The sequence below is a fragment of the Pseudomonas sp. ZS1P83 genome, from assembly GCF_054897825.1.
This window is the reverse complement of record NZ_CM142706.1, coordinates 1-56,252: the sequence shown is the minus strand read 5'-3', so window position 1 is coordinate 56,252 and position 56,252 is coordinate 1. Positions and strand designations below refer to the sequence as shown.

51 protein-coding genes and 6 pseudogenes (1 of these 57 running past the window's edge) are annotated in these 56,252 nt (G+C 58.5%); 25 read left to right on the top strand and 32 right to left on the bottom strand.

Going from position 1 to position 56,252, the window contains the following annotated elements; translation table 11 throughout:
* From ACYZT0_RS00285 to ACYZT0_RS00270, 4 genes are all read left to right on the top strand, one after another.
* A protein-coding gene (locus ACYZT0_RS00285) for a DUF3015 domain-containing protein (RefSeq protein WP_462044159.1) crosses the window boundary here: on the top strand, nucleotides 1-5 show its 3' end. Its footprint begins 484 nt before the window's first position; the window shows 5 of its 489 coding nt (coding positions 485-489); its start codon lies off the left edge, out of view; it ends in the stop codon at nucleotides 3-5.
* Between the two features lie 105 nt (nucleotides 6-110).
* A complete protein-coding gene (locus ACYZT0_RS00280; RefSeq protein ID WP_462044158.1) occupies nucleotides 111-1,964 on the top strand; it encodes an Lnb N-terminal periplasmic domain-containing protein in 1,854 nt (617 codons plus the stop codon).
* An 85-nt stretch (nucleotides 1,965-2,049) separates the two neighbouring features.
* Nucleotides 2,050-2,406 (top strand): hypothetical protein, encoded by a 357-nt coding sequence (locus tag ACYZT0_RS00275; RefSeq protein WP_462044157.1) that lies wholly within the window; start codon nucleotides 2,050-2,052, stop codon nucleotides 2,404-2,406.
* A 70-nt stretch (nucleotides 2,407-2,476) separates the two neighbouring features.
* Nucleotides 2,477-2,971, top strand: a complete 495-nt coding sequence (locus tag ACYZT0_RS00270) for a GreA/GreB family elongation factor (protein WP_462044156.1) — start codon at nucleotides 2,477-2,479, stop codon at nucleotides 2,969-2,971.
* A 161-nt stretch (nucleotides 2,972-3,132) separates the two neighbouring features.
* Here the strand turns inward: ACYZT0_RS00270 and ettA are convergent, their stop codons facing one another.
* Nucleotides 3,133-4,797, bottom strand: coding sequence for an energy-dependent translational throttle protein EttA (gene ettA / locus ACYZT0_RS00265; protein WP_059402021.1), 1,665 nt, complete (start codon nucleotides 4,795-4,797; stop codon nucleotides 3,133-3,135).
* A gap of 281 nt (nucleotides 4,798-5,078) precedes the next feature.
* On the opposite strand from ettA, the gene ACYZT0_RS00260 reads away from it, so the two are divergent.
* From ACYZT0_RS00260 to ACYZT0_RS00235, 6 genes and pseudogenes are all read left to right on the top strand, one after another.
* Nucleotides 5,079-8,927, top strand: a complete 3,849-nt coding sequence (locus ACYZT0_RS00260; RefSeq protein WP_462044155.1) for a sensor domain-containing protein — start codon at nucleotides 5,079-5,081, stop codon at nucleotides 8,925-8,927.
* Between the two features lie 234 nt (nucleotides 8,928-9,161).
* Nucleotides 9,162-10,415: a serine hydroxymethyltransferase gene (gene glyA, locus ACYZT0_RS00255; protein ID WP_462044154.1), complete on the top strand. Its 1,254-nt coding sequence runs from the start codon at nucleotides 9,162-9,164 to the stop codon at nucleotides 10,413-10,415.
* A gap of 238 nt (nucleotides 10,416-10,653) precedes the next feature.
* A complete protein-coding gene (locus tag ACYZT0_RS00250) occupies nucleotides 10,654-11,214 on the top strand; it encodes a hypothetical protein (RefSeq protein ID WP_462044153.1) in 561 nt (186 codons plus the stop codon).
* A 4-nt stretch (nucleotides 11,215-11,218) separates the two neighbouring features.
* Nucleotides 11,219-11,920: pseudogene (locus ACYZT0_RS00245) on the top strand (cation:dicarboxylate symporter family transporter); the annotation flags it as partial.
* A gap of 67 nt (nucleotides 11,921-11,987) precedes the next feature.
* Nucleotides 11,988-12,143 (top strand): annotated as a pseudogene (locus ACYZT0_RS00240) (GntR family transcriptional regulator); the annotation flags it as partial.
* Nucleotides 12,130-12,783: a GntR family transcriptional regulator gene (locus tag ACYZT0_RS00235; protein WP_462044152.1), complete on the top strand. Its 654-nt coding sequence runs from the start codon at nucleotides 12,130-12,132 to the stop codon at nucleotides 12,781-12,783. The pseudogene ACYZT0_RS00240 and the gene ACYZT0_RS00235, both read left to right, overlap by 14 nt.
* Here ACYZT0_RS00235 and lanM read toward each other — a convergent pair.
* The 5 genes from lanM to ACYZT0_RS00210 all read right to left on the bottom strand — a co-directional run bounded on the left by lanM (nucleotide 12,689) and on the right by ACYZT0_RS00210 (nucleotide 19,761).
* The gene (gene lanM / locus ACYZT0_RS00230; RefSeq protein WP_462044151.1) at nucleotides 12,689-15,826 is read right to left on the bottom strand and encodes a type 2 lanthipeptide synthetase LanM; all 3,138 of its coding nucleotides are present in this window, start codon (nucleotides 15,824-15,826) and stop codon (nucleotides 12,689-12,691) included. The two genes, ACYZT0_RS00235 and lanM, sit on opposite strands and share 95 nt — an antisense overlap.
* Before the next feature lie 58 nt (nucleotides 15,827-15,884).
* Nucleotides 15,885-16,034 carry a hypothetical protein gene (locus ACYZT0_RS00225; RefSeq protein ID WP_282381030.1) on the bottom strand — a complete coding sequence of 50 codons (150 nt, stop codon included), beginning with the start codon at nucleotides 16,032-16,034 and terminating at the stop codon, nucleotides 15,885-15,887.
* A 306-nt stretch (nucleotides 16,035-16,340) separates the two neighbouring features.
* Entirely contained in the window at nucleotides 16,341-17,312 is a 972-nt protein-coding gene (yjiA, locus tag ACYZT0_RS00220) for a GTPase (protein WP_462044150.1), read from the bottom strand.
* 171 nt (nucleotides 17,313-17,483) lie between these two features.
* Nucleotides 17,484-17,681, bottom strand: a complete 198-nt coding sequence (locus ACYZT0_RS00215) for a YbdD/YjiX family protein (RefSeq protein WP_458287054.1) — start codon at nucleotides 17,679-17,681, stop codon at nucleotides 17,484-17,486.
* Nucleotides 17,682-17,694: 13 nt separating this feature from the next.
* Entirely contained in the window at nucleotides 17,695-19,761 is a 2,067-nt protein-coding gene (locus ACYZT0_RS00210) for a carbon starvation CstA family protein (protein ID WP_462044149.1), read from the bottom strand.
* Nucleotides 19,762-19,922: 161 nt separating this feature from the next.
* On the opposite strand from ACYZT0_RS00210, the gene ACYZT0_RS00205 reads away from it, so the two are divergent.
* Complete coding sequence (locus ACYZT0_RS00205; protein ID WP_461974522.1) at nucleotides 19,923-20,291, top strand: PilZ domain-containing protein; 369 nt, start codon at nucleotides 19,923-19,925, stop codon at nucleotides 20,289-20,291.
* Between the two features lie 71 nt (nucleotides 20,292-20,362).
* Here the strand turns inward: ACYZT0_RS00205 and radA are convergent, their stop codons facing one another.
* Nucleotides 20,363-21,730 carry a DNA repair protein RadA gene (gene radA / locus ACYZT0_RS00200; RefSeq protein ID WP_462044148.1) on the bottom strand — a complete coding sequence of 456 codons (1,368 nt, stop codon included), beginning with the start codon at nucleotides 21,728-21,730 and terminating at the stop codon, nucleotides 20,363-20,365.
* A gap of 672 nt (nucleotides 21,731-22,402) precedes the next feature.
* Between radA and mscL the strand changes: the two genes are divergently transcribed.
* On the top strand, nucleotides 22,403-22,816 hold the full coding sequence (gene mscL, locus ACYZT0_RS00195; RefSeq protein ID WP_462044147.1) for a large-conductance mechanosensitive channel protein MscL: 414 nt from the start codon (nucleotides 22,403-22,405) through the stop codon (nucleotides 22,814-22,816).
* A gap of 42 nt (nucleotides 22,817-22,858) precedes the next feature.
* Here mscL and ACYZT0_RS00190 read toward each other — a convergent pair whose 3' ends face one another.
* Nucleotides 22,859-23,635: a ferredoxin--NADP reductase gene (locus ACYZT0_RS00190; RefSeq protein WP_462044146.1), complete on the bottom strand. Its 777-nt coding sequence runs from the start codon at nucleotides 23,633-23,635 to the stop codon at nucleotides 22,859-22,861.
* A 349-nt stretch (nucleotides 23,636-23,984) separates the two neighbouring features.
* On the opposite strand from ACYZT0_RS00190, the gene ACYZT0_RS00185 reads away from it, so the two are divergent.
* Together ACYZT0_RS00185 and ACYZT0_RS00180 are read left to right on the top strand one after the other, a co-directional pair.
* Entirely contained in the window at nucleotides 23,985-24,716 is a 732-nt protein-coding gene (locus ACYZT0_RS00185; protein ID WP_462044145.1) for a LuxR family transcriptional regulator, read from the top strand.
* 176 nt (nucleotides 24,717-24,892) lie between these two features.
* Nucleotides 24,893-26,017, top strand: a complete 1,125-nt coding sequence (locus ACYZT0_RS00180) for a methyltransferase (protein ID WP_462044144.1) — start codon at nucleotides 24,893-24,895, stop codon at nucleotides 26,015-26,017.
* 78 nt (nucleotides 26,018-26,095) lie between these two features.
* On the opposite strand, the gene ACYZT0_RS00175 is transcribed toward ACYZT0_RS00180, so the two are convergent.
* From ACYZT0_RS00175 to ACYZT0_RS00165, 3 genes are read right to left on the bottom strand one after another with little or no spacing between them, the layout of a single operon-like run.
* On the bottom strand, nucleotides 26,096-26,263 hold the full coding sequence (locus ACYZT0_RS00175; protein ID WP_348125295.1) for a DUF2474 domain-containing protein: 168 nt from the start codon (nucleotides 26,261-26,263) through the stop codon (nucleotides 26,096-26,098).
* Nucleotides 26,264-26,320: 57 nt separating this feature from the next.
* The gene (gene cydB, locus ACYZT0_RS00170; RefSeq protein WP_462044143.1) at nucleotides 26,321-27,328 is read right to left on the bottom strand and encodes a cytochrome d ubiquinol oxidase subunit II; all 1,008 of its coding nucleotides are present in this window, start codon (nucleotides 27,326-27,328) and stop codon (nucleotides 26,321-26,323) included.
* Nucleotides 27,329-27,331: 3 nt separating this feature from the next.
* Complete coding sequence (locus tag ACYZT0_RS00165; protein WP_462044142.1) at nucleotides 27,332-28,771, bottom strand: cytochrome ubiquinol oxidase subunit I; 1,440 nt, start codon at nucleotides 28,769-28,771, stop codon at nucleotides 27,332-27,334.
* A 243-nt stretch (nucleotides 28,772-29,014) separates the two neighbouring features.
* Here ACYZT0_RS00165 and ACYZT0_RS00160 point away from each other — a divergent pair.
* Nucleotides 29,015-29,323, top strand: a pseudogene (locus ACYZT0_RS00160) (MFS transporter); the annotation flags it as partial.
* Here ACYZT0_RS00160 and ACYZT0_RS00155 read toward each other — a convergent pair.
* The 5 genes from ACYZT0_RS00155 to ACYZT0_RS00135 form a co-directional block, all read right to left on the bottom strand.
* Nucleotides 29,320-31,521, bottom strand: a complete 2,202-nt coding sequence (locus ACYZT0_RS00155; protein ID WP_462044141.1) for a xanthine dehydrogenase family protein molybdopterin-binding subunit — start codon at nucleotides 31,519-31,521, stop codon at nucleotides 29,320-29,322. The pseudogene ACYZT0_RS00160 and the gene ACYZT0_RS00155 sit on opposite strands and share 4 nt — an antisense overlap.
* Entirely contained in the window at nucleotides 31,518-32,507 is a 990-nt protein-coding gene (locus ACYZT0_RS00150) for an FAD binding domain-containing protein (protein ID WP_462044140.1), read from the bottom strand. Before ACYZT0_RS00150 ends, ACYZT0_RS00155 begins: the two co-directional genes overlap by 4 nt.
* Nucleotides 32,504-33,037, bottom strand: coding sequence for a (2Fe-2S)-binding protein (locus ACYZT0_RS00145; protein ID WP_462044139.1), 534 nt, complete (start codon nucleotides 33,035-33,037; stop codon nucleotides 32,504-32,506). The genes ACYZT0_RS00150 and ACYZT0_RS00145 overlap by 4 nt, the downstream gene beginning before the upstream one ends.
* 111 nt (nucleotides 33,038-33,148) lie before the next feature.
* Nucleotides 33,149-33,700 (bottom strand): DJ-1 family glyoxalase III, encoded by a 552-nt coding sequence (locus ACYZT0_RS00140; protein WP_462044138.1) that lies wholly within the window; start codon nucleotides 33,698-33,700, stop codon nucleotides 33,149-33,151.
* Nucleotides 33,701-33,766: 66 nt separating this feature from the next.
* On the bottom strand, nucleotides 33,767-34,222 hold the full coding sequence (locus ACYZT0_RS00135; protein WP_462046656.1) for a DUF4879 domain-containing protein: 456 nt from the start codon (nucleotides 34,220-34,222) through the stop codon (nucleotides 33,767-33,769).
* 215 nt (nucleotides 34,223-34,437) lie between these two features.
* Here ACYZT0_RS00135 and ACYZT0_RS00130 point away from each other — a divergent pair, with 215 nt between their 5' ends.
* Both ACYZT0_RS00130 and trmA read left to right on the top strand, forming a co-directional pair.
* A complete protein-coding gene (locus ACYZT0_RS00130) occupies nucleotides 34,438-35,733 on the top strand; it encodes an NCS2 family permease (RefSeq protein WP_462044137.1) in 1,296 nt (431 codons plus the stop codon).
* On the top strand, nucleotides 35,730-36,809 hold the full coding sequence (trmA, locus tag ACYZT0_RS00125; protein WP_462044136.1) for a tRNA (uridine(54)-C5)-methyltransferase TrmA: 1,080 nt from the start codon (nucleotides 35,730-35,732) through the stop codon (nucleotides 36,807-36,809). Before ACYZT0_RS00130 ends, trmA begins: the two co-directional genes overlap by 4 nt.
* Nucleotides 36,810-36,863: 54 nt before the next feature.
* Here trmA and ACYZT0_RS00120 read toward each other — a convergent pair whose 3' ends face one another.
* The 3 genes and pseudogenes from ACYZT0_RS00120 to ACYZT0_RS00110 form a co-directional block, all read right to left on the bottom strand.
* Nucleotides 36,864-37,310, bottom strand: coding sequence for a DUF2442 domain-containing protein (locus tag ACYZT0_RS00120; protein WP_462044135.1), 447 nt, complete (start codon nucleotides 37,308-37,310; stop codon nucleotides 36,864-36,866).
* Nucleotides 37,307-37,735 (bottom strand): annotated as a pseudogene (locus ACYZT0_RS00115) (DUF4160 domain-containing protein). Before ACYZT0_RS00115 ends, ACYZT0_RS00120 begins: the two are co-directional and overlap by 4 nt.
* Before the next feature lie 203 nt (nucleotides 37,736-37,938).
* Entirely contained in the window at nucleotides 37,939-38,145 is a 207-nt protein-coding gene (locus ACYZT0_RS00110; RefSeq protein ID WP_271407487.1) for a tautomerase family protein, read from the bottom strand.
* 114 nt (nucleotides 38,146-38,259) lie between these two features.
* Here ACYZT0_RS00110 and ACYZT0_RS00105 point away from each other — a divergent pair.
* Nucleotides 38,260-38,484 (top strand): annotated as a pseudogene (locus ACYZT0_RS00105) (shikimate dehydrogenase); the annotation flags it as partial.
* Nucleotides 38,485-38,535: 51 nt separating this feature from the next.
* Here the strand turns inward: ACYZT0_RS00105 and ACYZT0_RS00100 are convergent.
* Together ACYZT0_RS00100 and ACYZT0_RS00095 are read right to left on the bottom strand one after the other, a co-directional pair.
* The gene (locus ACYZT0_RS00100; protein ID WP_462044134.1) at nucleotides 38,536-39,213 is read right to left on the bottom strand and encodes a TetR/AcrR family transcriptional regulator; all 678 of its coding nucleotides are present in this window, start codon (nucleotides 39,211-39,213) and stop codon (nucleotides 38,536-38,538) included.
* Nucleotides 39,214-39,314: 101 nt separating this feature from the next.
* A pseudogene (locus tag ACYZT0_RS00095) lies at nucleotides 39,315-39,419 on the bottom strand (hypothetical protein); the annotation flags it as partial.
* Between the two features lie 394 nt (nucleotides 39,420-39,813).
* On the opposite strand from ACYZT0_RS00095, the gene ypfJ reads away from it, so the two are divergent.
* A complete protein-coding gene (gene ypfJ / locus ACYZT0_RS00090; protein ID WP_462044133.1) occupies nucleotides 39,814-40,707 on the top strand; it encodes a KPN_02809 family neutral zinc metallopeptidase in 894 nt (297 codons plus the stop codon).
* A complete protein-coding gene (locus tag ACYZT0_RS00085; protein WP_462044132.1) occupies nucleotides 40,708-41,667 on the top strand; it encodes an alpha/beta hydrolase in 960 nt (319 codons plus the stop codon). It abuts the gene before it with no gap.
* 123 nt (nucleotides 41,668-41,790) lie between these two features.
* Here ACYZT0_RS00085 and ACYZT0_RS00080 read toward each other — a convergent pair whose 3' ends face one another.
* The 3 genes from ACYZT0_RS00080 to ACYZT0_RS00070 form a co-directional block, all read right to left on the bottom strand.
* Nucleotides 41,791-42,384 carry an HAD family hydrolase gene (locus tag ACYZT0_RS00080; protein WP_462044131.1) on the bottom strand — a complete coding sequence of 198 codons (594 nt, stop codon included), beginning with the start codon at nucleotides 42,382-42,384 and terminating at the stop codon, nucleotides 41,791-41,793.
* Nucleotides 42,381-43,250: an acyl-CoA thioesterase II gene (gene tesB / locus ACYZT0_RS00075; protein WP_462044130.1), complete on the bottom strand. Its 870-nt coding sequence runs from the start codon at nucleotides 43,248-43,250 to the stop codon at nucleotides 42,381-42,383. The genes ACYZT0_RS00080 and tesB overlap by 4 nt, the downstream gene beginning before the upstream one ends.
* Before the next feature lie 103 nt (nucleotides 43,251-43,353).
* Entirely contained in the window at nucleotides 43,354-43,923 is a 570-nt protein-coding gene (locus ACYZT0_RS00070) for a GNAT family N-acetyltransferase (protein WP_462044129.1), read from the bottom strand.
* A gap of 85 nt (nucleotides 43,924-44,008) precedes the next feature.
* On the opposite strand from ACYZT0_RS00070, the gene ACYZT0_RS00065 reads away from it, so the two are divergent.
* Nucleotides 44,009-44,929 carry a histone deacetylase family protein gene (locus ACYZT0_RS00065; RefSeq protein ID WP_462044128.1) on the top strand — a complete coding sequence of 307 codons (921 nt, stop codon included), beginning with the start codon at nucleotides 44,009-44,011 and terminating at the stop codon, nucleotides 44,927-44,929.
* Nucleotides 44,930-45,116: 187 nt separating this feature from the next.
* Nucleotides 45,117-46,358: a TIGR03862 family flavoprotein gene (locus ACYZT0_RS00060; RefSeq protein ID WP_462044127.1), complete on the top strand. Its 1,242-nt coding sequence runs from the start codon at nucleotides 45,117-45,119 to the stop codon at nucleotides 46,356-46,358.
* Between the two features lie 134 nt (nucleotides 46,359-46,492).
* Here the strand turns inward: ACYZT0_RS00060 and ACYZT0_RS00055 are convergent, their stop codons facing one another.
* The gene (locus tag ACYZT0_RS00055) at nucleotides 46,493-47,827 is read right to left on the bottom strand and encodes a DEAD/DEAH box helicase (RefSeq protein WP_462044126.1); all 1,335 of its coding nucleotides are present in this window, start codon (nucleotides 47,825-47,827) and stop codon (nucleotides 46,493-46,495) included.
* Nucleotides 47,828-47,905: 78 nt separating this feature from the next.
* Complete coding sequence (gene yedA / locus ACYZT0_RS00050) at nucleotides 47,906-48,832, bottom strand: drug/metabolite exporter YedA (RefSeq protein ID WP_462044125.1); 927 nt, start codon at nucleotides 48,830-48,832, stop codon at nucleotides 47,906-47,908.
* A gap of 163 nt (nucleotides 48,833-48,995) precedes the next feature.
* On the opposite strand from yedA, the gene ACYZT0_RS00045 reads away from it, so the two are divergent.
* On the top strand, nucleotides 48,996-49,448 hold the full coding sequence (locus tag ACYZT0_RS00045) for an Lrp/AsnC family transcriptional regulator (RefSeq protein WP_462044124.1): 453 nt from the start codon (nucleotides 48,996-48,998) through the stop codon (nucleotides 49,446-49,448).
* A 107-nt stretch (nucleotides 49,449-49,555) separates the two neighbouring features.
* Here the strand turns inward: ACYZT0_RS00045 and ACYZT0_RS00040 are convergent, their stop codons facing one another.
* The 3 genes from ACYZT0_RS00040 to ACYZT0_RS00030 all read right to left on the bottom strand — a co-directional run bounded on the left by ACYZT0_RS00040 (nucleotide 49,556) and on the right by ACYZT0_RS00030 (nucleotide 51,566).
* Nucleotides 49,556-50,167: a 3'-5' exonuclease gene (locus tag ACYZT0_RS00040; RefSeq protein WP_462044123.1), complete on the bottom strand. Its 612-nt coding sequence runs from the start codon at nucleotides 50,165-50,167 to the stop codon at nucleotides 49,556-49,558.
* Between the two features lie 22 nt (nucleotides 50,168-50,189).
* Entirely contained in the window at nucleotides 50,190-50,669 is a 480-nt protein-coding gene (locus ACYZT0_RS00035) for an NYN domain-containing protein (RefSeq protein WP_462044122.1), read from the bottom strand.
* Between the two features lie 141 nt (nucleotides 50,670-50,810).
* Entirely contained in the window at nucleotides 50,811-51,566 is a 756-nt protein-coding gene (locus ACYZT0_RS00030; RefSeq protein WP_462044121.1) for a DUF2076 domain-containing protein, read from the bottom strand.
* A gap of 175 nt (nucleotides 51,567-51,741) precedes the next feature.
* Between ACYZT0_RS00030 and ACYZT0_RS00025 the strand changes: the two genes are divergently transcribed.
* Nucleotides 51,742-52,416 (top strand): YciC family protein, encoded by a 675-nt coding sequence (locus tag ACYZT0_RS00025; RefSeq protein ID WP_462044120.1) that lies wholly within the window; start codon nucleotides 51,742-51,744, stop codon nucleotides 52,414-52,416.
* 74 nt (nucleotides 52,417-52,490) lie between these two features.
* Nucleotides 52,491-53,570 carry an endonuclease/exonuclease/phosphatase family protein gene (locus tag ACYZT0_RS00020; protein ID WP_462044119.1) on the top strand — a complete coding sequence of 360 codons (1,080 nt, stop codon included), beginning with the start codon at nucleotides 52,491-52,493 and terminating at the stop codon, nucleotides 53,568-53,570.
* A gap of 7 nt (nucleotides 53,571-53,577) precedes the next feature.
* On the opposite strand, the gene ACYZT0_RS00015 is transcribed toward ACYZT0_RS00020, so the two are convergent.
* Genes ACYZT0_RS00015 through ACYZT0_RS00005 form a run of 3 tightly spaced genes read right to left on the bottom strand, consistent with a single transcriptional unit; the run spans nucleotide 53,578 to nucleotide 56,201 of the window.
* Nucleotides 53,578-54,414, bottom strand: coding sequence for an ABC transporter ATP-binding protein (locus tag ACYZT0_RS00015; protein WP_462044118.1), 837 nt, complete (start codon nucleotides 54,412-54,414; stop codon nucleotides 53,578-53,580).
* Nucleotides 54,402-55,205, bottom strand: a complete 804-nt coding sequence (locus ACYZT0_RS00010; RefSeq protein WP_462044117.1) for an ABC transporter permease — start codon at nucleotides 55,203-55,205, stop codon at nucleotides 54,402-54,404. Before ACYZT0_RS00010 ends, ACYZT0_RS00015 begins: the two co-directional genes overlap by 13 nt.
* Nucleotides 55,206-55,214: 9 nt before the next feature.
* Nucleotides 55,215-56,201: an ABC transporter substrate-binding protein gene (locus ACYZT0_RS00005; protein ID WP_462044116.1), complete on the bottom strand. Its 987-nt coding sequence runs from the start codon at nucleotides 56,199-56,201 to the stop codon at nucleotides 55,215-55,217.
* Between the last annotated feature and the right edge of the window lie 51 nt (nucleotides 56,202-56,252).

The following is a 56,252-nucleotide window of genomic DNA, read 5'->3' as shown; positions in this document are numbered from 1 at the left end:
CTTAAGCTCGACCCGCCCGCTCTCTTCGGGAGCGGGTTTTATTTTTTGAACCTGGCCCTTTTTGGCCTGCCCCTTTGGGTCTTTGTTTCTTTCGACTTAAGTTGCCCACTATGCTCAAACGCCTTGCCTGGCTGGCGCTCTGTGTCTGCGCCCCGCTGTCCGCCGCGCCTCACATAGACAATCAACGTTTGCAGCAACTGGCCAACGACCCCTTCTGGATTTCCCTGGGCCATTACGAAACCGCCAAGCTCGGCGGCTGGCGCAGCTATGTCAGTGACAAGAAATTCTTCCTCGCCGCCGACGGCAATGAACATCCTGACCGTGAGCTGGCGGCGACCGTGCAAGCGCTGTACGCCCCGGCCAATGCCGGCGAAAAACATGCGCAATGCGTCTACCCCGCCCGCACCCGCTGGCTGAAGGCACAGCTCAACCTGAGCGATCTGCCGACGCTTCCCTGCACTGAATTCAAGCAATGGTTCAAGGATGTTTCGCCCCACAGTGCGGTGATGATTTTCCCGGCGGCGTATCTGAACAGCCCGTCATCGATGTTCGGCCACACGCTGCTGCGCATCGATCAAGCCAATGTGCAGAGCGATCAAACCGCCCTGCTCAGTTATGCGATCAACTTCGGCGCGTACATTGAAGGTTCCGACAACAGCATCCTGTATGCCTGGAAAGGCTTGATGGGCGGCTATCCTGGTTTGTTTGCGCTGGTGCCTTATCAGGAAAAACTCTCGGAATACCGCAGTCTCGAGAACCGCGATCTGTGGGAATACCGCCTGAACCTGACCCAGGCAGAAACCGAGCGCATGGTCGAGCACGTGTGGGAACTGAAGCAGATACAGTTCGACTATTTCTTCTTCGACGAAAACTGCTCCTATCGCCTATTGGAACTGCTGCAAGTGGCCCGCCCGAGCCTGCGATTAACCGAACAATTCCCGCTGACTGCGATTCCTACGGACACCGTGAAAGCGGTGAAAGAAGCCGGACTGGTGGAATCCATTCAGTATCGACCGTCTCGCGAACGTGAATTGCTGAGCCGCGCCGAGCCGTTGACCGATGAAGAACAGGATTGGGTGCTGAACGTCAGCGCCGACCAGCAGCGGTTGCAGGCGCCGGCGTTCAAGGCTCAACCGCGCGAGCGTCAGGCGCTGATCATCGACGCGGCCTATCGCCTGGAGCGCTACCGCGCCAACGGTCAGGAACGTGACCCGCAACGGGCGCAGCGCAGTTTCGAACTGCTGCGGGCGATCAACCAGAACCCGGCACCGGAACTGGACATCCCGCAACCCGGCCTGCCCGAGGATGGACATGAATCGCGAACCTGGCAGGCCGGCATCGGCACACGGGGCGACAAGGCCTTTGGCGAGTATGGCCTGCGCATGGCGTATCACGATCTCAACGACAACGCCGAGAGCTTCCCCCTCGGTGCGCAGATCGAAATCCTGCAAATGAAACTGCGCCAGTACGAAGGCAATCACTGGCAGTTGCAGCAATTGGACCTGGCGACCATCCGCTCCCTGACCCCGCGCAATGAGTTGCTGCAACCGCTCTCGTGGCAGGTCACCGGCGGCCTGGAGCGAGTGCCCGGCAAACATGATGACGAAACCCTGGTCAGCCACGTCAATGGCGGTGGCGGCGGTACCTGGCAACTGGGCGACGACATGCTCGGCTTTGCCTTGGGCACCGTGCGCGTGGAGCACAACAACGACTTCGCCGGTTTCATCGCTCCGGCGGCGGGTTTCAATACGGGCCTGCTGTGGAAAAACCCGCTGGGCAACTTCAGCCTGGAGACCAAAGGTGATTACTTCACCAATGGCGAAGTGCGCCGTAGCGTGAGTCTGAATCAGCAGTGGGAACTGTCGCGCAACCTAGGTGTGCGCCTGAGTGCCCAGCGCGAATTCAGCCACCTGGCTTCGCCCGAGAACGAAGTGATGCTTGAGGTGAAGTGGTATCACTACTGATCTTTTGATCTCTCTTTCACATCCCATCGACGAATCCACTCCTAGACTTCTCATATAGGCCGTAGAACGGCCCCGGGGGTCTGAGATGTGGCGTTGCGTGGGAGTGATGGGTTTGCTGATGTTGATCGCGGGCTGCCAGACGACCCACGAGGATCTGATCGCCAAGGGCTACCCACCGGCGTTCGCCGATGGCTTCGATGACGGTTGCAGCAGTGGCCGGCAAGCCGCTGGCGCAATCACTGGCGAGTTTCGCAAAAACGTTCCGCGTTACCTCAAGGACAAGCAGTACGCCGAGGGCTGGAGCGATGGCTTGCGCCAGTGTCAGGCGATGCGCGAAAGCGAGGATCGCGAGGATTATCGCCGCCATCATTGGGACGACCGGGACAAAGCCTGGCAGCAGCAAAAGAATCAGGGCGCCGGCCGTGCCTATCGCTCGCAATGAGTCGCTGACAGACATCCCTCGAAACTAAAAGCCTGCGACCATGGCCCAAACCCTATAACGGGAGAAAACCATGAGTCGCGCCTTCGTCAATGAAGATAACGCCGCCGCGCAAGCCGATCAGCCAGTCGAACGGCAGGTCAGCACACAGCCCAATTACGTCACGCCCGCCGGACTTACGCAGCTTCAGGCGAAAGTCGCCGAGGTACAAAACCTGCTCAATGAACAGAGTTCGAGAGGTGAACTGGCGGACAAACAGCGTCAGGCCGACCTTGAGCGTGACTGGCGGTATTTCAATCAACGCCTGCAAAGCGCTCAGTTAGTCGTACCGGCCTCCTCGACCAACAAAGTGCAGATGGGCGCCTGGGTGACCTTTGCCGATGAACAGGGCAACGAACAACGCGTGCAGTTGGTGGGGGAGGATCAGGCGGATGCCGCGAGTGGGTTGATCAACTGGGGCTCGCCGCTGGGGCGGGCGTTGCTGGGCGCGCAGGTCGGGGATGAAGTGCTGTGGAAGCGGCCGGCGGGGGATTTGTTGATTGAGGTTCTGAGTATAGAAATCGGGTGATCATGAGGACGCCTTCGCGGGCAAGCCTCGCTCCTACGGATATCACCACCTGAGCGAGCGGTGCGGCGATCCGACTTGCCCGCGACAGCCGCGCCACGGTGTAACTGAAGCCCATAAAAAACGGAGCCCGAGGCTCCGTTTTTTCATGCACCAACCTGAAATCAGGCCAGTTTCTTGTGCCGTACACGATGCGGCTGAGTAGCCGCTTCGCCAAGACGTTTGCGGCGATCGGCTTCGTACTCGGTGTAGTTGCCTTCGAAGAACACCGCTTGCGAGTCGTCTTCGTACGCCAGGATGTGAGTCGCGACGCGGTCAAGGAACCACCGATCGTGAGAGATCACAATGGCGGCGCCCGGGAAGTCCAGCAGAGCTTCTTCCAGGGAACGCAGGGTTTCAACGTCGAGGTCGTTGGACGGTTCGTCGAGCAGCAGGACGTTGCCGCCCTCTTTCAGGGTCAGGGCCAGGTGCAAGCGACCGCGCTCACCACCGGACAGGTCCTTGACGAACTTCTGTTGATCGCCGCCCTTGAAGTTGAAGCGACCGACGTAGGTGCGCGACGGGATCTCGTAGTTGCCAATGCGGATCTGGTCGGAACCGTCGGAGATTTGCTGGAATACAGTCTTGCTGCCGTCCAGGTCTTCGCGGCTCTGATCGACGCACGCCAGCTGCACGGTTTCACCGACTTCGATGCTGCCAGAATCCGGTGTTTCCTTGCCCATCAGCATGCGGAACAGGGTCGATTTACCGGCACCGTTACCGCCAATCACGCCAACGATGGCGCCTTTTGGCATGGAGAACGACAGGTTGTCGATCAACACCCGATCGCCATAGCCCTTGGAAACGTTCTTGAACTCGATGACCTTGTCGCCCAGGCGCGGACCGGCCGGGATGTAGATCTCGTTGGTTTCGCTGCGCTTCTGGAATTCCTGCGATTGCATTTCTTCGAAGCGTTGCAGACGAGCCTTGGATTTGGACTGGCGGGCCTTGGCGCCTTTGCGCACCCACTCCAGTTCTTCTTTCATGGCTTTTTCATGGGCCGACTGCTGCTTGGATTCGGCAGCCAGACGATCGGACTTGGCTTCAAGCCAGCCCGAATAGTTGCCTTCGTACGGGATACCGGCGCCGCGGTCGAGCTCGAGGATCCAGCCGGCGACGTTGTCCAGGAAGTAACGGTCGTGCGTGATCGCGACCACGGTACCCGGGAAATCGTGGAGGAAATGCTCCAGCCAAGCGACGGAATCGGCGTCCAGGTGGTTGGTCGGTTCGTCGAGCAGCAGCATGTCGGGTGCGGACAGCAGCAGGCGGCACAGGGCCACACGACGCTTTTCACCACCGGACAGGAATTCGACCTTGGCATCCCACGCTGGCAGACGCAGCGCATCAGCGGCGACTTCCAGTTGGCGATCCAGGTTGTGACCGTCGCTGGCCTGCAGGATGGCTTCGAGTTTGGCTTGTTCAGCGGCCAGTTTGTCGAAGTCGGCATCCTCATCAGCGTAAGCCGCGTAGACCTCGTCCAGGCGCGCCTGGGCGTTCTTGATCACGCTGACCGCTTCCTCAACCACTTCACGCACGGTCTTGGTCGGGTCCAGGATCGGTTCTTGCGGCAGGTAGCCGATGTTCAGGTCCGGCATCGGACGGGCTTCGCCGTCGAACTCGGTGTCGACGCCAGCCATGATTTTCAACAGCGTGGATTTACCCGAACCGTTAAGGCCGAGTACGCCAATCTTGGCGCCCGGGAAGAACGACAGCGAAATGTTTTTGAGGATTTCCCGCTTCGGCGGAACAACTTTACCCAGCCGATGCATGGTGAATACGTATTGAGCCATGGAGAACCTAGGGTCAGTGACTGATGAATGATTGGAGCGCAGGCGATGCCTGGCCAGGCTGTGCGCGTCGGCCAATTGATGGGGTATCAATGCGTGCGCGCTAAAAAAGCCCTAGGAGCTGGAACGCTCCCGCGTAACCGGCAAAGCTACCTTAATGACGAGAGGCAGTCCAGCCAAGTGGGACTGGCACTTTGCCACAACTCAAGGCATGCTAGCCGCCCTCCGGGCGTCCGGCTTATAGTGCACGTCGCGCCAGTCCAGCCAAACCGCAGGATTACAGTTTGTCTAATGTCCCTCCCCCTTCTTTCGTCAGCGCACTCAATCCTGCGACCGGCTCACCCCTGCGTGGATCCTTGAAGGGCGCGCTAGCGACGCTCGTCCTGCTGCTGCTCGCACTGCTGTTTTGGCAGTTGCTGGATCAGCTTCGCGAAACCCAGAAAAACCAGCGTCAATACACCATCGACTACACCGCCGATCTGGCCTCGCAAGTCAGCCTGAACATGGCGCTCAACGCCCAGATCGCCCTCAACCTGCTACCGATCGTCGAACAACCAAAAAGCGCCGACGAACTGCAGGTGCTGCTGCGCAAGCTGCAAAAATCCTTGCCCGACCTGCGCAGCCTCGCGTTGCTCAGCCCTTCCGGGAAAGTTCTCGGCGACAGTGCCGACGACAGCAACGACGCCGACTACCTGAGCGAACTGGTGCGGCGCAGTCACGCCCAGGCCCATTATTTCAGCAACGCCAATGACGGTTCGATGGTGCATCTGCTCCTGCATCAGGCCAGCGGTAGCACCCGCGGCTACTGGGCTCTGCGCCTGACGCCGACATTTTTCTCGTCGCTCACCACTCCAAACGAAGCCGGTATTCGCCCACAGTGGCTGGTGGAAAACCGCGTCAATCACCAGATCATCAGCCGCGACGATGCGCAGCCCTTGGCCACACCGGCGTTGATGACAGCGGATGAACTGGCCAACAGCGTGCTGACAGTGCCCCTGAGCAGCAGCGACTGGCAACTGCGCGGGCTGTTCGACCGGCAACGAATGATCGAACACCTGCTGCCGGCGTTCATCGGCAAATGCCTTCTGGGCCTGGCCTTCTCCCTGCTGCCGCTCATCGCCCTGCTGAACATGCGCCGCCGCCAGCGTCAGGTGCACGAAGGCCGTCGACGCTACCAGGATATTTTCGAAGGCACCGGCGTCGCCCTGTGTGTGCTCGACGTGTCCGGGCTCAAAAGCTTCTTCGACAAGGCTCATCTGCACAGCAGCGAACAACTGAAGGCTTGGCTCGAGACGCCGCAACAACGCCAGCAACTGCTGCAGGAACTGCGCATCACCGAGGTCAATCTGGTCGCCCTGCAACTGCTCAACGTCAACACCTGCGATCAAGCCTGGAAACTGCTCATCGACGGCAACCCGCAGGACGGCACCGCCATCGGCAATCAAGTGCTCGAAGCGGTGCTCAACCAGCAGAAACAGCTTGAACTGGAAATCAAACTGCAGGACGCCAATGGCCGCGACCAGCACTTGTGGCTGGTCCTGCGTTTACCGGAAGACCTGGACGACTATAAAGCGGTGATCCTGAGCATCACTGATATCACCAGCCGCAAGCTCGTCGAACTGTCGCTGCTGGAGCGTGAAGGATTCTGGTCCGACGTGGTGCGCACCGTACCGGATCATCTGTACGTGCAAGACGTGATCAGCCAGCGAATGATTTTCAGCAACCACCACCTGGGCCAGACGCTCGGTTACAACCGTACCGAACTGCACCAGATGGGCGAGTATTTCTGGGAAATTCTCCTGAATCCCGAAGATGCCGATTTCTACCACCGCTCGCGCCAAACCCAGCGGCAGGCCGGCTACAGACAATTGCTGCAGTGCCAACTGCGCTTCCGCCACCGGGACGGTAAATGGCGGCGTTTCGACATTCGCGAACAGGCGCTGGCGCGGGACAAGCACGATCAGGTCACGCGGATCATCGGCGTGGCCAAGGACATCACTGAACAGATCGAAGCCAGTGAGTCCCTGCGCGACAGCGAGCAGCGTTACCGGATGCTCGCCGAAAGCATCAGCGACGTGATTTTCTCAACCGACAGCAAGATGGCCCTCAACTACGTCAGCCCGTCGGTGCAAGCCGTGCTGGGCTACGACGCCGACTGGATTTTCCAGAACGGCTGGCAATCGACCATCGCCAACCCGCAACAACTGACCGGCATTTACAACCTGATGGACCGGGTCAGCAAAGCGCTGAATAAACCCGACCAACTGGCACTGTTGCGCAGTCAGGTGCAGACCCAACTGTTTTTGTTCGACTGCCTGCGGGCCGACGGGCGCAAGATTCCCATCGAGCTGCGGCTGGTGCTGGTCTGGGACGAACACGGTGCATTCGAAGGCGTGCTGGGCGTCGGTCGCGACATCAGCCAGCAGCGCCGGGCCGAAAAAGACCTGCGCATGGCCGCGACAGTATTTGAGCACTCGACCTCGGCGATCCTGATCACCGACCCAGCCGGCTACATCGTTCAGGCCAACGAAGCCTTCAGCCGTGTCAGCGGTTATGCGGTGGAGCAGGTGCTCGACCAGTTGCCGAACATGCTGACGGTCGACGAGCAGCAGGAAGCCCATCTGCGTTACGTGCTCAAGCAACTGCATCAGCACAGCACGTGGGAAGGCGAAGTCTGGCTCAAACGACGCAATGGCGAGCATTACCCGGCCTGGGTCGGGATTACGGCGGTGCTGGATGACGAAGGCGATCTGGCCAGCTATGTGTGCTTCTTCAGCGACATCAGTGAGCGCAAGGCCAGTGAGCAGCGGATTCACCGTCTCGCCTATTACGACGCCCTGACCCACCTGCCGAACCGCACGCTGTTCCAGGATCGCCTGCACTCGGCGCTGCAATCGGCCGAACGGCAGAAGTCCTGGGTGGTGCTGATGTTCCTCGACCTGGACCGCTTCAAACCGATCAACGACTCCCTGGGCCACGCCGCCGGTGATCGTATGCTCAAGGAAATGGCCACGCGCCTGCTCGGCTGTGTCGATGATGACGACACCGTGGCGCGCATGGGTGGCGATGAATTCACCTTGCTGCTGCAACCGCGGCCCACCCGTGAAATCGCCTTGAACCGGGCGATTCATGTGGCCGAACAGATTCTCGCCAGCCTGGTAAAACCGTTCGTGCTTGAAGGCCGCGAGTTCTTCGTCACCGCCAGTATCGGGATCGCCCTGAGCCCTCAGGACGGTAACGAACTCAGCCAGCTGATGAAAAACGCCGACACCGCGATGTACCACGCCAAGGAGCGTGGCAAGAACAACTTCCAGTTCTATCAGGCCGACATGAACGCCAGCGCCCTGGAGCGTCTGGAGCTGGAAAGCGATTTGCGTCACGCCCTGGAACAGAACGAATTCGTCCTCTACTACCAGCCTCAGTTCAGCGGCGATGGCAAACGCCTGACCGGCGCCGAAGCCTTGCTGCGCTGGCGCCATCCGCGACGCGGTCTGGTGCCGCCGGGAGACTTTATCCCGGTGCTTGAAGAGCTCGGTCTGGTGGTGGATGTCGGCGACTGGGTGATCAGCGAGGCCTGCCGTCAACTCAAGACCTGGCATCAGGCCAAGGTCCGGGTGCCCAAGGTGTCGGTGAACATTTCGGCCCGACAATTCTCCGACGGCCAGCTTGGGACGCGGATCGCCACCATTCTCAAGGAAACCGGCCTGCCGCCAGCGTGCCTGGAGCTGGAACTGACCGAAAGTATCCTGATGCGCGAAGTCAGCGAAGCGATGCAGATACTCGCCGGGCTGAAAAATCTCGGCCTGAGCATTGCGGTCGACGACTTCGGCACCGGTTACTCATCGCTCAACTACCTCAAGCAGTTCCCCATCGACGTGCTGAAAATCGACCGCACCTTCGTCGACGGCCTGCCGTCGGGTGAGCAGGATGCGCAAATTGCCCGCGCGATCATCGCCATGGCCCATAGCCTCAACCTGGCGGTGATCGCCGAGGGCGTGGAAACCCACGAGCAGCTCGACTTCCTGCGTGAGCATGGTTGCGACGAGGTTCAGGGGTATCTGTTTGGCCGTCCGATGCCGGCGAGCCGGTTTGAAGCGCAGTTCAGCAATGATGCGTTGTTCATGTTCGATTGAAGTTCAGCGGCGTCTGTCATGACACCTTCGCGGGCAAGTCGGATCGCCGCACCGCTCGTTCCTACAGATCGCACCGACCGTAGGAGCGAGGCTTGCCCGCGAAGAGGCCAGCATGATCACCGCATATCTGGTCATGAAGCCCACTTGTCTGCGACATGATGTCCTTTCATATGCCATCTAAAACCCATTGGGTTAGAATGCCCCCCTTTTCTGCCCCGATCCCTGAGGACCGCCATGTTCAGCCGTGATTTGACTATTGCCAAGTACGACGCCGATCTCTTTGCCGCCATGGAGCAAGAAGCTCAGCGCCAGGAAGAGCACATTGAGCTGATCGCTTCGGAAAACTACACCAGCCCTGCGGTGATGGAAGCTCAAGGCTCGGTACTGACCAACAAATACGCCGAAGGCTACCCGGGCAAGCGCTACTACGGTGGTTGCGAGTTCGTCGACGTGGTTGAGCAACTGGCTATCGATCGTGCGAAGGAACTCTTCGGCGCCGATTACGCCAACGTTCAGCCGCACGCCGGTTCGCAAGCCAACAGCGCCGTTTACCTGGCTCTGCTGCAAGCGGGCGACACCCTCCTTGGCATGAGCCTGGCTCATGGCGGTCACCTGACCCACGGTGCCAGCGTTTCATCCTCGGGCAAGCTGTACAACGCCGTTCAGTACGGCATCGACGGCAATGGCCTGATCGACTACGACGAAGTCGAGCGCTTGGCTGTTGAACACAAGCCGAAAATGATCGTGGCCGGTTTCTCTGCTTACTCGCAGATCCTGGACTTCCCGCGTTTCCGCGAAATCGCTGACAAAGTCGGCGCCTACCTGTTCGTCGACATGGCCCACGTGGCGGGTCTGGTCGCCGCAGGCGTCTACCCGAACCCGGTGCCTTTCGCTGACGTCGTGACCACCACCACGCACAAGACCCTACGCGGTCCACGTGGCGGTTTGATCCTGGCTCGCGCCAACGCCGACATCGAGAAGAAGCTGAATTCCGCGGTATTCCCGGGCGCCCAGGGTGGCCCGCTGGAGCACGTGATCGCCGCTAAAGCGATCTGCTTCAAGGAAGCGCTACAGCCTGAGTTCAAGACTTACCAGCAACAAGTGGTGAAGAACGCCAAGGCCATGGCCGGCGTGTTCATCGAGCGCGGTTACGACGTGGTATCGGGTGGTACTGAAAACCACCTGTTCCTGTTGTCGCTGATCAAGCAGGAAATCTCCGGTAAAGACGCCGACGCCGCTCTGGGCAAAGCGTTCATCACCGTGAACAAGAACTCCGTGCCAAACGATCCACGCTCTCCGTTCGTCACCTCGGGTCTGCGCTTCGGTACGCCGGCTGTGACCACTCGTGGCTTCAAAGAAGCAGAGTGCAAAGAGCTGGCCGGCTGGATCTGCGACATCCTGGCTGATCTTTCCAACGAAGCGGTGATCGACGCCGTTCGCGAGAAAGTCAAAGCCATCTGCAAGAAACTGCCGGTGTACGGCGCTTAATCAGCCGGGCGAAAGACTGTAATCAGTTGATCGATAAAAATGCCTACATCAAACGATGTGGGCATTTTTTTGCGCTGATTATCGCCACAACATAACAACAGCTGAAACTTCCACCTCCAATACAATTACACTTTCATCCTTCAAACCTTGCAACAAATGCAGCACTACAAGGCAACTAAAAAACTTCTAACATCAATCCTGCGATATTTAACACCCCATAAAAAACAAAGGATTGTTTATGAACATCAACATTGAAAAATCGTTTACCGCCAAACTCAGGATGATTGACCACGATGTAAACGTTCTTGAAGTGCTGTACGGCGAACCCATCATGGTCACAGTGACCTTGTTCAGCGGAGGATTTTTCACCGGGGCACCCCAGACCAGTGATCACTCTAGCCTGCTCGGCATGCGCCCGAAAGGCCAAGGCAAAACCATCGAATCCTTAAAGCTGCATTTTGGACATACGGATGACGGCTATATTATTTCCATCAAAAATAAAGGCAAATATCACAACAAGAAAATATGCACAGGCGCACTGGATCTTCTTGGCGCGAAAAAGTCCAACACGACTGACCCGACAATTTTTACGCTCACCGACCATCGCAACAACATCATTACGCTTGACGACATTTCCGCGCCCCATCTACCAATCTCAATCATGTCAGGGGAAAAAAAATATGTCGGAGGATCCAAAGTAAGAGGTTCGCGCTATATATACCTCGCCGAAACCGAAGAACAATCGAAGGTAACTTTTGCTTTGAGTATTCTAAAAAAAGGTGTGGCATTGAATTCCTGATTGTGGAGCGATTGCCTTCACCACTAGCAAATATGGCCTGGACTCGCTGCAACACCTGGGCAGCCTGGTCGGCCTGTTTTACCTGACTTGCGTGGCGTTCGTGTCGCTGATTCTCGGCCTGGTGATTCGCCTGTCCGGCCTGCGGATGTGGCGGCTGCTCAAGTACCTGCGTGAAGAACTGCTGATCGTCATGGGCACCGCTTCTTCCGACGCCGTTCTGCCGCAAATCATGCGCAAGCTTGAGCATCTGGGCATCGGCAGTTCGACGGTCGGGCTGGTGATTCCTACCGGCTACTCGTTCAACCTGGACGGTTTCTCGATCTACCTGACCCTGGCCATCGTGTTCATCGCCAATGCCACGCCGCTGGCCATGACCGACTTGTTGACGATTCTGCTGGTGTCGTTGATCACCTCCAAAGGTGCCCACGGCATTCCCGGCTCGGCGCTGGTGATTCTCGCGGCGACACTTACGGCGATCCCGGCGATTCCGGTGGTCGGTCTGGTGCTGGTGCTGGCGGTGGACTGGTTCATGGGCATTGGCCGGGCGCTGACCAACCTGATCGGCAACTGCGTGGCTACCGTGGCCATCGCCCGCTGGGAGAAGGACATCGATATTCAACGGGCGAACAAAGTGTTTTCCGGCCAGGTGGGATATACCTTCCAGCCAAGAAAACCTGTCGCCCCGGCGCATCAGCAGGAATTTTGAATAATCGCCGTGTCTGCCTGCGGGCAGGCACGGTCATCAATCGTTTTGGATGCTCATGGAGCGAACAGTGATCACCTCGTCAACCGTTGTGAATTCAGTAGTAGCAAAACTTCGGGCCGCTTTGGCCCGTGGTCAGTGGCGTTCCGGCGAGATGCTGCCGGGGCTGCGTGAGCTGGCCGAACAATTGGGCATCAGCCGCCCGAGCCTGCGTGAAGCCGTCATCGGTGGATGACGTCTACCCGCGAGTCTTCGATGCCATTCTTGAGCAGCGCATCGTCCCGGCCAGCCGCTTCACCGAAGAAAGCCTGGGGCAAATGCTGGGTGTGAGCCGCAGCATCATTCGCCAAGTGCTGGCGAAGTTGTCTCAGCAGCAGGTCATTGTCCTGCGCCCCAATCATCGGCCCCGGGTCGCCGCGCCAGACATCGAGCAAACCCGCCAAACCCTTCATGCCCGGCGCCTGACCGAGATCACGCTGGTGCAACTGGCCTGTCAGCAGCCTCAAGCAGAAGATCTGAAACGCCTGCATGACCTGATCGCGCGGCAGCGCCGATGCATGGAGCGCGGTGAGCGCGGCCCGGCAATTCGACTGTCTGGAGAATTCCATCTACAACTGGCCAAGATGGCCGGCAATGCACCGCTGGCGCATTTCCTCGGCAGCCTGGTCCCCGTGACATTGCTGGCCATCGCTCGACATGAACTACCCACGCCCAGTTATAGCGAATGGCATGAAAGCACACTGCTGGTGCAGGCTCTGGAGCGCGCAGACGTTACAGCAGCGGTTCGACTGATGACCCGGCAACTGGATCATCTTGAACAGACGCTACTGATGTCGCCCCCTGAAACTCGAGCGATAGAACATTAGGCAACTGCGCATCCAGGGCATGCAGCAAGGCTTGCCCGACCCCGGCAATGCCCAGCATCATCCCCGGATCGGGAATGCTGTCTTTACCGATAAAGTCTTCATTGAAGAAGTTGTGCACAGCCTCGGAAAACGCCTGCAACACGCGGGCGACGCCCTGGTCGTTTGCGTCCCGACGGTACAGATCCAGCAAGCACACAAGATTCCCGAAATCACCGTGACAAAGGCTATAACCGCTTCCCAGGCCATGCCCCCAGAGATTGTTTTCACAGGTTTTGATATCTGCTTCGACTGCCGTCCTTACGTCGTGGCTCAAGGCATTTGCCAGCGCCCTGCTCAGTTGCAACCGGGAGATCAAAATACCCGCATCACCATGACACCATTTGTTCATATAGCTTTGTCTGGAGCAATCACGCAGATCGAGCCAGAAGCCTTGGACGGTGAGACGGTTTTCGGCCTCCAGCAACTGCGTGATCAACGTCACGAGCGACGAATCTCGAGTGACCTCGTACACCTTGGCCAGCGCATGGAGAATGCCGGACATCCCATGAGAGAACCCCGTCAGCAGCGGCACCCGAGTGTCACCGAGCACAAATGTGCCGTCTTCGTACCTCAGTCGGGACTTGATCGCTTCGGTAAACGTTTTTATGAGGGGCAGCAACATCGCGCGCTTCTCCAACAGGTAGAGATTTGCCAACATTGTCACCGTGCCGCACCAGCCATTGAGGAAGTCGTACTCGTCATCCGGGCGAGGACAGTCGGCGAGCTTGAGCAGTAACCCATCGATGGTTTGCTGGTGATTCTGCTGTCCTGTCACACGCTGGTAATTGACCAGCACGTACACATAGGATGCCAACCCGAAATAGGCGCTGACCGTCATGTCACTGTCAAAATGGCCATGGGACTTTGCCATCGAACGCAGGATCTCGTCAGCCTTGTCGTTGTAATGTTCCTGGCCGCTGACTCTGAATAGACTCATGTAAAAAATCGCAAGCCCGCCCATGCCGTTGTACAAGCTGTTACCCATTGCAGAAATGTATTTGCGCCGGGTTCGCGGATGAGTATTCAAGAACATCCACCCGACATCTCCCTCCTCACCCTTGATACGTAAGCGCTCGATTGCCCCGGCGATGCTCATTGCAGCATCAAGGTACTGCGGCGAGCTCAGCACCGGCGCTCCGTCACATCGATGTTTACGGTTCATGGGCAAGGCGTCGTTTGAAACGGGAAACAGGCACTCCCGAAGTATGTACTTCTGGAAGATTTTATCGCTGGGCGAAAGTGATCTCAACTTGCGCCGGCAACTGTCAAAAGGGGTTTCGATTGCCAGTTGCGTCAATTCCACACCTGCAGCACCGACTATTCGGCTTGAACCGATAGACATGGTGAAACAAGGGATGTTGGCCTTCTGCAAATCGTTCAATTCGTAACGTGGTAGCTGATGGCCAGTGAGCGCCTCGTTCAACTCTGCCCACAACGTTGCCAGCAGCACCTCACGCTGAATCATGCATTGCATGAAGCGCGGATGAAGGGACAGTTCGATGAAGTCGGCGTAACGCTGCGTATTTTTTATCAGGACACGGGTTTTCAGCTTGCTGACGTGCAGGGTGATCAGTTCCTGTACCGCGTCGATATGGTTCACGACCTCGTCGTAGGCATCTTCGAACCCTTGGAAGAACACGTGCTGGTACTCATCCACTGAATGCGGCTCACCCTTGAAAACCGGCAGGTGTCTGATCACAGGAACCTTGTCGACCTTGACCGTTTTCAAACGATAGAAACTTTGCTCACGAATCAGCTGCTTCTTTTTCGAAATGAAGGTTTTCTGCCGAGTCAGCCCGCCGGTGTCATTGTCGGCGTCTGGCGAATAGGCGACAAAACCGCTCGAGAAGACGGACTGACTGTTGCGTTTGAGGGTTTTGAACAATGCACGGGTGTGTGGAAGGTTGATCTTCAGATCAACCATGGCGGCCGTGAACAGACACTCCAGGTCGATCATCACCGGGCTGTTGCCGCAGGCAATGATGTTTTCGTAGTGGAAATCGATGCCGTTCAAGGCGTGAACGACCGCAATCTGTGCCCCCATCCGCCGGTAGAATAACGACAGATCGGTCTCTGCTGCGCACGCCAGATTCTCGATTTTTTCGATCCAGCAGCGCCCCTCTCTGGCTACCATTATCGGCGCATAGATGGCAAAGCCGTCATCGCCGGTCAGCTCTTGAAGGCGCTTTAGCAGTGCATTGTAGAACAACGCCTCATAATTGCTCCGTGGCTTGTACACCAGCGATTGACTGCCAACCTGTACAGAGCAGACCGTTTCTCCGTCCGCATGGGGATCGCCCAACCCGAGGTTGATTGCGTCTATCCGTTTGCCAGGCAAACTGAATGTACGTTGGAGTAGGTCAGCGTCGTCGGCAAAATGAAAAACAACCTTGTACAGGTACGCTACCGTGCTGTTGATCTGCTCGATCAAGAGACGGGTGAGAACCGGGTACGATTTCAGAACCGCGCCTGTTAATCCGGTTTTCAATCGCTGATTGAAGGTCTGTAGATCCAGATCGGCATTTTCGGATATCTGCGTATTCAGCGCATGGACAAGAGACTTTTCCGATAAACGTTTGACGCCTGCGATGACGTAAGACTTGACACTCGCCAGCAAACCTTCAACATTCGTTAAGTTGCACACCTCAAGAAATCGCCGCTCTTTTTCGAAGCACCTCTTGAAGTAGTCATAAAAAACATAATAAAACCAATAGAAATATTCCTGCCCAACGTCGTCCACGTGCTCGCCCAGTAACAGCGACTCTATAATGTCAATTTCGCGCCTCAAAGACACTATCACCGACGACTCTTGCCTACGCTCGACAGGCCTGTTGTTACGTTCAACTCGTTGAATCAGTTGCTGCCGACCCAGACCAAAATAATGCAGTAGAGCGTTATCATTTTCATGCAGCTGCGCAATCGTCTTATGCAACAGGGCAACATCTATCGACGCACCGGCGCCCGTTAGTTCACGCTCTTGAAACGTCAGTACATTAGCCAACATTTGATGACACCTATAACGAACATGGCGAGCCATCGACTCGCCATATGTGACTGCCTGCTTAGCAGTCCAGAACGGTGCAGCCCAGGGTGCCGCACGATACGGTGGTCGCCATGACCTCTGCGCCCGCGGTCTGGTTATCGCCTGCTTTTACGTAGGCTTCGAATTCCGCATCGAACTCACCCGACAGATCCATGATTTGCTCTTTCATTCAATTCTCCAACTCAACAAGTTAACGCCAATATTAGCGCCCAAAGACTGTATCACCCGGATGAAATAATGAAAGATTAGAAACCCAACCAAATGTAACTTACACCCCCCTCTAACTCCGCCACTAAAAGCCAAATCAGAAATAACCTTTTAATGCTTTTAACACACACAGCAATCATTCAGCCGAACACAGCAATACTTATCCAACAAGGACACGGAAAAATATTAATTCTGAATTTCAACAAGAAATCTTTAGTCGTCATTGCGACGACGTGAAAAAGTGCCCGATGCAATGGGCACTGAACTTTTAGTCCGCGGCTATCCGCGCAAACCCTTCACGAATCTTCTTTTCTGGCAAATCATCGGCAATAAACACGATCACGCTTTCGCGCGTTTCATCGTCGGCCCATTCGGTGTCCCAATCGAATCCGTATAACTTCAACACGCCCTGAAACACCATGCGCCGCGGCTCACCCTGGATGTTCAACACGCCTTTGTAGCGCAGCAATTGCTTTCCATGGTCTTCCAGCAGCTCGTTCATGAACTCGCTGAGTTTGTCGATATCCAGTGGCTTGTCGGTTCGCAGCACCAGGCTGGAAATACGGTCGATGGACGGCGCTTTACTCACCGGGCGCAGGCTGACGCCGCCACCAAGGTCGGCATTGAGATTGAAACCGCGCACGTCAAGCAATTCGGCCAAGTCAATCTTGCCGTGCTCGACCACGCGAATCGGTGCGCGACGGTTGATGCGGGTCAGGCGCTCGCTGAGGGCGTTGAAGGTCGCTTCGTCCACCAGATCGCGTTTACTCACCAGCAAGCGGTCGGCGAAACCGATCTGCGCCTGGGCGATGGTTTGGGTCAGGTGAGTGTCGGCATGAGCGGCGTCCACCAAGGTGATGATGCCGTCAAGGATATAGCGCTCGCGCAGCTCCTCATCGATGAAGAACGTTTGCGCCACCGGTGCCGGGTCGGCCAGGCCGGTGCATTCGATCACCAGACGGTCGAAGGCGATTTCGCCACTGTCCAGGCGCTCGAGCAGCAAGTACAAGGCCTTGGTCAGATCAGTGTGAATGGTGCAGCAGACGCAGCCGTTGGACAGCGTCATCACTTGCACCGGTTCGTCGCCCAATAGTTGGGTATCGATTCCGGCGTCGCTGAATTCGTTCTCGATCACGGCGATTTTCAGGCCGTGTTCGGCTTTGAGCAGGTGGCGCAACAGCGTGGTTTTCCCCGCGCCGAGAAAGCCACTGAGGATTGTTACCGGGATGGGAGAGGACAAACTGGATCTCCTTCTAATACACAAAAAAATGGGAGCGGTCCTGTGGGAGCGAGCTTGCTCGCGATGGCATCACCACGGTTTTAACGATAAACCGAGTTGCCTGCATCGCGAGCAAGCTCGCTCCCACAAAAAACCGCTCCACATCACATCTGATAACACGCCGTTAGAGGTTCAACAGCACTTCGGCCCACCCTTGCCACCGTAACGGGCTTCCTGGCGTTCCCGGAAGAACACCTCGTAGCTCATCACCGGTTTGTCCGGGTGTTTGGTTTGCATATGCTCGACGTAATTGTCGTAGTCGGGCATCCCGACCATCAGGCGCGCGGCCTGACCGAGGTATTTACCGAGGCGACTCAGGTCATTGAACATGGTGCAATCCTCATTACGCGTCCGGCAGAGCCTGGAATGGCGCTTCTTTATCCGTACGTTCTTTGGTGCCCCAAGCGGCGATACCGACCTTGAGTGCAAAGAACAGAATGCTGAAGACCACCAGCAAGAACAGCGCCGTCAATGTTGCGTTGGTGTACGCGTTGTAGATCACGTGCTGCATCTGGGTGATGTCCTTGGCCGGGGCGAGGATCTGACCGTTGGCCAGGGCATCGCTGTATTTTCTGGCCAAGGCCAGGAAACCGATCGCCGGATTGGCATCGAACAGCTTGATGAAACCGGCGGTGGTGGTGCAGATCAGCAGCCATACCGCTGGCAACATGGTGACCCAGACGTAGCGTTGGCGTTTCATTTTGATCAGTACGACGGTCGCCAACATCAGCGCGATACCGGCCAGCATCTGGTTGGAGATACCGAACAGCGGCCACAAGGTGTTGATGCCACCCAGCGGATCGATCACGCCCTGGTACAACAGGTAACCCCACATCGCCACACATCCTGCGGTTGCGATCAGGTTGGCGGTCCAGGATTCGGTGCGTTTCAGCGCCGGCACGAAGGAACCGAGCAAGTCCTGCAGCATGAAACGACCGGCACGGGTCCCGGCGTCGACGGCGGTCAGAATGAACAGCGCTTCGAACAGGATCGCGAAGTGGTACCAGAACGCCATGGTGTTTTCACCCGGCAGAACACTGTGCAGGATCTGCGCGATACCGACCGCCAGGGTCGGCGCACCGCCGGCTCGGGCCAGGACGGTGGTTTCCCCGATGTCCTTGGCCACCGCTTGCAGGGCTTCCGGGGTAATTGCAAAGCCCCAGCTACTGACGGTTTGTGCCACCGCCACCACGTCACCGCCGACGATCGCCGCCGGACTGTTCATGGCGAAATACACGCCAGGCTCGATCACCGACGCGGCAACCATTGCCATGATGGCCACGAAGGATTCCATCAGCATGCCGCCGTAACCGATGTAACGGGCATGGCCTTCGCTGGCCAGCAACTTCGGTGTGGTCCCGGAAGCAATCAGCGCATGGAAACCCGACACCGCGCCACAGGCGATGGTGATGAACAGGAACGGGAACAGCCCGCCCTTCCACACCGGTCCGGTGCCATCGATGAACTGGGTCAGCGCCGGCATTTTCAGGTCGGGCATGGTGATCAGGATGCCGATCGCCAAGGCCACGATGGTGCCGATTTTAAGGAAGGTCGACAGGTAGTCACGCGGCGCCAGGATCAGCCACACCGGCAGTACTGCAGCGACGAAACCGTAGCCGATCAGCATCCAGGTAATCTGAATCCCGGTGAAACTGAACGCCTTGGCCCAGACCGGATCAGCGGCAATCTGCCCGCCCAGCCAGATCGAACCCAGCAGCAGCAACACGCCGATCACGGAAATTTCGCCGATGCGGCCCGGGCGGATGTAGCGCATGTAGATGCCCATGAACATCGCGATCGGGATGGTCGCCATCACCGTGAAAATACCCCACGGGCTCTCGGCCAGGGCCTTGACCACAATCAGCGCCAGCACTGCGAGGATGATGATCATGATCAGGAAGCAGCCAAACAGCGCGATGGTCCCGGGGATGCGGCCCATTTCCTCACGAACCATGTCGCCCAGAGAGCGACCGTTGCGGCGGGTGGACATGAACAAGACCATGAAGTCCTGAACGGCACCGGCCAACACCACGCCGGCAATCAGCCAAAGCGTACCGGGCAAATAGCCCATCTGCGCCGCCAGGACCGGACCCACCAGCGGCCCCGCGCCAGCGATGGCGGCGAAGTGGTGACCGAAGAGGATGTGTTTGTTGGTCGGGACGTAGTCCAGACCGTCATTGTTGAGCACGGCGGGGGTGGCCCGTCGCGGGTCGAGCTGCATCACATTGTTAGCGATGAACAGACTGTAGTAACGATAGGCAACCAAATAAATGGCCACGGCAGCAACCACAATCCACAAGGCGTTGATCGCCTCGCCTCGGCGCAATGCCACGACACCAAGGGCGCACGCTCCCAGGATTGCCAGCAGCAGCCAGGGTAAGTGGCGTAGCAGGCTATTATTATTTTTCATTTTATGATTCCAGCCAGGGTGGACAAGAAAGACAGCCACCCCGAGTTTAGCTCTCCTGACGGCAAAGGCCATACCCCCGACATTGATCCAGACGCTTGTCTTGGCTGGCAGGCTTTGACAATACGGGTCTATAGTCAGCGAACCTTTTCGAGGATTGCGCCATGAGCGAGCACCCTGCCGATCGCCGCCGCTTCAAACGTATTGCGTTCGATGCCCGAACCGAGCTGAGCCAGGGGGAGTTCATCTGGCCGGTGAAGCTGATCGACCTGTCGCTCAAGGGACTGTTGATCGAGAAGCCCGAGCCTTGGCTGGGTAATCGGGAGTGGCATTTCCTGGTCGATATTCATCTCAATGAAGACGTCGAGATCAAGATGGATGTGATGTTGACCCACGATGACCATGGCCAGCTCGGATTTGTCTGCAAACACATCAGCCTGGAATCCATCGAACGCCTGCGGCGGTTGATTGAGTTCAACCTGGGGGATCCCGAGGAACTGGAGCGCGAACTGGGCGCCCTGATCGAAATCTGAATACCGGCGCCATGCCAAATAGATGTGGGAGCGAGCTCCGCTATCGCGAGCAAGCTCCGCTCCCACAGGACTTATTCGAACAACGCGTCCAACGCCTGTTCCAACCGGGTCACGGCAATAATCTGCAACCCCGGCGGTGCCTCTTTCGGTGCATTGCCCCTGGGCACGATGGCGCGTTTGAAGCCGTGTTTGGCGGCTTCTTTCAAGCGTTCCTGGCCGCTTGGTACCGGACGTACCTCGCCGGAAAGCCCGACTTCGCCGAACACCAGCAAATCATGGGGCAGTGGCCGGTTGCGCAAACTGGACATGACCGCCGCCATCAGCGCCAGGTCGGATGCCGTTTCCAGCACCTTCACCCCGCCAACCACGTTGAGAAACACGTCCTGATCATGGGTCGGAATGCCGCCGTGACGGTGCAGCACCGCCAGCAGCATCGCCAGACGATTCTGGTCCAGACCCAGCGTTACCCGACGCGGATTGGCGAGGTGGCTGTCATCCACCAACGCCTGGACTTCCACCAGCATCGGCCGCGTCCCCTCCCACGTCGCCATGACCACACTGCCCGGCACTTCTTCCTGAGCACGCGTGAGAAAAATCGCCGAAGGGTTAGAGACTTCTTTCAAGCCCTTGTCGGTCATACCAAACACGCCCAGTTCGTTGACAGCGCCAAATCGGTTTTTCACCGCCCGCAGTAAACGCAAACGCCCATCGGACTCGCCTTCGAAATACAGCACGGTATCAACCATGTGCTCCAGCACTCGCGGCCCGGCCAATGCGCCTTCTTTGGTCACGTGGCCGACCAGGAAAATCGCTGTGCCGCTCTGCTTGGCATAGCGCACCAGCAACGCCGCACTTTCCCGAACCTGGGACACGCCGCCCGGTGCCGATTGCAGCTGCTCGGTGAAGATCGTCTGGATCGAGTCGATCACCATCACCTTGGGTTTTTCCTGCCGGGCCGTGGCGATGATGGTTTCGATGCAGGTTTCGGTCATCACCCGCAGTTGATCCTGAGGCAAGCCGAGACGGCGGGCGCGCATAGCCACTTGCTGTTGGGACTCTTCGCCGGTGACGTACAGCGCCGGCATGACTTTGGCGAGATTGCACAAGGTTTGCAGCAGAATGGTCGATTTGCCGATGCCCGGATCACCGCCGATCAGCACCACCGAACCGTCTACCAGACCACCGCCCAGCACCCGATCGAGCTCGCTGGAGGCTGTGGAAAAACGCGGGATCTCTTCGACGCTGACTTCGGCCAGCGTCCTGATCTGTGCCTGCTGGCCTGTCCAGCCGGTGCGACCGCTGGGTGCTGCGGCGCCGCCACTCTCGACCATGGTTTCAGTCAGGGTATTCCAGGCCCCGCACTCACCGCACTGGCCAGCCCACTTGGGGAAGGTTGAGCCGCACTCGGTGCAGCCATACATGCGCTTGGCCTTGGCCATCTGAACTCCCGGCAAAAAAACGCGATGATAGCTCAGCTGGAGTGGAACAGCGCGGCGAAGTTACCCAGCGGATCTTCGGTAGTAACTTGTTCAGCCCTTGGATTACATTCTCCGTATGACTAACCATAAGACCCTGTACAACCTCCCGCCCCAACATATTCAATCAAATACTAGTCTCGCCCAATGAAACAAAAATCAAAACCTGTACAAATCCTTGCCATTTAAAACCTGAACGTACAATCCAACTATTAAGCCAACCTTATAATACGAACAACCAAGCTAATGGCAACAGAACGGCATTCTTGACATCGAACACAGGGAATTGTTTGAGGTGCGAGTCTTTATACCCTGCAAACCATTACATAAAACTTCATATACCGCACGTAGCCCTTGTATCAACTCAGTGATGCTACTGCACCTACTTTCTGTGGTTTATCCTGCGCCGCCCTCTACTCAGCAGAGGCGAGTGGACGACGGATACATTGTTCTGCGGACGCGCTGGAGGCCCCAGTCCAGAACGGATATCCCGAGCAAGTGATGGCATTTTCAAACTTTTTTTACCGTTGAGACGGTTGGCAGCAGGCAAGCTCTGTAAGCAGTTGTTTCGAGCAGGATGGATCTTGCTGATTTACACTGCGCTCACCAACCTCATCTGTAACAAGGAAATAACCTATGGGCGTGATAACTGAGTTCAAGGCCTTCGCGGTCAAAGGTAACGTGGTCGACATGGCCGTCGGCATCATCATCGGCGCCGCCTTCGGCAAGATCGTTTCATCGTTTGTCGGCGATGTGGTGATGCCGCCCATTGGCCTGCTGATCGGGGGGGTGGACTTCAGTGACCTGGCCATCACGCTCAAGGCAGCCGACGGCGATATCCCCGCGGTAATGGTGGCGTACGGTAAATTCATCCAGAGCATGATTGACTTCATCATCGTCGCCTTCGCGATCTTTATGGGCGTCAAAGCCATCAACCGTCTGAAACGCGCAGAGGCCGTCGCGCCAACGCTGCCGCCGGTTCCGACCAAAGAAGAGGAGCTGTTGGAAGAGATCCGCGATCTGCTCAAGGCCCAGAACAATCGGCCCTGAACGCTTTAGTGAAATAACGGCGCCCTCGAGGCGCCGTTATTTTTACCAGTAGTTTTCCACCGCCACTTGCCCGGGCCGTCGACTGAGGCTCAACTGCATGTGGCGCTGTTTGAGCAGTTTGCGAGTGTCATCGATCATCTGCGGATTGCCGCAGAGCATGACCCTCGAATGCTCGGCCGTCAGCGCCAAGCCTGCCGCCCGCTCCAGCTCGCCACTTTCGATCAGCGTCGTTATCCGGCCACTCAGGGCCCCAGGATGCTCCTCGCGAGTGACGGTAGTGATGAACCGCAGCTTGTGCGCAAACTCCGCTAAGTAGTCGCGCTGCGCCAACCCGCTGATAAGCTCCTGATAAGCCAACTCCCGGGCTTCGCGCACACTGTAGACCAAGATGATCCGCTCGAATTTCTCCCAGACCTCGAAGTCCTGCAGGATCGACAGAAACGGCGCCAGACCGGTGCCTGTGGATAACAGCCAGAGATCACGGCCGTCGACAAAGCGATCGAGCGTCAGATAGCCAAAGGCCTGGCGTTCGACCAGCAGCGTATCGCCGACGCCCAGCCGACTCAGCTCACTGGTGAACTCCCCATCCGGCACCACAATGGAAAAGAACTCGAGGAATTCGTCATAGGGCGACGACACCATGGAGTAGGCGCGCCATACGATACTGCCATCAGCTTTGGTCACGCCCAACCGGGCGAATTGCCCGGCACGAAAACGAAAACCCGGGTCCCTGGTGGTCCGCAGGGTGAACAAGCTGGGGGTCAACGGCTGGACGTCGAGCAAGGTCTGGCGAGTGAACTTTTGTGCACTGGCGGTCATGGGGTGCTCCATTCAACAGATAGCCACAGTGTCCCGCAAAGCGAGTGGCTTAAACACCGATGATTTGTAGTGGCTTTAGTCAAGTACGCTCATTTTTCAATATCTTCATATAAACGATTCAATACTAACCGCTCAGTTAACTCACAACATCAAAGCCAATTATTTTAGAAGCCCAACATTCCGCTATCTATGCCCGTGCTGCTAAACGTTAGAACCAAAAACTTGTTTAAAATACGTAAGCAACGCGAAAAATTCTCAACGCGCACTTAGGAATTATCCTACACTCGGTTCGTGCCGGACTTTGGATCCAATGCGCACCCCCCAAGCAACTTTACACTGGAGAAATAGGATGGAGAGGTGGAAGGAATCACAACTCAACCAGTTATCGTGTACAACGGAGATTGATATTGCCTACCGTCTTTCACTGGGCTTTGCGAAAAATATAGGCTTTAAATTTTTCGCCTTTTCAACAACATACCAAACAAAAACTGACCATTTTAGTACGGTCCAGCTCAACAACTACCCCACGGACTGGAACAGTGAATATGAACAAAAAAACTTCGGCGCGATAGATCCAGTGGTAGCTCATTGCAATCACTCCAGACTACCTGTCCTTTGGAGTGAAGACCTTTTTTCCAAGACCCCGTGGATATGGGACGCGCTTGAGCAACGAGGTTTGCAGCACGGTTGGTCACAATCGTTCCATGACGAGGAAAACGGTCATTGCAGCATTCTGAGCCTGGCGAGAAGCCATTGCCCGATAACGGCATTTGAGCTGTATGAAAATCTCGGTTTTTCAATGTTCATTGGGCACCATCTGCACACGTTAATCGCGCAGACACTGCCCAAGAAAGCTGTGAAGCCCTGCGCACCGCATTTGACCCCCCGCGAAATCGACGTATTGAAACTGGCGGCTGTGGGTAAGACTGCGTATGAGAGTGCCATAATCCTCAACCTCAGTGCACGCACGGTCAATTTCCATGTGCAAAGCGCGATTATGAAACTGGGGGTCATTAACAAGATTTCGGCAGTGCTCGCCGCCACCAAGGAAGGCTTCCTCAGCACCAGCGCGATACGTTGATCCAAAAAACCAGCAAGTAATCCAAAAGAAAAAAACGTACCATTTGCGGTCCTTCTTGAGTGATAACGTGTGAACCTTCACGACGCAGTACACTCGGACGGTCTCGCCCGCTACAACGCCCCTGAGCCGCGGGCCCCTCGTTGATGACCCCTGTTGATTACCCAGAGCCCTGCCTCATGCCCTTGCTCGAAACACCCTTCGCCCGACTCGACCTGATCCGCCAGCCCGACCAGCAGAACGAACCGCTGCAAGCGTTTGATGCCGCAGACGAATATCTGCTTACTCATCTGGCTGACCAACAGCCCTCGGCCGACACTCGGGTTTTGGTGCTCAACGACAGTTTTGGCGCATTGGCCGCCAGCCTGGTGGGCAAGGCTCAAGTGACCAGCAGCGGCGACTCGTTCCTGGCCTTTCAGGGACTGGAAAAGAATCTGATCCGTAACGGCCAGGCGTTTGATGCGGTGCCGAGCGTACCGGCCAGCGAAGCCTTTTCAGGCCCCTTTGACCGGGTACTGATCCGGGTCCCGAAAACCCTCGCCTTGCTGGAAGAGCAATTGATTCGCTTGCAGGGACAACTCGCGCCGGGTGCTCAGGTGATTGCTGCCGCGATGATCAAGCATTTACCCCGAGCCGCGGGCGATCTGCTGGAACGCTACATCGGCCCGGTGCAAGCCTCGTTGGCGGTGAAGAAGGCTCGACTACTGATCGCGACCGCTGAAGTCAATGCGCCCGTTGTGTCCCCCTACCCGACCCGTTATCAACTCGACACGCCAGAGATCGAACTGCTCAATCACGCCAATGTGTTCTGCCGCGAAGGGCTGGATATCGGGACGCGAGCGTTTTTGCCGCACCTGCCAATGAACCTCGGCTCGGCGCGGGTCGCCGACCTCGGTTGCGGTAACGGGGTTTTGGCCATCGCCAGTGCTTTGCAAAACCCTGAGGCCCATTACACGATGGTGGACGAATCGTTCATGGCCGTGCAATCGGCCGCCGAAAACTGGCGCGCAGCGCTGGGTGACCGGGAAGTGATTGTACGTGCCGACGATGGATTGGCGGGTCAGGAGCCTCAGTCCCTGGACGTGGTGCTGTGCAACCCACCGTTTCACCAACAACAAGTCGTCGGTGATTTCCTGGCCTGGCGCATGTTCCAGCAGGCCCGAGAGGCACTGGTGGTTGGCGGCGCGTTGTACATCGTCGGCAACCGTCATCTGGGTTATCACAGCAAGCTTGCGCGGTTGTTCCGCGGCGTCGAGCAAGTGGCGGCCACACCCAAGTTCGTGATCCTTAAAGCCCGCAAATGACGGGTAAAAAAAACCCTCCATCAGGAGGGTTGTAAATCCGTGCCGCAAGGCAACGGGATGGGATCAGGTGTCCAAAAATCAGTGGGTCGTCAGGCCCGCGGCATTCATGAACATGCGCATCAGGCTGGCCACGATGAACAGCGCCACAACGCTGCCGGTCCAGATCATCGCCAGCCAGCCGAGTCGCTGCCAGAGCGGCTTTTTCTCTGCTGCTTCGATGTCCTGCAAGGAATGTTTGCCCGCCATCATTGCAATCTCCTCTGAAAGGGCGCAGGTATCGGCACTGCGCCGCTGTCGCGTGTTCTAGTGGTAACCATCTTCGTGGGTGACCTTGCCGCGGAACACGTAGTAGCTCCAGAAGGTGTAACCCAGGATGAACGGGATGATGAACAACGTGCCCACCAGCATGAAGCCCTGACTTTGCGGCGGTGCGGCAGCGTCCCAGATCGAGATCGACGGCGGCACGATGTTTGGCCACAGGCTGATACCCAGACCACTGTAGCCGAGGAAGATCAGCACCAGGGTCAGCAGAAACGGCGTGTAATTTGCGTTGCGAGCGACGGCGCGGATCAGACCGTACATGGTCACCAGCACCAGAATCGGTACCGGCAAGAACCAGAACAGATTCGGCAATGTGAACCAGCGCGCCGCGATTTCTGCGTGGGTCAGCGGCGTCCAGATACTGACGATGCCGATCACGGCTAACACCACGAACGCCAATGGCCGCGCCAGGTTGTGCATTTGTTCCTGCAACTTGCCTTCGGTTTTCATGATCAGCCAGGTGCAGCCGAGCAGTGCATACGCCACCACCAACGCCACGCCGCAGAACAGCGTGAACGGCGTCAGCCAATCCAGTGAGCCACCGGCAAATTGACGGTTAACCACCGGCAACCCATCAATGAACGCACCCAACGCCACGCCCTGGAAGAAGGTGGCGGCGATTGAGCCCCCGATGAACGCCTTGTCCCAGAGATGGCGCTTGTCGTCCTTGGCCTTGAAGCGGAACTCGAAGGCCACGCCACGGAAGATCAGCCCGATCAGCATAAAAATCAGCGGCAGGTACAACGCCGAGAGCACCACCGAATACGCCAGCGGGAAGGCACCGAACAACGCTGCGCCACCCAGCACCAGCCAGGTTTCGTTGCCGTCCCAGACAGGGGCAACGGTGTTCATCATCACGTCACGGTCAGTCTTGCCCGGGATGAACGGGAAAAGAATCCCGATCCCCAGGTCGAAACCGTCCATGACCACATACATCATGATGCCGAAGATGATGATCACGGCCCAGATCAGCGGAAGATCAATACCCATGATTCAAATCTCCTTGGTCAGGCTGGGGCTGTGATCACCGTCACCGTTGTCATCGGCGGCGGACAGCGGACGGGCCGGTGTGCGTTTCTTGCCTGGACCGCCCTCGGGCGTTTCCTTGCCTTCGTCTATCTTCGGCCCTTTGCGCACCAGGCGCATCATGTAGCCCAGACCGGTGCCGAACAGCGCGAAATACACCACCACGAACAGAATCAGCGTGATGCTCATCTGCATGAAGCTGTGATTGGACGACGCATCCGCCGTGCGCATCAAACCGTAAACTACCCACGGCTGACGGCCGATTTCAGTGGTGAACCAACCGGCAAGTATCGCGATCAGGCCGGAAGGCCCCATCCACAATGCCAGGTACAGGAACGGTCGCGAGGTGTACAGCTTGTCGCTTTTGCGCAGCCACAGGCTCCACAAACCGGTGAAAATCATCAGCAAACCCAGGCCGACCATGACTCGGAACGACCAGAACACAATGGTCGAATTCGGCCGGTCTTCAGGCGGAAAGTCCTTGAGCGCCGGTACCTGTTTGTCCAGAGAATGCGTGAGGATCAGGCTGCCCAGATACGGAATCTCTACCGCGAATTTGGTCTTCTCGGCTTTCATGTCCGGCCAGCCGAACAGGATCAGCGGAGTCGGTTCATCACCGACGTTTTCCCAGTGGCCTTCAATCGCGGCGATTTTCGCAGGCTGATGCTCAAGCGTATTCACCCCGTGGAAGTCGCCGATGACGGCCTGAATCGGCGCCACGATCAACGCCATCCACATCGCCATCGAGAGCATAGTGCGGATCGCCGGGTTGTCCTTGCCGCGCAGCAAATGCCAGGCCGCCGAGGAACCGACGAAGAAGGCGGTCGCGACGAACGCCGCCGTCGACATGTGCAACAGACGGTAGGGAAACGACGGGTTGAAGATCACCGCCAGCCAGTCCACCGGAATGACCTGGCCATTGACGATTTCGTAACCCTGCGGGGTCTGCATCCAGCTGTTGGAGGCAAGAATCCAGAAGGTCGAGATCAGGGTGCCGATGGCCACCATCACCGTGGCGAAGAAGTGCAGATTGCGCCCGACCTTGTTCCAGCCGAACAGCATGACGCCGAGGAAACCGGCTTCGAGGAAGAAAGCAGTCAGTACTTCATACGTCAGCAACGGCCCGGTCACGGAGCCGGCGAAGTCCGAGAAGCGGCTCCAGTTGGTGCCGAACTGATAGGCCATGACGAGCCCGGAGACCACGCCCATGCCGAAGTTGACGGCAAAAATCTTCGACCAGAAGTGGTACAGATCGCGGTACGTGTCGTTATGGGTTTTCAGCCACAGGCCTTCGAGCACCGCCAGGTAACTCGCCAGGCCAATGGTGATGGCGGGAAATAGAATGTGAAACGAAATGGTGAACGCGAACTGCATCCGGGCGAGATCAAGTGCCTCCAAACCGAACATAAGTCTTCCTCTGTCAGGTAATACCGGCTGAAGGCTTGTGGCCTACACCCACTGCCCCCACGGATATGGAGTGTGGCGAATTTGAATTCGTTCTTTTTTTACAAACATCACAACGTAGGGAGTCTGGCCAACTGGCCTGCGGATCATTTCCACGATCGGACTTGATCTGGATCAAGCAACGTTAAAAGAGTAGTCCCATTTTTGATGATGGACGGTGTGGTCTTTTGCCGCGTGACAGGTTGCCTCACTGTGTTGGTGGTATTAGGCGCGGCGGACATGATCAGCAGGGTGATCCGCGCTTCGTTCGTGCAACTGGAAACCCCGGACGAAATGCGCGGCCGGGTCAGTGCCGTGAACGGTTTGTTCATTGGCGCTTCGAATCAGTTAGGCGAGTTCGAATCCGGCTTGACCGCCCATTGGTTCGGCACGGTGCCGGCAGTGGTCATGGGCGGTATTGGCACATTGGTGGTGACTGGGGCATGGATCAAACTGTTCCCGACCCTGGCCAACCGCGACCGCATGCATATACCGGTGGAAGAAGCCCGGGTCTAAAGCAGTTTGTCCAGGGTGATGGGGAAGTCCCGCACCCGCTTTCCGGTGGCGTGATAAATGGCATTGGCCACCGCCGCCGCAACCCCGACGATACCGATTTCGCCCACGCCCTTGGAACCCAGGGCGTTGACGATCTCATCATGTTCTTCGACAAACAGCACATCAATGTCGCCGATGTCGGCGTTTACTGGTATGTGATACTCGGCCAGGCTGTGGTTCATATGACGGCCCAGCGCATGGTCAGTTTGCGTCTCTTCGTGTAACGCCATGCCGATGCCCCAGACCACACCGCCGAGGATCTGGCTACGCGCCATTTTCGGATTGACCACTCGCCCCGCGGCGATGGCGCTGACCACCCGACGGACCTTCACCGTCCCCAAATCCTCGTCCACTAATACCTCGACGAACACCGCCGAATGAGTCGCGGTGGCGTAGGCTTCGCGTTTTTTGTCGGGCTCGGCGTCCACCTGAACATCGAGCGTTTCTTCGTTGCTGTCTCGGGCCAGGTCAGCCAGCGATACCCGCGCTTCGCCGAAGGACAACTGGCCGTCTCCGAAAACCGCCTGCTCCGAGGTCACGCCACTGAATGCCGGGTGCGTCTGCCGCGCTACGGCGAGCAACTTTTCCTTTAATGCCTCGCAGGCCTGCTGGACTGCGGTGCCTACCGACGAAACAGTGAACGAACCGCCCTGTAACGGCGCGGTCGGTAATGAAGAATCCCCGAGGACAAAGGTGACATCCTTCAGCGAAACGCCCGACGCTTGGGCGGCGATTTGCGTCATCACCGTGTAGGTTCCGGTGCCGATGTCTGTCGTCGCGCTGCTGACCGTCAGTTTGCCGTTTTGATCGAGACTGGCCTTGGCGCTGGCTTTCTGCTGCATCGCCTCCCAGACACCGCCGGCCATGCCCCAGCCGACCAACTGCCGACCATGACGCATGCTGCGAGGTTCTGCATTGCGTTTTTCCCAGCCGAAGCGTTTGGCGCCTTGGGCATAACACTCGCGCAGCGCCTTGCTGGAATACGGTTTGTCTTCGTTCTGATTGCGCTCCGCATAGTTGATCAAGCGCAGTTGCACCGGGTCGATCGCCAACGCACAGGCCAGTTCGTCCATCGCACATTCGAGGCCGATCAACCCTAGCGCTGCGCCGGGGGCACGCATGTCCAGTGGCGTGAAAACGTCCAACGGCAGCAGTTTGTAGGTCAGCTGTACGTTGTCGCAGTGATAGAGCATGCCGCTCCACTCGACGACATGCTCGGTGAAATCTTCGAAACGCGAGGTCTGGCCGATGGCGGCATGAGCGACCGCCAGCAAGCGGCCGCTGGCGGCCGCGCCCAATTGCAGACGCTGCAAGGTGCGTGGCCGGTAGCCGAACGTGAACATCTGCTGACGCGTCAGGGTCACCCGCACCGAGCGCTTGAGCGCCAGTGCCGCCATCACCGCCAGAGGCAATTGATACTGCGGGCGCAAGCCAGAGCCGAATGCGCCGCCGACATAAGCGGCAAAAATCCGGACGTGCTCTTTATCCAGACCGAAGACCTTTTGCACGTACGACTGACAGTTCTGCGTGCCTTGGGTCTTGTCGTGGATATGCAAGCTGCCATCGGCCTGATACAGCACCGTACTGGCGTGAGGTTCCATCGGGTTGTGGTGTTCGATCGGCGTGCTGTAGTTCAGATCCAGGCTGATGGCCGCGCCGGCAAATTCAGCCTGAAAATTCCCACGGGGTTTGGGGAGTTCGGCGGGTGCCGGACGGGCTTCGCCTTGCAGGGTCAGCAAATCGGTCTGATGAGATTCGGCTTCGTATTCGATCACGACCAGCGAACCGGCATACCGCGCCAACTCAAGATTGTCGGCAACGATCAAGGCCAATGGCTGACCGTTGAACAGGACCCGGTCGTTGTACAACGGGCGAAACGGCGAGCCTTTGGCCGAGTCGGCGTCTTCATAGTCTTTGTCATAACTGGCGATTTTCGGCCGGCTCGTGTGATCGATCACCGCGACCACGCCAGGCAGCGCCAGGGCCTTGGACGCATCAATGCTGATCACCCGACCGCAGGCGATACGGCTGGAAACCACGCTACCGTGAAGCAGCCCTGCCTCGGGAAACTCTGCTGCATAACGAGCCTGGCCGGTCACTTTGAGCTGACCGTCGACACGATCCAGCGGCTGTCCCATGGGCTTGGTGTCAGTATTCATGACGCTTGCCCTCCCAGCGCGGCATCGCTCAACGCACGGATGATGGCCCGGCGCGCCAGTTTGACTTTAAAAGCGTTGTGTTCGAGAGGTTCGGCGTTTTGCAGCAGGGCATCGGCGGCGGCGCTGAAGGTTTCACGGCTGACCGCCTTACCGGCCAGCCAGCTCTCCACCGCTTTGTCGCGCCAGGGTTTGTGTGCGACGCCGCCGAGGACCAGCCGCGCCTCGCGAATGATCGGGCCGGTCATGTCGAGCGCCGCCGCTACCGAAACCAATGCAAAGGCATAAGAAGCGCGATCACGGATCTTCAGGTAATGGCTGTTCTCGGCAAATCCCGTGGAGGGCAACTCGATGGCGGTGATCAGTTCGTCGTCGGCCAGTTGGTTGTCGCGCTCGGGAGCATCGCCAGGTAAACGGTGGAAATCGGCGAACTCGATGGCCCGCGCTCCACCTCGACCTTGCACATGGACCACGGCCTCCAGAGCAGCCAAGGCCACACACATGTCGGATGGATGCGTGGCGACGCACTGCGCACTGGCGCCGAAGATGGCGTGGATTCGGTTCAGACCGTCCCGCGCCGGACAACCGCTCCCAGGTTCGCGTTTGTTGCAAGGCACATTGGCGTCGTAGAAGTAGTAGCAACGAGTGCGCTGCAGCAAGTTGCCGCCAGTGCTGGCCATATTGCGCAGTTGCGGCGACGCGCCGGCCAGGATTGCCTGGGACAACAGCGGATAGCGCTGTTCGATCAGCGGATGCCAGGCCAGGTCCGCGTTGCTGACCAGAGCGCCAATCATCAGCCCACCCTTGGTTGTTTCAGTGACCTCACGCAACGGCAGACCGGTGATGTCGATCAAGTGCTCGGGGCGGGTGACATTTTCCTTCATCAAATCCAGCAGATTCGTACCGCCGGCAATGAACCGCGACGCCGGGCCGGCGAGATGAACCGCATCCTGCACCGAATCGGGCTTGCTGTAATGGAAAGGGTTCATTGGCCACCTCCTTGCCCGGCACGTTGACGGCAGGCAGGAAGAGCCTCTTCGATGGCATCGCGGATATTGCTGTAGGCACCGCAGCGGCAAAGGTTGCCGCTCATCAACTCCTGAATCTGCTCGGTGGTTTGCGCGCGACCTTCATTGACCAGCCCGATCGCCGAGCAGATCTGACCGGGCGTGCAATACCCGCATTGAAAGGCATCGTGCTTGATAAAGGCCTGCTGCATCGGGTGCAGCTCGTCACCATTGGCCAAGCCTTCGATCGTGGTCAATTGAGCACCGTCACACATCACCGCCAGCGTCAGGCAGGCATTCACTCGTTTGCCGTTGAGCAATACCGTGCAGGCGCCACACTGACCGTGATCGCAACCTTTTTTTGTACCGATCAGGTCCAGCTGCTCTCGCAGCAGGTCCAGCAACGTGGTCCAGGGCAACACCTCAAGCTGACACTCCTGACCGTTGAGGTTCAGGCCTAGCGGATGGCGGACGAATGACGGCTGCGCAGCATCGGGAGTCGTAGCGCTCATAAAAACCTCACGGTTGATCGTACGTTCGCGGCGTTTTGGCAAACCGCCGTCATAAGGGGTACGACTTCGGGGTGTAGTGAGCGTTCAAGGGAATTGATTTGTGGTGCGGCGCTACACCAACAACTCCCCCGCCACCGCCGCTCGCGTGGCCTTACCGCAGAGTTGTTCCACCAGCGTCAGGGCGAACTGCAACACCGCCCCCGAACCCTGCGCGGTGATGCAGTTGCCATCGACCACCACCGGTTGATCGACGAAGTTGCACCCCAACAGTTGATGGCTGGCCGATGGCAGGCAGGTCATACGCCGCTGACGCAGTACGCCAAAGGCTTGCAACGCCAGCGCCGGGGCCTCGGCGATGCCGGCGAACAGACGCCCTGCCGCGGCCTGATCCTTGAGCAATTGTTGCAGGGGTTGATGGGCCGCAAGATGTTGCGCCCCCACGGCACCGCCGGGCAGCACAATCAGGTCGAACGGCTGGGCCAGCACGTCCACCAGCATCGCATCGGACGTCACTCGGGTGCCGCGCGCGCAGGTGAGCATGCGCCGCTGCTCGATGCTGGCCACCACCAGTTCAACCTTGGCGCGGCGCAACACATCAATCAGGGTCACTGATTGCAGGTCATCGATGCCCTCGGCGAGGGTAATCAGAGCTCTAAAGGTCATGGGCGCAGTCCACAGGATGATCTTTAAAGCGTAGTCAGCTTTCCTGCCCCTTGTTCGAACCCGCCGTTACTTGATGTAAAGCTGCGTCGACAGCGTATTACCCGGCGCGTTGATCGACGTGTTGCTGAAGGTAAATGTGCCTTCCTGCTTGCCGGCCAGATCAAAGACATACAAATAGCCGACGGTTTTTCTCCCGACGGTGCACTCAGTCAGGTTGCCATTATCAAAAGCACAGACCGGGGTGCGGGTGCCGTTCACCTCAAAACCATCCAGCCCGACATGTGCCCCGCGGCCGTAGCCGACTTCCAGCACGTAGATCCTGATGTTCGGTCCGCTGTGATCGCAGCGTGTTTTCTCCTGCCCCGGCGCGATGTCTTCAAAACCGCAGACCGGCGACTCGACCTTGAGTACGTTCACCTGACTCAACGGCGCCGCCGATGCAGCCGAGGCGGTATGTGCCCCCAGGAACAAGGCGATCGACACTCCGAATACGGCAATCAGACGTTTATTCATGCAATACATAAGTACCCCCAAAACCAGCGCGCAGTATGGCGCAGTTGGCTTTAGCGCAAAACATCGACGACGATCGCAGCCATAAGCAGCCATAGCCCCACGCTGCTGGTATGATGCGCGGCTTTTTCCGACCCACAGAAAATTACCAGGGCGCCATTAGCGGTCTGTGCTTTGCTGTTGAGGTCGATACATTCACGGCGCCGGGCGCGCCACGGGGAGCAGACATGCTGGAAAGGCTGTTTCAACTCAAGGCACACAACACCAACGTGCGGACCGAGATTCTGGCGGGCGTCACGACCTTTTTGGCCATGGCCTACATTCTGTTCGTCAACCCGAGCATCCTCGGCGAGACCGGTATGGACAAGGGCGCGGTGTTCGTCGCCACGTGCCTGGCAGCCGCCATCGGCTCCACGGTGATGGGCCTGATCGCCAACTACCCGATCGCCCTCGCGCCGGGCATGGGCCTGAACGCCTTCTTTACCTACACCGTGGTCCTGCACATGGGCCATACCTGGCAAGTGGCGCTGGGGGCGGTGTTCATCTCGGCGGTGCTGTTTTTCCTGCTGTCGATCTTCCGCATCCGCGAATGGATCATCAACAGCATCCCGTTGCCGCTGCGTTCGGCGATTGCCGCCGGTATCGGCCTGTTCCTGGCCCTGATCGCCCTGCATAACGCGGGCATCGTGGTGAGCAACCCGGCAACCATGGTCGGCCTCGGCGATTTGAAACAGCCGGCCCCGATCCTCGCGACCCTCGGCTTTGCCCTGATCGTGGCACTTGAAGCGCTTAAAGTGCGCGGTGCGGTACTGATCGGCATTCTGGCGGTGACCATCGTTTCGATCGTGATGGGCTTCACCCCGTTTGGCGGCGTGATGTCGATGCCGCCGTCCCTGGCCCCGACGTTCCTGCAACTGGACATCAAGGGCGCCCTGGACATCGGGCTGGTCAGCGTGATCTTCGCCTTCCTGTTCGTCGACCTGTTCGACAACTCCGGCACCCTGATCGGCGTCGCCAAGCGCGCCGGCCTGATGGGCAAGGACGGTCATATGCCGAAAATGGGGCGCGCCCTGATCGCAGACAGTACCGCAGCCATGGCCGGTTCGCTGCTGGGCACTTCGACCACCACCAGCTACATCGAATCCGCAGCCGGCGTGAGTGCCGGTGGCCGCACCGGCCTGACCGCCGTTGTCGTGGCGATTCTGTTCCTGTTGGCGCTGTTTTTCTCGCCATTGGCGGCCAGCATTCCAGCCTTTGCTACCGCGCCTGCACTGCTGTTCGTCGCGGTATTGATGACATCCGGCCTGGCCGAAATAGACTGGGACGATATCACCGTCGCCGCACCGGTGGTGGTCACCGCCCTGGCCATGCCGTTCACTTACTCCATCGCCAACGGCATCGCCTTCGGTTTCATCTCCTGGACCGCGATCAAGTTGCTGTCCGGCCGCGCCCGTGAGCTCAACTCGGCGCTGGTGATTCTGTCGATTCTATTCGTGATCAAGTTGGGTTGGTTCAACGCATGACTTTTGATTCCCAGGCTTACGCCGTTCAGCTCGAAGAAAAGGTCACGCGCCTGCGTGACCTGCTGGCCCCGTTCGGTGCGCCAGAACCTGCAGTGTTCGACTCGCCGCTGCAAAATTTCCGCCTGCGCGCCGAATTCCGCTTGTGGCGCGAAGCCGGCGAGCGTCACTACGCGATGTTTTCCCAGGAAGATAAACGCACACCGATCCTGATCGAAGCGTTCCCGATCGCAAGCCTGCGTATCAATCAGTTGATGCCGCAGCTGAAGGCGGCGTGGCAAGCGAGTGCGGCCTTGAGCCACAAGCTGTTTCAGGTGGAGTTCCTGACCACGCTGGCCGGCGATGCGATGATCACGCTGTGCTATCACCGCCCGTTGGATGAGCACTGGCACGCGGCGGCCTCGACACTGGCCGCCGACCTGAACGTCAGCATCATCGGCCGTTCCAAGGGCAAACGCGAAGTGATTGGTCACGATTACGTGGTCGAGCAGATGGAAGTCGGTGGCCGCACCTTCAGCTACCGCCAGCCGGAAGGCGCGTTCACCCAGCCCAACGGCACCGTGAACCAGAAGATGCTCAACTGGGCTTACGACTCACTCGGTGATCGCTCCGACGATTTGCTGGAGCTGTATTGCGGCAACGGCAACTTCACCCTCCCGCTCGCGACACGCGTGCGCAAAGTGCTGGCCACCGAAATCAGCAAGGCGTCGGTCAACGCAGCGTTGAGCAATCTCAGCGAAAACGCTGTGGATAACGTCACGTTGGTGCGTTTGTCCGCCGAGGAGCTGACCGAAGCCCTGAACGAAGTTCGTCCGTTCCGTCGTCTGCACGGCATCGATCTGAAGAGCTACGAATTCGGTAGTGTCTTCGTCGATCCGCCTCGCGCCGGTATGGACCCGGACACCTGCGAGCTGACCCGCCGCTTCGACAACATCCTCTATATTTCCTGCAACCCGCAAACCCTGGCAGCCAACATCGCCCAACTGCACGACACCCACCGCATCACCCGATGCGCGATGTTCGACCAGTTCCCGTGGACCCATCACATGGAATCCGGGGTGTTGTTGACTCGGCGTTAATTGCCGGTGCTGGAAACAAGAAAGCCGTCTTAATGACGGCTTTTTTGTGGGTGTTCAAAGGGCGATATCAACTTTGCGCGGACGCCCTCCCTTCCGGCCGTTGGCCCGCGCGGCCGCAGATTTGGCAGCGCTGCTCTGGCGACCATTGCGCGAGGCGATCACTGACGCAGCCATGTCCATCAGCGGCTTACTCGCCGAAATCATTCCGGCGATTGAAATGTGCAAATCCTTATCGTCATGGCAGAGGGCGGACCCCGCATGACCGATTTTCAGATTGGCGTAATCCTTGGTCTCGAAACCATCGAATTCGGGATAGTTTTTCACTGGCAGCAATACACCGCTGCCATCCTGGAAGCTGACCGCCAGACACGGTTGCAAAAAACTCACGGCCGTCGCATTGAGACCACTGTTGCGGCGCTGTTCACCCTGCTCGATCGCCTCGTCCAGTACTCTTTCGGTCACCGGCCAATCCACTTGTATTTTTGCCTTAATCGATTTCATAGTTCGATCTCCACGCCCTCCGGTGCCCCCATCAGGGTCAGCAGGGTCTTGTTGCCTTCTGGTTCGTAGTAAGCAGAACCGATTACGTAAGTCGTGCTGGCGATCCTCTTCAAAACCACCACTTCGTTGGCCTGCCAGTCCCATAACTGATTATCGAGGCAGGCCGTTTTCAATTTGCACTACCAAATGCCACGGGCTCGTCGCAAATGCGTAGATTGCCTGAGTGTCTGACGCAAACCTTCCAGCACCGCCAGAGGTGGTCGACGCGAGAGCGGGACGACATCCCAGAGCTCAACGCCGCTGTGCCAGAAACTGAACTTGAAGCGCGCACTCCATGTACCTGCGTCTACATGGACGTGAGGCGGACAATGCTCGCCGCGCAACATGACCACCCTCCAAAACCCTTTGTAGCTGCATACTTTCATGCCAACCCATCCGTTAGGTTAATGAGTCCTGAGACTCGACATTCCTTGGAGATTCCGACCACTGGCGCCGATCGCTCGATTTCTAAGCCTAGCGTTCAAGATCGCTCCGGACCTGCCGGTTACAGCGGAAAAAAGTAAGTAATTCTTTCACCGCGCACACAAAAAAGCCGTCACGAAGACGGCTTTCCTGGCTAGCCACACAATCACCCAGGCTGATTTTTTCGATACTCGGTCGTGGTCATTCCGGCATAACCCCAATTATCCGTATCGACCTCCTCGATCACGATGTGGGTCAGGTCTGGACGCTTGCCGAGGACTCGCTGCAAGGTGTCGGTGATTTCGGCGATGACCTGGGCTTTCTGCTCCCGGGTCACGCCGTCACGGGTAATACGTACGCTGACGAAAGGCATGACGTTTCTCCTGTCCGGTGATTAAAAAAGATCGACCACTAGCCGGTGATGAAGTCGGCGCGGATCAAGTAAAGCACCGCTTCGGCGATTTCATCTACAGTGGCGAAATCCCTGAAGAAACTGCCGGGCATGCCAGTTCCGGTGGAGCTGCTTCGAGGTGAGTTGTGGGTACCGGAGATCGTTTACCTTCCACTTGAAACCGAACTGCTGCGCAATGCCCGCGCGTTGGGTTGCCGAACGCTGGATGGCGGCAACATGGCGGCGTTTCAGGCGGTGAAGGCGTTTGAATTGTTCAGCGGCGTGGTGCCGGATGCGCAGCGGATGTTGGAACATTTTTAGAGCATGAATGGCTGAACGGATGTGGCGAGGGGTTAATCCCCTCACCCCACATCAGGCCTGCAGGTACCGCAAAACCGACTCGCAGATCATCTCGCGATGACGCTGCTTGATGCTTTCGTCAGGCAAGTCGACCTGAAAAATCTCACCGAAAGTATGGCGGTTCGACACGCGATAGAAGCAGAACGAGCTGATCAGCAGGTGCACATCCAGCGGCTCAAGCCCCGCGCGAAACACGCCTTCCTCAACACCGCGGCATAAAATCTCGCCCAGTGAATCGAGAATGGTGTTGTTCATCGCCTTGATCGCCTCGGAACGCTTCACGTATTCAGCGTTGTGAATGTTCTCGATGCTGACAATCCGCACAAAGTCGACGTTGCGATCATGGTGGTCGAACGTGAATTCAACCAGCCGACGAATCGCTTCCACCGGCGCCAGTTCGGTCAGGTGCAGACGGTTTTCGGTGCTGCGGATATCGCCGTAGAGTTTCTCCAGCACCTCGACGTAGAGCTGTTCCTTACTGCCGAAGTAGTAATAGATCATGCGTTTTGAGGTGTGGATGCGCTCGGCGATCGCATCGACGCGTGCGCCGGAAAGCCCCTGCTGGACGAACTCGACAATGGCTTCTTGAAGGATGTTCTCGCGGGTCTTTTCCGGGTTGTTCTTGCGACTCTTGCGGGGCTCGGCCATGGGTTCGTCGGGCGCGGGGGAGAGTTCTGAAATTATTGTCATTGCGGGCTCACGGCCATCACTGCACAGCTGGCGATTATGGGCCGCGCCGCACAGTGAAGGAAGCCGCGTGGCGGCGGTTTGTATCCGTGTTTACGATTTTCCTACAACTTTGCCTGACGTACGGCACCACTGCGAGATTTGGCCATGGCCGCAAGGCGCACCGCCACGTTGGCCGCACCGTATCCCGCGTAGCCATTCTTGCGCTGGCGCGACGCGCCGGTATTGTCGAAGACGTCGAGCCACCGCGCACTTACCTGAAACATGAACTGGGCAAGCGTTACGAGCCGGCCATGATCGAGGCTCTCCTCGAAGCCGCCCCCCGACTGGGACCTGTCGCGCACGATCGGGACCCTGGCGTCGCTCAAGGATGCGTTCGACCAGTAATCTCGCCGACGCAGGCGGTCGCCTGCCCGATAAAAACCCATCAACTGAAGGAATTAGATGGGTTGTCCGTGTTCAATACGAGTCTGGAGTATTCCCGGCAACCCACCACAGGTTGTCCGGAAGGTGCCTGTGCGCAATAAAAGATGGACGACCGGACTGGCGCCGCTCCCACTCAGCAGCAACACTCATCCCCACGGACAATCAGAGGATTCCCACATGCTATGGAAAAAAGGCCGACGCAGTGACAATGTGGTCGATGCCCGTGGAGATGATGTCGGCGGTGGTGGTGGCGGGATGCGCTTCGGTGGCGGCAAGGGCCTGAGCCTGATGGCGATTATATTGATCGTCGGGATCGGCTGGATCACCGGCCAGGACCCGATGCAAATCCTCGGGCAACTGACCGGGCAGACGAGCGAGCAATCGGCACCGACCACCTCGCAAACCCAAAAGGCCCCGCCGGCCAATGATCAAGGGGCCGAGTTCGTGCGCTCGATCCTCGGCGATACTGAAGACACCTGGACTCAGATTTTCCAGCAGTCGGGTCGCCAATATAAGGAACCGACCCTGGTGCTGTTCAGTAGCCGCGTCAATTCGGCCTGTGGCCTGGCAACATCGGCGACCGGCCCTTTCTATTGCCCGGAGGACCAGAAGGTTTACTTGGACATGAGTTTCTTCCAGGAAATGTCCCAACGCTTTTCCGCAGCGGGTGACTTCGCGCAGGCCTACGTCATCGCTCACGAAGTCGGACACCATGTGCAGACCTTGCTCGGTGTTTCGGCGAAGATTCAGACCGCCCGCCAACAGGGCCGGCAGATGGAAGGCGACGGCGGTTTGCTGGTGCGCCAGGAACTTCAAGCCGATTGCCTGGCCGGGGTCTGGGCCAACAATGCGCAGAAACGTCTGAACTGGCTGGAACCCGGTGACATCGAAGAAGCCTTGAACGCCGCCAACGCCATCGGCGATGACCGCTTGCAGCAGCAAGGTCAGGGGCGCGTAGTCCCGGACTCGTTTACTCATGGTACGTCGGCGCAAAGGGTGCGCTGGTTCAAAACCGGATTCGCGCAAGGCCAGGTCGGCCAGTGCGATACCTTTGCAGCGAAAAACCTATAAATGAATAAGTGGCTGCTGGCTCTACTGATCACCTGCGCAAGTGCCCAGGCTGCCGAGCATGCGGTCAAGGAGGTCAGCCCCGGACGCCTGCTGCTGACTTCAGGTGAAATAGCGGTGGGCATCGGCCCGGCGCCGACGAAAATCGAACGCGTGCTGATCATCATCCATGGTCGACTGCGCAATGCCCAAACCTATCGCCAGAGCGCCGAGCACGCGGCCGAACAGGCCGGGCAAAGCGCGACCACTTTGGTGATCGCCCCGCAATTTCTCAATGAAACCGACGTCGCGCTTCACCCAGTGGCTGACAGCGTATTGCGCTGGCAGGGCAATGACTGGATGGCTGGCGGTTTATCCACCGCTCCGTTTTCCCTGAGTTCCTACGCGGCGCTCGACGAAATCATCGCCCGAATCGGCGATCGCCGACAGTTTCCGGACGTGAAGCAAATCGTCATTGCCGGTCACTCCGGTGGCGCTCAGGTGGTGCAGCGATATGCATTGCTGGGTCACGATCAGCCAGCACTCAAGGCGGCCGACATACAGGTGCGTTACGTCATTGCCAACTCGTCTTCTTATGCGTACTTCGATGAACGACGGCCGGTGGCGTTCAGCCACGCCGGTTGCCCGAATTTCAATCGCTGGAAGTACGGGCTGACGAATTTACCCGCCTATGCCGAAGGGCAAACGCCTGCGCAGTTGGAGGAAAACTACGTCAAGCGCGACATCGTTTATCTACTCGGGCAGCAGGACATCGACCCGAAGCATCCGGCGCTGGATAAAAGCTGTGAGGCCCAAGCTCAGGGAGCCAATCGATTGGTTCGCGGGCGCAATTATTTTGCTTCTCTGAAACGGCTGCATCCTCAAGGATTGAATCAGCAGCTGATCGAAGTGCCTGGGGTCGGGCATGATGGGGATGGAATGTTCAACTCGCCGGAGGGGCAGAAAGCGTTGTTCGGGCAGTGAGTTTTTGTGGTGTTTGAGCCGACGCCATCGCGGGCAAGCCTTGCTCCTACTGGATCGTGGTGTGCACGCGATTGCATTTACACCGAGGACCTGTAGGAGCAAGGCTTGCCCGCGAATGGGCCCTCAAGCCGAAAGCATCTGCCGCAACGCCACGCAATCGGCGGCGTGCCAATCAGTCAATTCTGGCCAGGGATTATCCGGCAGGTTTACCAACACCGTCCGCGTCCCCGCCGCCCGACCGCAATCCAGATCAAAGCGGTAATCACCGACCATCACCATCTCACTGGCCGGTACATTCCAGGCCTGGGCCAACTTCAGCAAACCACCTGGATGGGGTTTTGGCGGTGCTTCATCACGGCCCAGCACATCCTCCACCGCAAAGCAGTCGGCCAGGCCGATCGCCTCCAGTGTGACGTGCGCCAGTTCGCGAGCATTGCGGGTGAGAATGCCTAGCCGATAACCGCGCCCGGCCAGTTCACGCACCAGTGCTACCGCGCCCGGTGCCGCTTTCGAACCCAGCGCCAGGTCTCGTTCGTGTTCCAGCAACCATGCATGTTTGGCCGCGGCTTCATCGGCCGGGAGCGCGGCGAGGTGGGTCAGGATGTCGTCTTCGGCCGGAATCGCCAGCGCCACGCGAATTGCCGCGAAATCATGCACGGCCACCGTCAGGGTGCCGTCCATGTCGAACACCCAGTGCCGCACCTCGGCCAGGCTCATGCCCAATCCTTGCGGTGGCGAATCAGGCCTTCCTGCGTGACCGAGGCCACCAGTTGCCCGGCGCGGTTGAACACGCTGCCGCGGGAGAAGCCACGGGAATTGCCGGCCCACGGGCTGTCCATCGCATACAGCAGCCAGTCATCGGCGCGCAGATCGGCGTGAAACCACAGCGAATGATCGAGGCTGGCGACCTGCATGTCTTTCTGCCAGACTGACTTGCCGTGAGGCTGCATTGACGTGGTCAGCAGACCGAAATCCGAGGCGTAGGCCAGCAGGTATTTATGCAACGCCGGGGAATCGGCCAAGGCACCGTCGGCGCGAAACCAAACGTACTTGATCGGATCGGACGGTTGCGGGTTGTAGGGATCTTTCTCGGTGATCGGTCGGAACTCGATCGGTTTGGGGCACAGAAATTTTTCGCGCATGTGCTCGGGAATCAGGTGCGCACGTTGCTGGGTGAGTTCCAATTCCGACGGCAGGTTTTCCGGGCCGACCACAATCGGCATCTCGGCCTGGTGCTGGAAGCCTTCTTCGTCGTACTGAAAGGAGGCGCTGCAGGTGAAGATTGGGTTGCCTTTCTGAATCGCTGTCACCCGACGCGTACTGAAGCTGCCGCCGTCGCGTACCCGATCAACTTGATAAACCACGGGCAACGCGGAATCGCCCGGACGCAGGAAATAACCGTGCATCGAATGCACATGGCGCGCTGCTTCGACCGTCTGACTGGCCGCCGACAGGGACTGACCGATCACCTGACCGCCGAACAGCTGACGAAAACCCAGGTCCTGGCTGCGGCCACGGAACAGGTTTTCTTCGATCGGTTCCAGGGTCAACAGGTCAACCAGATCATCCAACACTTGGCTCATTCAGACTCTCCTCACACAACGCATGCCGCGCAGTCTTGGCTGCGACGGTCGATTCAATTTCTGGCCAAGGCCCATGGGAGCCATTGTAAACGTCCGTGCTGGCTTATCCATGCAAGGTTTGCAGCCATTGTTCACGAGTGATGCGGTAGAGCACATGGTGACGCAGGGGATGATCGACCGCGAGCCTCGGGTGTTCGAAATCATCCGCTGAATCATGGTGCATGCCGATCGCCTGCATGACTTTCTGCGACGGCATGTTGGTTTCGCTGGTGAAGGACACGACTTCTTTCAGAGGCAACCGGTCAAACCCGCAGCGCAGAGCGGTCCACGCCGCTTCACTGGCGTAGCCAAGGCCCCAGTGCTCGCGGGCCAGGCGCCAGCCGATTTCAGTGGCCGGGGTGAAAGGCGCGTCGAAACCGATCACCCCGAGCCCGGTAAACCCGATAAATGCCCCGGTATCCTTGCGCTCCAGCGCCCAGAGACCGAAGCCATGCTCGGCAAAATGGCCACGAATCCGTCCGATCAGCGAAGCACTTTCCAGTCGACTCAAGGGCGCCGGAAAATATCGCATCACCTGTGGATCGGCGCACATCGCCGCAAACTCCGGCAAATCCTCATCGCGCCACTGCCGTAACAGCAGTCGCGCGCTCTCGAGTTCCAGTATCGGCTCCATCGTGCCCCCCGTTTCCATGCCGCAAGTCTACATCGCTGGTAGGATCCTTCATTCATTCCTACAGGCCTTCCTGGATAAATCAGCCATGCCCCTGCCCCTGATCTACCACGAAGACTACAGTCCCGAGTTCCCGGCGGATCACCGCTTCCCCATGGACAAGTTTCGCCTGCTGCGCGATCACCTGGTGGACTGTGGCCTGACCCGGGACGCCGACCTGCTGCGCCCCGACCTCTGCCCGCCAGAGATTCTCACCCTCGCTCATGACTCTGCGTATATCGAACGCTACATGAGTGGCGAGTTGTCCCGCGAAGACCAGCGGCGCCTCGGCCTGCCGTGGAGCGAAGCCCTGGCCCGGCGCACGGTGCGGGCAGTTGGCGGCTCGCTTCTGGCCGCCGAGCAGGCGCTGGAACATGGTTTGGCCTGTCACTTGGCGGGTGGCACCCATCACGCTCACTACGACCATCCTGCCGGGTTTTGCATCTTCAATGACCTGGCAGTGATCAGCCATTTCTTGCTGGAAAGCGGCCGAGTGAATCGGGTGCTAATCTTCGACTGCGATGTGCATCAGGGCGACGGGACTGCACGGATTCTGCACAACACCCCGGACGCGGTGACCGTTTCCCTGCACTGCGAAAAGAATTTTCCTGCACGCAAGGCCGAAAGTGACTGGGACATTCCACTGCCCATGGGGATGGGCGATGCCGATTACCTGAAGGTGGTGGACGATGCGCTCAACTATTTACTGCCGCTCTATCAACCTGACCTGGTGCTGTATGACGCCGGCGTCGATGTGCATAAAGATGACGCACTTGGCTACCTGAAGCTGACGGACGAAGGCGTCGCCGCTCGCGATGAAAGTGTGATGCGTCATTGCCTGGGTCGCGATATTCCGGTGGTCGGAGTGATCGGCGGCGGCTACAGCAAGGACCGCAAGGCGTTGGCGCGCCGTCATGGAATCCTCCATCACAGCGCGCAGCGGGTCTGGCAGTCATCAGGTTGTCATTGAGGTGTGGGTCTTTACCCACAATGCCTGTGGAACTGCCTGTGGATAACCTGAGTGAAAGGCCCTACAGGCCATGCTGCCTATAGCCTGCACAGGGGTGGTTGTTTTTTGATCAGCTTCTTCAACAACGCCCACAATGATTCGTGCTGGTAGAATGCGCGGCTTATTCCGCCACGCCGCAGCTTTAGCCATGACCCAGCCCTCGCCCTCCTCGTCTTCTCACGTTGCCATCATCGGCGGCGGCCCCGCCGGTTTGATGGCGGCTGAAGTACTGAGCAAGGCCGGGATCAACGTTGATCTGTACGACGGCATGCCTTCAGTGGGGCGAAAATTCCTGCTGGCCGGTGTGGGTGGCATGAACATCACCCATTCCGAAGCCTACCCGGCATTTCTCTCGCGCTACGCCGAACGTGCGCCGCACATTGCGCCGTTGCTACGAGGTTTCGGGGCCGAAGCCTTGTGCCAATGGATTCATGACCTGGGCATCGAAACCTTTGTCGGCAGCTCCGGCCGAGTTTTTCCTACAGACATGAAGGCCGCCCCCTTATTGCGTGCATGGCTCAAACGTCTGCGTGACAGCGGCGTCGTTATCCACACCCGTCACCGCTGGCTCGGCTGGAATGACAGCGGTGAATTGCGCATCGACAGCCCCGAGGGCGAAAAAACCGTCAAACCTGACGCAACCTTGCTGGCCCTCGGCGGCGGCAGCTGGTCGCGCCTCGGTTCGGACGGCGCCTGGATGCTGCCACTGGAACTGCGCGGCGTAGGACTGGCGCCGCTGCAACCAAGTAATTGCGGCTTCGAGGTGCAGGCCTGGAGCGAGTTGATGGTCAGCAAATTCGCCGGCGCACCGCTGAAAAACATCGCCATTGGCCTCAATGACGACGTCCCACGGCTTGGGGAATGTGTGATCACCGCGACCGGGATTGAAGGCAGTTTGATCTACGCCTTGTCGGCGCCAATCCGCGAAGCCATCAATCAGCACGGCTCAGCGACCATTCACCTCGACCTGTTGCCGGGCAGACCTGTGGATAAAGTCCAGGCTGCGCTGAGCAAACCGCGCGGGTCTCGTTCCATGTCGAAACATCTGCACAGCCAGCTCGGGATCGAGGGTGTGAAAGCGGCGTTGCTGCGCGAACTCACTCCGGCCGAATGCTTCGCTGATCCGGCGCTGCTGGCTAACGCGATCAAGGCGTTACCACTGACGTTGGTGAAAACCCGTCCACTAGATGAAGCCATCAGCAGCGCCGGTGGCGTGATGTTCGAATCGATGGATGAACGATTGATGCTCAAGCAACTGCCTGGCGTGTTCTGCGCGGGGGAAATGCTGGATTGGGAAGCGCCAACGGGCGGCTATTTGCTGACCGGGTGTTTCGCCAGTGGGCGGGCGGCGGGGTTGGGGATGGTGGAGTGGTTGAAGCGTAAGGGTTGAGGACCGCGGCGCGCCCTTCGCGAGCAAGCCCGCTCCCACACTGGATCTCGAGTGTTCACAAATAATGTGTTCACAGCAGATCCCATGTGGGAGCGGGCTTGCTCGCGAAGCGGCCTAATAGACGCCGCCGCTAATCAAGGCTTCTTCTTACGCGGCCCAGTGTTAAACACCGGTACTTTTCGTACAGGCTTGATCGAAGGTTCCACCGCAGAAGCGTCCCCACTTTCAACCCATTTACCCAGGTTGCGCTTACCGCCACCGGAGGCCTTTGGCTTCTTCGGTTTTTTCGGCTTCTTCACCACTTGGCCGCTGGAATCAGTGTCCGGCACCCGGTGCTCAGGCTCGAAGTCATGCTCCATCTGGCGAGGCAATGTCTGACGGGTCAACGTCTCGATGGCCGACAGCAGATTCACTTCATCCGCGCACACCAGGGAAATCGCCTCACCGGTGGCACCCGCACGACCGGTACGACCGATCCGGTGGATGTAGTCCTCAGCCACGATCGGCAGGTCGAAGTTGACCACCAATGGCAAATCTTCGATATCCAAACCACGCGCCGCGACGTCGGTGGCCACAAGAATCTGCACTTCACTGGCCTTGAAACGGTCCAGCGCACGCTGACGGGTCGCCTGCGGTTTGTCACCGTGGATGCCGTCGGCGTTGATGCCCAGGCCCTGGAGTTTTTCTACCAGCGCGTCCACACCATTGCGGGTCTTGGCGAACACCAGCACCTGCTTCCATTTGCCCTTGCGTAACAAATGGATGAACAGCTCCGGCTTGCGCTTCTTGTCCGCCACCACAACCCATTGCTTGACGGTGTTGGCGGCGACGTTGCGCGGGCTGACTTCGATGCTCAGCGGATCGTTGAGCATTTGCCCGGCCAGCAAACGGATGGCGTCGGAGAATGTCGCGGAGAACAACAGCGTCTGACGTTGCTTCGGCAGCACGCGGTAAATATTCCCCAACTCCTCGGAAAAACCCAGATCGAGCATGCGGTCGGCTTCGTCAAGAATCAGGGTTTGCAGCTGATTGAACTTGAGGGCCTTCTGACGATACAGGTCGAGCAAACGACCCGGGGTCGCCACCAGCACGTCGACACCTTTGCGCAGCTTCATCATTTGCGGGTTGATGCTGACGCCGCCGTACACCGCGTAAGTGCTCAATGGCAGGTTCTCGGCGTACTGACGCACGGCTTCGTGAACCTGTTCCGCCAGTTCGCGGGTCGGCACCAGGATCAGAGCGCGCACCGAGTTGGAGGCAACTTTCGGCCCTTCCATGGCCAGCAACTGCAGCAGCGGCAGCGCGAAACCGGCGGTCTTGCCGGTGCCGGTCTGGGCCGCAGCCATCAGGTCGCGACCGGCCAGCACCGCCGGAATGGCTTGCGCCTGAACCGGCGTCGGGGTCTGGTAGCCGAGCGTCTCAAGAGAGCGCAGCAAGGGTTCGATCAGGCCAAGGGTGGCGAAAGTCATGGGATTACCGTAGGGAAATTCAGCGCGGGTTTTTCAAAACAAGTGTGCAAAACGAGATGCAATGGCGCGCAGTTTACCCTAATTCACACGGGATTCTGTCGGCACCGCTACGGCAGGTCGAACGGGAGCTCGACGCCACTGCGGCAACCCGATCAACACCACGGCACTGATGATCACCAGCATCGCCAGCCCTTCTTCAATACCAATGGTCTCGCCAACAAACACGATCCCCAGCAACACCGCCACCGCAGGGTTAACGTAGGCATAACTGGTGGCCGCCGCCGGACGCACGTTTTTCAACAGGTACATGTAGGCGTTGAAAGCGATGATCGAACCGAAGACCGTCAGGTAGGCCAAGGCTGCCCAGCCTTCAATCGGCGGCATGCTTTCCAGATGTTCACCACTCAACACACTGCCGATCAACAACGCCACGCCGCCCACCAGCATTTCCACGGCACTGGCCATCGCGCCCTGGGGCAACGGCAAGTGTTTGCTCCACACCGACCCGAAGGCCCAGGACGCTGCTGCGAACACCAGCAGCGCGGCGCCCAGCGGGCTCGATTGCAGATTGGAACCGAGGTTGAGCATGGCAATGCCGATCAGCCCGAGCACAATCCCGGCCCATTCGAGACGGGTATTACGCGCGCCCCAGAAATATCCGCAGAGCAACGTAAACAATGGCACCGTCGCCACCGCCAATGCGGCGACGCCGGAAGCCACCCCCATGTGTTCAGCCACGCTCACCGCGCCGTTGCCGAAACTGAGCAGCAAAATGCCGATCATTCCCGCCGCTTTCCACTGCGCCCAGGTCGGTGCCGGTGCCCCACGCCAGCGCAGGAACGCGTACATCAGCGTCCCGGCAATCACAAAGCGAATCCCGCCGAGCATCAACGGCGGCCAGTACTGCACGCCGATGCGAATCACCAGGTAAGTCGAGCCCCAGATCACGTACAACGCGAAAAAGGCGGCGATCAACGGTAAGGGAAAACGACGTGGGCCAGGCATGGGGCAGCTCGTAGGCAAGACAAGTGAACAACTATTCTAGAAAGGCCAGCGGCGTAAAATAAGTTACAAAACCTGTTTATAGCGCCGGTACACTTTTCAAAACACGGAGATTGCCGCTATAAACCGTGCTTTCGAAAGTCAGTCATTTTTCAGGAAAACCACGATGGATAAATACGACCGCATGCTCCTCAGCGCCCTGCTGGAAAACGGTCGTGCGTCCTACGCCGACCTGGCGCGCAAAGTGAACCTCTCCGCCCCGGCCGTGGCCGAGCGCGTGGCCAAACTCGAAGCCTGCGGGGTCATCACCGGGTACCAGGCGAAAGTCGACATGGCCAAGCTTGGATTGCCGATCCAATGCGTCATCGAACTGCGCCTGAACCAGCATGGCAACCAGAAGGCCTACGATGATCTGATCAAGATTCCACAACTGACCGAATGCCACCGGGTGACGGGTGATCCGTGCGTGATCATGCAGGCTGCGGTGGGATCGATGCCGGAGCTCGAAGAGTTGATTAACCGGATTGCCAAGTTCGGGTTCAGCAAGACCTCTATCGTGCTGTCGAGCGCGATAGAGAAGCGCGTGCCGTTGGGGCACATCGAAGGCAATGGTAAGTAGTGAAGCGACTGACGTCTTCGCGGGCAAGCCTCGCTCCTACAAGTACGATGCATTCCCGTAGGAGCGAGGCTTGCCCGCGAAGAGGCCCGCCCGAACACCGTTGAACCCTAAAACCCGCGATGCCGCTTCAGATGCTCATTGATCTTCGCCGCCGGCACTTTCTGCAGGCTGACGAGCAGATCATGCGACAACTCGCGCAACCCATGCTTCTGCCGCAGTTCCTGGGCCAGGTGCGCCGTGAGGTTGGCCGCCATCTCGGCATCGGCCATGGCCCGGTGAGCCTGGCCGGTGTGGGGCAGTTTGGCGAACGTGGTGAGGGTGCCGAGTTTGTGGTTCGGCGCGGAGGGCATCAAACGGCGGGCAAGTAGCAGCGAGCAGGCAAAGTTCTGCAAGCGTGTGCGTTTGATGCGACCGAGTTCAAAGTCCCAGAACTTCTGGTCAAACGCGGCGTTGTGCGCCAGCAGCGGTGTGATGCCGACGAATTCGTTGACTTCGTTCATCACCTGCTCGGCCGATGGCGCGTTGCGCAGCATGGCATTATTGATGCCGGTGAGTTGCTCGATGAAGGCCGGGACGCGCACGCCGGCGTTCATCAGGCTTTGGTAACGCTCGACGATGCGCCCCTGTTCAAGGATCACCACGGCAATTTCCGTGGCCCGGCAGCTGCTGCTCGGGGAGATCCCGGTGGTTTCAAAGTCGATGACTGCTATGCGTTCCAAACCTGTTTCAACTCCGTAAAAATCAATTCTTGAGCAGCAACGCGCCTTCGATCGGCACGTAGCGGCTGGCGGCGCGGATCAGCGAGTTGGCCGTCAGGCCTGGCACGCCGTAGGCTACTGCTTGCACCCCGTGCTTTGTGATGATGCGCTCCAGCAGCATGTCGAAATCACCGTCACCGGAGGCCAGCACCACTTCGTCGACATGATCGGCGGCGTCCATGATGTCGAGGGTGATGCCCACGTCCCAGTCGCCCTTGGCCGAGCCATCGCTGCGCTGGATGAAGGGTTTGAGCTTCACGGTGAAACCGAGGTTGCGCAGGATCTGCTGGAATTGCTGTTGTTTGCTGTCGCCGCGATCGATTGCGTAGGCATAGGCCTCGACGATCTCGCCCTGTTTGCTGATGTCAGCCCACAGCGCGGCATAGTTGAAATGGCAACCATAGGCCTGACGCACGGTGTAATAGAGGTTTTGGACATCGGCGAACACCGCGATTTTTTTCACCGGTCATCCTCATTGGCGCGCCGGAGCGCGGGCAAGATCAGGCACCAGGCCCGAAAAGTTGCCCAGTATGCCAGTCTGAAGGATTGTTCCGCGAATAATCGGCCATGTGGCGAGGGAGCTTGCTCCCTCGCCACAGGCGTATCAGACGAAGGAATCGTCGTCGCCGCCGAAGAACGATGAGCTGTCATCGCTATAGTTGGCGTCGGTAAAGCCGCCCTGATCACTGGAGTTGTCAGCCACACGCTGATCATCGCCCCAGCCGTTATCACCGCTCTGATCATTGACCTGAGCCGGTTCTTCCTTGATGACTTCAGCCACTTCCGGCTGCTGATTGTGGTGGAACAGGCTGCTGATGCCTTGCGCCAGCATCACGCCACCGGCCACACCGGCTGCGGTTTTCAGCGCACCACCGAGGAAACCGCTGCCGGCAGGCTGTTGCTGGGCGTAATTCTGCTGAGGAGGCGCTGCACCGAAGTTCTGTTGTGGCGGCTGCGAGTTAAACGACGGCCGCGCCGGTTCACGCCAACCGCCACCGCTCGATGCGGGTGGGTTTGGGGTTGGCGCAGGCTGCGAATCACGGGAGCCGCCACCGAATATGCTCGATAGAAAACCGCCGCCGCTGGTTGCCGGAGCAGCCGGCTGAGCTTTGGCCTGCTGCAGTTCGGCCTGCAATTGCTGGACTTGCTGGGCGAGTTGCTTGTTCTGTTCGTCGAGGCTCTTGATGGCAGCCTCTTGCACCAGAATCGCCTGGGTCATGAAATAGCCTGCCGCTGGCTGGCGAGTCAGGTGTTCCTTGATCCGCGCCTCGGCCTGGGCGTCGCGCGGGGCTGAGTCCGTTTCGGCCTGTTGCAGCCGGGAAAACAGTCCATCGATCAGGGTTTGTTCTTCGCTGTTCATGGCGACCTCGTAGATTGCCGGGAATATCTGCCCTATCCACTGTGAATAAGGGACAACCCTCTAATGGAGGTTGATGCAGGATGTTTCAATGGTCTTTACCGAACGTTTACGTTTGCGCCCCAAAGCGCTTCATCGGTTAAAGTGGGCCACTGCTTCCAACCTGCGATACCGACTGATGAATTCGTTCGATGTTCTGCGTGACTCTCTGTATTTCTTCAAACGCAATCTGGGCCAGATCGTGCGGCTGTGTCTGCCGCTGGTGATCTTTGAGGCGCTGTTGCAACAAGTGGTCGACCACTCCACCGAGCCGGACAGTTTTCCCGGCATCAGCGTGATCGTCGGCTTGCTGGTCTACCCGCTGTACACCGGCGCACTGATCCTGTTTCTCGATGCCCGCAGCCGTGGCGAATCGCCGCGCAATCGCGACCTGCTGGCGATGTCCGCGACCCTGTGGCCGCGCTTCGCCCTGCTCACCGCCCTCAATACCCTGCTGATCCTGCTCGGCCTGTCGCTGTATTTCCTGCCGGGCATCTGGCTGATGGTGACCCTGGCGTTTGCCGAGTACCTGCTGGTGCTGCGCGGCCTGGCCCCGCTGGCGGCGATGAAGGAAAGCCTGCGCCTGACCCGCGGCCACTTCCTGCGCATTCTGGTATGCATTTTGTGTGTGATGGGCCCGTTGTGGCTGCTCAAGGGCGCGACCCTGGCGGTTTACCCGGAGCCGCAGAACCCGGTGTTTTCCCTGCTGATCGACAGTGCCCACAGCTTCCTGCAACTGTTCACCAGCGTGGTGCTGTTCCGCTTGTTCATGCTGATCAGCGATGTGCCCGAGAAAATTGACCGGCCGCTCTGACCGCTCTACCCGTGGGCTTAAGCCCGTCTGTCGGTTATGCTCGGGGCAACTTTTGTAACGCTATAAGCCGAGCCATGACCCGTCTACTGCGCTACACCCTGTTGGGCCTGTTGATTGTAACCGGCCTGATTGCCTCGCTGATCTACAGCCTGACTTGGCGCCCCGAAGCCAAGGAAGCGTTACCGGTCGTTTGCAACGCCCAGGCACCGACGCTGGTACCCGGTCAGGCGCTGAAGGTGATGACCTGGAACGTCCAGTACCTGGCGGGAAAACGCTACGTATTCTGGAATGACCTGGCGGCCGGCAATGACGAAAAACCCACGCCCGATGACATGGCCTTCAGCCTCGATGAAGTGGCGCGGGTGATCCGCGACGAGCAACCGGACGTCGTGCTGTTGCAGGAGCTGGATGACGGCGCCAAGGCCAGCGATTACCAAAACCAGTTCAAGCTGCTTCAGGAGCGGGTCGCGGACCTTTTTCCGTGCAGCGCTCAAGCCTTCGACTGGAAAGCCGATTTCGTGCCTGAGCCGCACCTCTTCGGCAGCGTCGGCCGGCAACTGGCTATCCTCAGCCGCTATCAGATTGAACACGCCGAACGCCTGCAATTACCGGTCGCGCCGGCCAACGTCATCACCCGCCAGTTCAAACCGAAAAACGCCTTGCTGGTCACGTATCTGCCGTTGAGCGACGGCGGTCAGATAGCGGTGTTCAACACCCATCTGGACCGCGTCATCCAGCCCGACGAAACGCTGCAAGCCCAGGTGACGGCCGTGGCCAAAGTTCTCGACAAGTTCGAAAGCCGCGGCACGCCGTGGTTGATCGGCGGGGACTTCAACCTGTTGCCGCTGGGGCAATATCGACGCCTGCCCGATGAGCAACGCACGCCCTACTCCGCCGACAGCGCGCTGCATGTGCTATGGGACAAATACCCGATGATCCCGACCAACAACGAAGCCAGCGGCATTGATCGGGCGCGGTGGCTGACTCATTACCCGAACGATCCGGGCTTGAACGGCCCGGACCGGACGGTCGACTATCTGTTCTACAGTCCGCGGATCAAACGGGTCGAGGCGATGGTGAGGCAGGACGATACCTTGCGCATTTCCGATCACTTGCCAGTGATCGCGAGGTTCCTCTTGCCTGCGGCGCCCTAGGGCTGAATCAATGCTCCTCCTCCAACTCATCGTGCAATAACCCGAAGATCTTGCGCTTCATGTCGATGAACGAGCGCTCCATGACCATGTCCAGGGTGCGTGGGCGCTCGATCGGCACGTCCAGAATCTGCTTGATCCGCCCAGGCCTGGCCCCCATCACGTAGACCCGGTCACCCAGCAGAATCGCCTCATCGATATCGTGGGTCACGAACAACACCGTCTTCTTGCTGTTGCCCCAGACGCGCAACAACAGCTGCTGCATTTGCAGGCGCGTCTGGCTGTCGAGTGCACCAAAGGGCTCGTCCATCAGCAGGATTTGCGGGTCATTGGCCAGCGCCCGAGCAATGGCGACGCGCTGCATCATGCCGCCGGAAAGCTGCTTGGCGTAGTTATCGGCGAACCCGGTCAGCCCCACTTCGTTGACGTAGTAGTCGACGATGTCCTTGCGCTGGGCGGCCGCCATGCCGCGACGCTTGAGGCCGAACTCGACGTTCTGGCGCACGGTCAGCCACGGGAACAGTGTATAGCTCTGGAACACCATACCGCGGTCCGCGCCCGGGCCCTGCACGTGCTGGCCGCCGACGTAGATTTCACCTTCCGTGGGCTCATTCAGACCCGCCGTGAGGTACAGCAGACTCGACTTGCCGCAACCCGAAGGCCCGACCAGCACGGCGAATTGTTGATCCGGCACTTCGAACGACACCTGCTCCAGCGCTGTGAATATTCCGCCATCAGGCTTCTGATAACGCAGGCTGACCTTGTCCACTTGCAGCCGTGGCGCGGCGTGCACCGGGGCGGCCTGTGACGTGACGAAACGAGGGTTGACGGCGCTTACTGAGCCCATGCGGCGATCCTCAGACGTAGGAAACGGAACAGTTGATCGGTGACCAGGCCCAGCAGGCCGATGATCGCGATTGCCAGAAAGATCACATCCACTTGAAAGCCGCGCATGGCCTTGAGGCTCAGATAGCCCAGACCACTGGAAGCCGCGACCAGCTCGGCGACCACCAGGTAAGTCCAGGCCCAGCCCATGGTCACGCGCAAGGTGTCGAGCACACCCGGCAACGACGCCGGGGCGATCACATGCAGCACCGCATCGCGGCGATTCGAGCCCAAGGTATAAGACGCGTTGATCAGGTCCTTGGAGATGCCTTTGGACACGTCCGCGATCATCACCAGTTGCTGGAAAAACACCCCGAAGATGATCACCGACACCCGCTGTTCCAGACCGATGCCGATCCACAGAATGAACAGCGGTACGAACGAAGTTACCGGCAGGTAGCGAATGAAATTCACCATCGGCTCAAGGAACGCCTGGACGATGCGGAAGCTGCCCATCAGCAACCCCAGCGGAACCGCCACCAGCGACGAGACGATGAAACCGACCATCACCACTTCGAGGCTGGCCCACACATGCTGGCCCAGTGTGCCGTCGCGGCTCAGGCGCACGGCGGCCTCGACCACCGCCCCCGGAGTCGGCAGGAACATGCCCGGCACCACGCCGCCGTAAGACAACCCGGCCCACAGGCCGATCAACAACACCCAGGCCAGACCGCTCGCGCTCCAAATCACCGAAACCGGCAGGCCGGTCTTGGGCGTGATGCAGCGGCTCAGCCATGAATTGCGCTTGAACATGCGGACCTCCTAGAGTGGGCTGACGAAACGGTTGTCGATCAGGTCGTCATTGCTGACGTTGTAGGGTTTGCCCTGCAATTCACTGGCGGTCTCGTTGGCCAGTTTGATCAGCGGCTCGCTGTCACCCGGTTTGCCCGGCGAACCGAGGAGTTTTTCGCTCATGGCCTGATCGTAGAAGCGCACGCCTTGCGCGGCAGCGGCCAGTTCCTTTGGATCGGCCAGGTAACCGCCGACACCTTTGGCCATGATTTTGTAGGCTTCTTGCGGATGATCCTTGGTGTACTGGACCGCTTTGTACAGACCGGCCACCAACGCCTTGACGTCTTCCGGCTGCTTCTCGATGACTGTGCAGTTGAGCGCAACCACGTCGACAATCACTCCCGGCGTGCTGCTGCTGTCGATCAGCACCTTGCCTTGTTGCTTGCTGCGGACCATCGACAGATGCGGTTCCCAGGTCACGGCGGCCGGTACACGTCCGGCGATGAACGCGGTGGCGGCGTCGTCAGCCGTCATGTTCTGCACGGTGATGTCGCTCATTTTCATGCCGTGTTTTTTCAGCAAATAGGACAACCAGAACTGCGAGGTCGAACCTTCGTTCACCGCCACGGCTTTGCCCTTCAGCTCCTGCAGGCTCTTGACGTCCTTGCCCACGAGCACGCCGTCGCCACCATGGCTGTCATCCAGTGCGGCCACCGCTTTGAAGCAGAACTGCGGGCGGTACTTGAGCACTTCGTCGATGGTCGACGCCGAGCCCGATAACTCTCCCGAAGCTTGCGCAGCCATGTACATCGAAGCCTCTTCGACGACGGGCAATTCGACGGTCAAACCGTTTTCCTTGAAGTAGCCCAGGTTCTGGGCGAGGTAGAGGGTGCCGTAGCCAACCCATGTGGTGTGACCGATGGACAGGGTGCCGGCCTGGGCGCTGGTGGCGACCGTCGCGGCGATGGCGGTGACCGCCAGTGGGTGAGCGAAGCGGATAAGCAAGGACTTGATCATGGAGCACTCCCAAAGCTGTTGATTTAGTTTTGTCATGGGCAGTACGGCCAG

Coding starts and splice junctions, on each gene's coding strand:
- ACYZT0_RS00030 (WP_462044121.1), bottom strand. CDS start 51,566: ATGAACAGCGAAGAACAAACCCTGATCGATGGACTGTTTTCCCGGCTG.
- ACYZT0_RS00185 (WP_462044145.1), top strand. CDS start 23,985: ATGGAGAGGTGGAAGGAATCACAACTCAACCAGTTATCGTGTACAACG.
- ACYZT0_RS00270 (WP_462044156.1), top strand. CDS start 2,477: ATGAGTCGCGCCTTCGTCAATGAAGATAACGCCGCCGCGCAAGCCGAT.
- cydB (WP_462044143.1), bottom strand. CDS start 27,328: ATGGGTATTGATCTTCCGCTGATCTGGGCCGTGATCATCATCTTCGGC.
- ettA (WP_059402021.1), bottom strand. CDS start 4,797: ATGGCTCAATACGTATTCACCATGCATCGGCTGGGTAAAGTTGTTCCG.
- ACYZT0_RS00280 (WP_462044158.1), top strand. CDS start 111: ATGCTCAAACGCCTTGCCTGGCTGGCGCTCTGTGTCTGCGCCCCGCTG.
- ACYZT0_RS00010 (WP_462044117.1), bottom strand. CDS start 55,205: ATGTTCAAGCGCAATTCATGGCTGAGCCGCTGCATCACGCCCAAGACC.
- ACYZT0_RS00005 (WP_462044116.1), bottom strand. CDS start 56,201: ATGATCAAGTCCTTGCTTATCCGCTTCGCTCACCCACTGGCGGTCACC.
- mscL (WP_462044147.1), top strand. CDS start 22,403: ATGGGCGTGATAACTGAGTTCAAGGCCTTCGCGGTCAAAGGTAACGTG.
- ACYZT0_RS00180 (WP_462044144.1), top strand. CDS start 24,893: ATGCCCTTGCTCGAAACACCCTTCGCCCGACTCGACCTGATCCGCCAG.
- ACYZT0_RS00085 (WP_462044132.1), top strand. CDS start 40,708: ATGAATAAGTGGCTGCTGGCTCTACTGATCACCTGCGCAAGTGCCCAG.
- ACYZT0_RS00210 (WP_462044149.1), bottom strand. CDS start 19,761: ATGAAAAATAATAATAGCCTGCTACGCCACTTACCCTGGCTGCTGCTG.
- ACYZT0_RS00140 (WP_462044138.1), bottom strand. CDS start 33,700: ATGACCTTTAGAGCTCTGATTACCCTCGCCGAGGGCATCGATGACCTG.
- lanM (WP_462044151.1), bottom strand. CDS start 15,826: ATGTTGGCTAATGTACTGACGTTTCAAGAGCGTGAACTAACGGGCGCC.
- trmA (WP_462044136.1), top strand. CDS start 35,730: ATGACTTTTGATTCCCAGGCTTACGCCGTTCAGCTCGAAGAAAAGGTC.
- ACYZT0_RS00100 (WP_462044134.1), bottom strand. CDS start 39,213: ATGACAATAATTTCAGAACTCTCCCCCGCGCCCGACGAACCCATGGCC.
- ACYZT0_RS00135 (WP_462046656.1), bottom strand. CDS start 34,222: ATGTATTGCATGAATAAACGTCTGATTGCCGTATTCGGAGTGTCGATC.
- ACYZT0_RS00215 (WP_458287054.1), bottom strand. CDS start 17,681: ATGTTCAATGACCTGAGTCGCCTCGGTAAATACCTCGGTCAGGCCGCG.
- radA (WP_462044148.1), bottom strand. CDS start 21,730: ATGGCCAAGGCCAAGCGCATGTATGGCTGCACCGAGTGCGGCTCAACC.
- ACYZT0_RS00165 (WP_462044142.1), bottom strand. CDS start 28,771: ATGTTCGGTTTGGAGGCACTTGATCTCGCCCGGATGCAGTTCGCGTTC.
- ACYZT0_RS00020 (WP_462044119.1), top strand. CDS start 52,491: ATGACCCGTCTACTGCGCTACACCCTGTTGGGCCTGTTGATTGTAACC.
- glyA (WP_462044154.1), top strand. CDS start 9,162: ATGTTCAGCCGTGATTTGACTATTGCCAAGTACGACGCCGATCTCTTT.
- ACYZT0_RS00205 (WP_461974522.1), top strand. CDS start 19,923: ATGAGCGAGCACCCTGCCGATCGCCGCCGCTTCAAACGTATTGCGTTC.
- ACYZT0_RS00275 (WP_462044157.1), top strand. CDS start 2,050: ATGTGGCGTTGCGTGGGAGTGATGGGTTTGCTGATGTTGATCGCGGGC.
- ACYZT0_RS00130 (WP_462044137.1), top strand. CDS start 34,438: ATGCTGGAAAGGCTGTTTCAACTCAAGGCACACAACACCAACGTGCGG.
- ACYZT0_RS00025 (WP_462044120.1), top strand. CDS start 51,742: ATGAATTCGTTCGATGTTCTGCGTGACTCTCTGTATTTCTTCAAACGC.
- ACYZT0_RS00045 (WP_462044124.1), top strand. CDS start 48,996: ATGGATAAATACGACCGCATGCTCCTCAGCGCCCTGCTGGAAAACGGT.
- ACYZT0_RS00070 (WP_462044129.1), bottom strand. CDS start 43,923: ATGGAGCCGATACTGGAACTCGAGAGCGCGCGACTGCTGTTACGGCAG.
- ACYZT0_RS00150 (WP_462044140.1), bottom strand. CDS start 32,507: ATGAACCCTTTCCATTACAGCAAGCCCGATTCGGTGCAGGATGCGGTT.
- ACYZT0_RS00120 (WP_462044135.1), bottom strand. CDS start 37,310: ATGAAATCGATTAAGGCAAAAATACAAGTGGATTGGCCGGTGACCGAA.
- ACYZT0_RS00065 (WP_462044128.1), top strand. CDS start 44,009: ATGCCCCTGCCCCTGATCTACCACGAAGACTACAGTCCCGAGTTCCCG.
- ACYZT0_RS00145 (WP_462044139.1), bottom strand. CDS start 33,037: ATGAGCGCTACGACTCCCGATGCTGCGCAGCCGTCATTCGTCCGCCAT.
- ACYZT0_RS00155 (WP_462044141.1), bottom strand. CDS start 31,521: ATGAATACTGACACCAAGCCCATGGGACAGCCGCTGGATCGTGTCGAC.
- ACYZT0_RS00225 (WP_282381030.1), bottom strand. CDS start 16,034: ATGAAAGAGCAAATCATGGATCTGTCGGGTGAGTTCGATGCGGAATTC.
- ACYZT0_RS00175 (WP_348125295.1), bottom strand. CDS start 26,263: ATGGCGGGCAAACATTCCTTGCAGGACATCGAAGCAGCAGAGAAAAAG.
- ACYZT0_RS00250 (WP_462044153.1), top strand. CDS start 10,654: ATGAACATCAACATTGAAAAATCGTTTACCGCCAAACTCAGGATGATT.
- ACYZT0_RS00055 (WP_462044126.1), bottom strand. CDS start 47,827: ATGACTTTCGCCACCCTTGGCCTGATCGAACCCTTGCTGCGCTCTCTT.
- ACYZT0_RS00190 (WP_462044146.1), bottom strand. CDS start 23,635: ATGACCGCCAGTGCACAAAAGTTCACTCGCCAGACCTTGCTCGACGTC.
- tesB (WP_462044130.1), bottom strand. CDS start 43,250: ATGAGCCAAGTGTTGGATGATCTGGTTGACCTGTTGACCCTGGAACCG.
- ACYZT0_RS00015 (WP_462044118.1), bottom strand. CDS start 54,414: ATGGGCTCAGTAAGCGCCGTCAACCCTCGTTTCGTCACGTCACAGGCC.
- ACYZT0_RS00080 (WP_462044131.1), bottom strand. CDS start 42,384: ATGAGCCTGGCCGAGGTGCGGCACTGGGTGTTCGACATGGACGGCACC.
- ypfJ (WP_462044133.1), top strand. CDS start 39,814: ATGCTATGGAAAAAAGGCCGACGCAGTGACAATGTGGTCGATGCCCGT.
- yedA (WP_462044125.1), bottom strand. CDS start 48,832: ATGCCTGGCCCACGTCGTTTTCCCTTACCGTTGATCGCCGCCTTTTTC.
- ACYZT0_RS00060 (WP_462044127.1), top strand. CDS start 45,117: ATGACCCAGCCCTCGCCCTCCTCGTCTTCTCACGTTGCCATCATCGGC.
- ACYZT0_RS00110 (WP_271407487.1), bottom strand. CDS start 38,145: ATGCCTTTCGTCAGCGTACGTATTACCCGTGACGGCGTGACCCGGGAG.